52 protein-coding genes and 1 tRNA gene (1 of these 53 only partly in view) are annotated in these 55875 nt (G+C 71.2%); 28 read left to right on the top strand and 25 right to left on the bottom strand.

The annotated features are described in order from the left end of the window. Positions 1-54: 54 nt before the first annotated feature. A complete protein-coding gene (locus ACWIF2_RS06310; RefSeq protein ID WP_454358886.1) occupies positions 55-1563 on the bottom strand; it encodes an MFS transporter in 1509 nt (502 codons plus the stop codon). A gap of 62 nt (positions 1564-1625) precedes the next feature. Here ACWIF2_RS06310 and ACWIF2_RS06315 point away from each other — a divergent pair, with 62 nt between their 5' ends. Further along, positions 1626-2612 carry a helix-turn-helix transcriptional regulator gene (locus ACWIF2_RS06315; protein ID WP_454358887.1) on the top strand — a complete coding sequence of 329 codons (987 nt, stop codon included), beginning with the start codon at positions 1626-1628 and terminating at the stop codon, positions 2610-2612. A gap of 170 nt (positions 2613-2782) precedes the next feature. Here ACWIF2_RS06315 and ACWIF2_RS06320 read toward each other — a convergent pair whose 3' ends face one another. Both ACWIF2_RS06320 and ACWIF2_RS06325 read right to left on the bottom strand, forming a co-directional pair. Further along, complete coding sequence (locus ACWIF2_RS06320; RefSeq protein WP_454358888.1) at positions 2783-3448, bottom strand: TetR/AcrR family transcriptional regulator; 666 nt, start codon at positions 3446-3448, stop codon at positions 2783-2785. Between the two features lie 375 nt (positions 3449-3823). Then, on the bottom strand, positions 3824-4822 hold the full coding sequence (locus tag ACWIF2_RS06325) for a sigma-70 family RNA polymerase sigma factor (RefSeq protein ID WP_454358889.1): 999 nt from the start codon (positions 4820-4822) through the stop codon (positions 3824-3826). 193 nt (positions 4823-5015) lie between these two features. On the opposite strand from ACWIF2_RS06325, the gene ACWIF2_RS06330 reads away from it, so the two are divergent. Next, positions 5016-5564 carry an N-acetyltransferase family protein gene (locus ACWIF2_RS06330; protein WP_454358890.1) on the top strand — a complete coding sequence of 183 codons (549 nt, stop codon included), beginning with the start codon at positions 5016-5018 and terminating at the stop codon, positions 5562-5564. Positions 5565-5572: 8 nt separating this feature from the next. Here the strand turns inward: ACWIF2_RS06330 and ACWIF2_RS06335 are convergent, their stop codons facing one another. After that, positions 5573-6358 (bottom strand): dioxygenase family protein, encoded by a 786-nt coding sequence (locus ACWIF2_RS06335; RefSeq protein WP_454358891.1) that lies wholly within the window; start codon positions 6356-6358, stop codon positions 5573-5575. 88 nt (positions 6359-6446) lie between these two features. Between ACWIF2_RS06335 and ACWIF2_RS06340 the strand changes: the two genes are divergently transcribed. Beyond that, a complete protein-coding gene (locus ACWIF2_RS06340; RefSeq protein ID WP_454358892.1) occupies positions 6447-6980 on the top strand; it encodes a MarR family winged helix-turn-helix transcriptional regulator in 534 nt (177 codons plus the stop codon). An 89-nt stretch (positions 6981-7069) separates the two neighbouring features. Here ACWIF2_RS06340 and ACWIF2_RS06345 read toward each other — a convergent pair whose 3' ends face one another. Together ACWIF2_RS06345 and ACWIF2_RS06350 are read right to left on the bottom strand one after the other, a co-directional pair. Continuing rightward, on the bottom strand, positions 7070-8611 hold the full coding sequence (locus ACWIF2_RS06345; protein ID WP_454358893.1) for an MFS transporter: 1542 nt from the start codon (positions 8609-8611) through the stop codon (positions 7070-7072). Positions 8612-8755: 144 nt separating this feature from the next. After that, complete coding sequence (locus ACWIF2_RS06350) at positions 8756-9400, bottom strand: TetR/AcrR family transcriptional regulator (RefSeq protein ID WP_454358894.1); 645 nt, start codon at positions 9398-9400, stop codon at positions 8756-8758. Between the two features lie 572 nt (positions 9401-9972). On the opposite strand from ACWIF2_RS06350, the gene ACWIF2_RS06355 reads away from it, so the two are divergent. The 3 genes from ACWIF2_RS06355 (at position 9973) to ACWIF2_RS06365 (ending at position 13270) form a co-directional block, all read left to right on the top strand. Continuing rightward, a complete protein-coding gene (locus ACWIF2_RS06355; protein WP_454358895.1) occupies positions 9973-11217 on the top strand; it encodes a M6 family metalloprotease domain-containing protein in 1245 nt (414 codons plus the stop codon). 96 nt (positions 11218-11313) lie between these two features. Further along, positions 11314-13101, top strand: coding sequence for an IclR family transcriptional regulator domain-containing protein (locus tag ACWIF2_RS06360; protein WP_454358896.1), 1788 nt, complete (start codon positions 11314-11316; stop codon positions 13099-13101). 96 nt (positions 13102-13197) lie between these two features. Then, positions 13198-13270 (top strand) — tRNA-Arg (locus ACWIF2_RS06365). A 122-nt stretch (positions 13271-13392) separates the two neighbouring features. On the opposite strand, the gene ACWIF2_RS06370 is transcribed toward ACWIF2_RS06365, so the two are convergent. From ACWIF2_RS06370 to ACWIF2_RS06390, 5 genes are all read right to left on the bottom strand, one after another. Further along, entirely contained in the window at positions 13393-13515 is a 123-nt protein-coding gene (locus ACWIF2_RS06370; protein ID WP_454358897.1) for a hypothetical protein, read from the bottom strand. Positions 13516-13610: 95 nt separating this feature from the next. Next, a complete protein-coding gene (locus ACWIF2_RS06375; RefSeq protein ID WP_454358898.1) occupies positions 13611-14039 on the bottom strand; it encodes a PIN domain-containing protein in 429 nt (142 codons plus the stop codon). Continuing rightward, positions 14036-14308 (bottom strand): hypothetical protein, encoded by a 273-nt coding sequence (locus tag ACWIF2_RS06380; protein ID WP_454358899.1) that lies wholly within the window; start codon positions 14306-14308, stop codon positions 14036-14038. Before ACWIF2_RS06380 ends, ACWIF2_RS06375 begins: the two co-directional genes overlap by 4 nt. Positions 14309-15182: 874 nt before the next feature. Then, positions 15183-16475, bottom strand: coding sequence for an MFS transporter (locus tag ACWIF2_RS06385; protein ID WP_454358900.1), 1293 nt, complete (start codon positions 16473-16475; stop codon positions 15183-15185). Between the two features lie 298 nt (positions 16476-16773). Beyond that, a complete protein-coding gene (locus ACWIF2_RS06390; RefSeq protein ID WP_454358901.1) occupies positions 16774-17715 on the bottom strand; it encodes a LysR family transcriptional regulator in 942 nt (313 codons plus the stop codon). Between the two features lie 130 nt (positions 17716-17845). On the opposite strand from ACWIF2_RS06390, the gene ACWIF2_RS06395 reads away from it, so the two are divergent. The 10 genes from ACWIF2_RS06395 to ACWIF2_RS06440 all read left to right on the top strand — a co-directional run bounded on the left by ACWIF2_RS06395 (position 17846) and on the right by ACWIF2_RS06440 (position 27081). Beyond that, positions 17846-18844 (top strand): fumarylacetoacetate hydrolase family protein, encoded by a 999-nt coding sequence (locus tag ACWIF2_RS06395; protein WP_454358902.1) that lies wholly within the window; start codon positions 17846-17848, stop codon positions 18842-18844. Continuing rightward, positions 18841-19812, top strand: a complete 972-nt coding sequence (locus tag ACWIF2_RS06400; RefSeq protein WP_454358903.1) for a cyclase family protein — start codon at positions 18841-18843, stop codon at positions 19810-19812. The genes ACWIF2_RS06395 and ACWIF2_RS06400 overlap by 4 nt, the downstream gene beginning before the upstream one ends. Positions 19813-19835: 23 nt before the next feature. After that, positions 19836-20966, top strand: coding sequence for an FAD-dependent oxidoreductase (locus ACWIF2_RS06405; RefSeq protein WP_454358904.1), 1131 nt, complete (start codon positions 19836-19838; stop codon positions 20964-20966). Further along, positions 20963-22039: an amidohydrolase family protein gene (locus tag ACWIF2_RS06410; protein WP_454358905.1), complete on the top strand. Its 1077-nt coding sequence runs from the start codon at positions 20963-20965 to the stop codon at positions 22037-22039. Before ACWIF2_RS06405 ends, ACWIF2_RS06410 begins: the two co-directional genes overlap by 4 nt. A 25-nt stretch (positions 22040-22064) precedes the next feature. Beyond that, positions 22065-23003, top strand: a complete 939-nt coding sequence (locus ACWIF2_RS06415) for a VOC family protein (protein ID WP_454358906.1) — start codon at positions 22065-22067, stop codon at positions 23001-23003. 105 nt (positions 23004-23108) lie between these two features. Further along, positions 23109-24080: a fumarylacetoacetate hydrolase family protein gene (locus ACWIF2_RS06420; protein WP_454358907.1), complete on the top strand. Its 972-nt coding sequence runs from the start codon at positions 23109-23111 to the stop codon at positions 24078-24080. Continuing rightward, positions 24077-24859, top strand: coding sequence for an SDR family NAD(P)-dependent oxidoreductase (locus ACWIF2_RS06425; RefSeq protein WP_454358908.1), 783 nt, complete (start codon positions 24077-24079; stop codon positions 24857-24859). The genes ACWIF2_RS06420 and ACWIF2_RS06425 overlap by 4 nt, the downstream gene beginning before the upstream one ends. Positions 24860-24876: 17 nt before the next feature. Continuing rightward, on the top strand, positions 24877-25641 hold the full coding sequence (locus ACWIF2_RS06430; RefSeq protein ID WP_454358909.1) for an SDR family oxidoreductase: 765 nt from the start codon (positions 24877-24879) through the stop codon (positions 25639-25641). A gap of 13 nt (positions 25642-25654) precedes the next feature. Continuing rightward, on the top strand, positions 25655-26410 hold the full coding sequence (locus tag ACWIF2_RS06435; RefSeq protein WP_454358910.1) for a CoA transferase subunit A: 756 nt from the start codon (positions 25655-25657) through the stop codon (positions 26408-26410). Then, on the top strand, positions 26407-27081 hold the full coding sequence (locus tag ACWIF2_RS06440; protein ID WP_454358911.1) for a CoA transferase subunit B: 675 nt from the start codon (positions 26407-26409) through the stop codon (positions 27079-27081). The genes ACWIF2_RS06435 and ACWIF2_RS06440 overlap by 4 nt, the downstream gene beginning before the upstream one ends. A gap of 458 nt (positions 27082-27539) precedes the next feature. On the opposite strand, the gene ACWIF2_RS06445 is transcribed toward ACWIF2_RS06440, so the two are convergent. From ACWIF2_RS06445 to ACWIF2_RS06460, 4 genes are all read right to left on the bottom strand, one after another. Beyond that, positions 27540-27947, bottom strand: coding sequence for a hypothetical protein (locus ACWIF2_RS06445; protein WP_454358912.1), 408 nt, complete (start codon positions 27945-27947; stop codon positions 27540-27542). Between the two features lie 511 nt (positions 27948-28458). Then, a complete protein-coding gene (locus tag ACWIF2_RS06450) occupies positions 28459-28605 on the bottom strand; it encodes a hypothetical protein (RefSeq protein WP_454358913.1) in 147 nt (48 codons plus the stop codon). A gap of 363 nt (positions 28606-28968) precedes the next feature. After that, a complete protein-coding gene (locus ACWIF2_RS06455) occupies positions 28969-30684 on the bottom strand; it encodes an ABC transporter ATP-binding protein (protein WP_454358914.1) in 1716 nt (571 codons plus the stop codon). Then, the gene (locus tag ACWIF2_RS06460; protein ID WP_454358915.1) at positions 30681-32498 is read right to left on the bottom strand and encodes an ABC transporter ATP-binding protein; all 1818 of its coding nucleotides are present in this window, start codon (positions 32496-32498) and stop codon (positions 30681-30683) included. The genes ACWIF2_RS06455 and ACWIF2_RS06460 overlap by 4 nt, the downstream gene beginning before the upstream one ends. 101 nt (positions 32499-32599) lie before the next feature. Here ACWIF2_RS06460 and ACWIF2_RS06465 point away from each other — a divergent pair, with 101 nt between their 5' ends. After that, complete coding sequence (locus ACWIF2_RS06465; protein WP_454358916.1) at positions 32600-33655, top strand: helix-turn-helix domain-containing protein; 1056 nt, start codon at positions 32600-32602, stop codon at positions 33653-33655. Between the two features lie 52 nt (positions 33656-33707). Here ACWIF2_RS06465 and ACWIF2_RS06470 read toward each other — a convergent pair whose 3' ends face one another. From ACWIF2_RS06470 to ACWIF2_RS06480, 3 genes are all read right to left on the bottom strand, one after another. After that, complete coding sequence (locus ACWIF2_RS06470) at positions 33708-35168, bottom strand: amino acid permease (RefSeq protein WP_454358917.1); 1461 nt, start codon at positions 35166-35168, stop codon at positions 33708-33710. A gap of 357 nt (positions 35169-35525) precedes the next feature. Next, positions 35526-37154, bottom strand: coding sequence for a PucR family transcriptional regulator (locus ACWIF2_RS06475; RefSeq protein WP_454358918.1), 1629 nt, complete (start codon positions 37152-37154; stop codon positions 35526-35528). Between the two features lie 266 nt (positions 37155-37420). Further along, positions 37421-37816 (bottom strand): RidA family protein, encoded by a 396-nt coding sequence (locus ACWIF2_RS06480; RefSeq protein WP_454358996.1) that lies wholly within the window; start codon positions 37814-37816, stop codon positions 37421-37423. 100 nt (positions 37817-37916) lie between these two features. On the opposite strand from ACWIF2_RS06480, the gene ACWIF2_RS06485 reads away from it, so the two are divergent. Next, positions 37917-38906: a helix-turn-helix transcriptional regulator gene (locus ACWIF2_RS06485; RefSeq protein ID WP_454358919.1), complete on the top strand. Its 990-nt coding sequence runs from the start codon at positions 37917-37919 to the stop codon at positions 38904-38906. Positions 38907-38924: 18 nt separating this feature from the next. On the opposite strand, the gene ACWIF2_RS06490 is transcribed toward ACWIF2_RS06485, so the two are convergent. The 4 genes from ACWIF2_RS06490 to ACWIF2_RS06505 all read right to left on the bottom strand — a co-directional run bounded on the left by ACWIF2_RS06490 (position 38925) and on the right by ACWIF2_RS06505 (position 41304). After that, positions 38925-39299, bottom strand: a complete 375-nt coding sequence (locus ACWIF2_RS06490) for an amphi-Trp domain-containing protein (protein WP_454358920.1) — start codon at positions 39297-39299, stop codon at positions 38925-38927. A 32-nt stretch (positions 39300-39331) separates the two neighbouring features. Beyond that, positions 39332-39730, bottom strand: coding sequence for a YybH family protein (locus ACWIF2_RS06495; RefSeq protein WP_454358921.1), 399 nt, complete (start codon positions 39728-39730; stop codon positions 39332-39334). Beyond that, on the bottom strand, positions 39727-40329 hold the full coding sequence (locus ACWIF2_RS06500) for a hypothetical protein (RefSeq protein WP_454358922.1): 603 nt from the start codon (positions 40327-40329) through the stop codon (positions 39727-39729). Before ACWIF2_RS06500 ends, ACWIF2_RS06495 begins: the two co-directional genes overlap by 4 nt. Positions 40330-40551: 222 nt before the next feature. Continuing rightward, a complete protein-coding gene (locus ACWIF2_RS06505) occupies positions 40552-41304 on the bottom strand; it encodes a TetR/AcrR family transcriptional regulator (RefSeq protein WP_454358923.1) in 753 nt (250 codons plus the stop codon). A 108-nt stretch (positions 41305-41412) separates the two neighbouring features. On the opposite strand from ACWIF2_RS06505, the gene ACWIF2_RS06510 reads away from it, so the two are divergent. Further along, positions 41413-43143, top strand: a complete 1731-nt coding sequence (locus ACWIF2_RS06510) for a CocE/NonD family hydrolase (RefSeq protein WP_454358924.1) — start codon at positions 41413-41415, stop codon at positions 43141-43143. 73 nt (positions 43144-43216) lie between these two features. Here the strand turns inward: ACWIF2_RS06510 and ACWIF2_RS06515 are convergent, their stop codons facing one another. Together ACWIF2_RS06515 and ACWIF2_RS06520 are read right to left on the bottom strand one after the other, a co-directional pair. Further along, complete coding sequence (locus tag ACWIF2_RS06515) at positions 43217-44368, bottom strand: M20 metallopeptidase family protein (RefSeq protein WP_454358997.1); 1152 nt, start codon at positions 44366-44368, stop codon at positions 43217-43219. 375 nt (positions 44369-44743) lie between these two features. Next, on the bottom strand, positions 44744-45331 hold the full coding sequence (locus tag ACWIF2_RS06520; RefSeq protein ID WP_454358925.1) for a DUF7010 family protein: 588 nt from the start codon (positions 45329-45331) through the stop codon (positions 44744-44746). Between the two features lie 147 nt (positions 45332-45478). Between ACWIF2_RS06520 and ACWIF2_RS06525 the strand changes: the two genes are divergently transcribed. Then, complete coding sequence (locus ACWIF2_RS06525) at positions 45479-46177, top strand: Crp/Fnr family transcriptional regulator (protein WP_454358926.1); 699 nt, start codon at positions 45479-45481, stop codon at positions 46175-46177. A 62-nt stretch (positions 46178-46239) separates the two neighbouring features. Here the strand turns inward: ACWIF2_RS06525 and ACWIF2_RS06530 are convergent, their stop codons facing one another. Next, positions 46240-46764, bottom strand: coding sequence for a Pycsar system effector family protein (locus tag ACWIF2_RS06530; protein WP_454358927.1), 525 nt, complete (start codon positions 46762-46764; stop codon positions 46240-46242). 342 nt (positions 46765-47106) lie between these two features. Here ACWIF2_RS06530 and ACWIF2_RS06535 point away from each other — a divergent pair, with 342 nt between their 5' ends. From ACWIF2_RS06535 to ACWIF2_RS06570, 8 genes are all read left to right on the top strand, one after another. After that, positions 47107-47874 (top strand): hypothetical protein, encoded by a 768-nt coding sequence (locus ACWIF2_RS06535; protein WP_454358928.1) that lies wholly within the window; start codon positions 47107-47109, stop codon positions 47872-47874. Positions 47875-47892: 18 nt separating this feature from the next. Continuing rightward, positions 47893-50013 (top strand): hypothetical protein, encoded by a 2121-nt coding sequence (locus tag ACWIF2_RS06540; RefSeq protein WP_454358929.1) that lies wholly within the window; start codon positions 47893-47895, stop codon positions 50011-50013. A gap of 5 nt (positions 50014-50018) precedes the next feature. Beyond that, complete coding sequence (locus ACWIF2_RS06545; RefSeq protein ID WP_454358930.1) at positions 50019-51515, top strand: hypothetical protein; 1497 nt, start codon at positions 50019-50021, stop codon at positions 51513-51515. Then, complete coding sequence (locus ACWIF2_RS06550) at positions 51505-52851, top strand: DUF4407 domain-containing protein (RefSeq protein ID WP_454358931.1); 1347 nt, start codon at positions 51505-51507, stop codon at positions 52849-52851. Before ACWIF2_RS06545 ends, ACWIF2_RS06550 begins: the two co-directional genes overlap by 11 nt. A 279-nt stretch (positions 52852-53130) precedes the next feature. Further along, positions 53131-53805, top strand: a complete 675-nt coding sequence (locus ACWIF2_RS06555; RefSeq protein ID WP_454358932.1) for a glycoside hydrolase family 11 protein — start codon at positions 53131-53133, stop codon at positions 53803-53805. 2 nt (positions 53806-53807) lie between these two features. Further along, positions 53808-54476, top strand: a complete 669-nt coding sequence (locus tag ACWIF2_RS06560) for a polysaccharide deacetylase family protein (protein ID WP_454358933.1) — start codon at positions 53808-53810, stop codon at positions 54474-54476. A 135-nt stretch (positions 54477-54611) separates the two neighbouring features. Next, complete coding sequence (locus ACWIF2_RS06565; protein WP_454358934.1) at positions 54612-55088, top strand: hypothetical protein; 477 nt, start codon at positions 54612-54614, stop codon at positions 55086-55088. Positions 55089-55216: 128 nt separating this feature from the next. Beyond that, positions 55217-55875 carry the 5' portion of an SAM-dependent methyltransferase gene (locus ACWIF2_RS06570; protein WP_454358935.1) on the top strand. 142 nt of this gene lie beyond the right edge of the window, so 659 of the gene's 801 nt are visible here — the first part of the coding sequence; it begins with the start codon at positions 55217-55219; the stop codon falls past the right edge of the window.

Below are 55875 nucleotides of genomic sequence, written 5' to 3' on the forward strand. Positions count from 1 at the left end.
GCCCGGCACCCTGTGAGGTGCCGGGCCCGTGAAGCCGCTGGCAGAACCCCGCTGTCAGACCAGCGCCGGTTCCTTCCCCTCCGCCGGCAGCGACTCACCCTCCACGTGCTGCGCCGGCCGCTTCGGCAGGGCGAACATCAGCAGGAAGATGGCGGCCATCACCGCGGCCACCCAGCCGAGCGCGTTCTCGAAGGCGTCGGCGAAGGCCGGGCCCACCTGGTCGGGGCGCAGGTGGTCGCTGATCGAGCCGAAGAACACGACCGACACCAAGCCGAGCCCGAGCGCGTTGCCCATCTGCTGCACGGTGTTGATGAGGCCGGAGGCCGAGCCGGAGTGCTCGCGCGGCACCTCGGAGAGGATCGCGTCGGTCAGCGGCGCGACGATCAGGCCCATGCCGACGCCCATCACGACCAGCGGCAGCGCCATCTGCCAGGAGGTGATGGCGGGGCCGTAGTGCCCGGACTCCCAGATGTAGAGCAGCACCCCGGCCGCCATCACCAGCGCGCCCCCCTGCAGCACCTTGCGTCCGAAGCGCGGGACCAGCTTCTGCACCGACATCCCGGCGGCCACCGACACCGCGATGGAGAACGGAACCCCGGTCAGGCCGGCCTTGAGCGGGCTCCAGCCCAGCCCGAACTGCATGTACAGCGTCCACACCAGGAAGAAGACACCGAGCGCGACCCCGAAGACCGTCTGCACGGCGATCCCGGCCGCGAAGCTCTTGACCCGGAACAGCGACAGCTCGACCAGCGGGGAACCGTCCCGTGCGCTCTTGCGCCTCTCGTACGCCACCAGCGCCGCGAGGACGACCAGCGAGCCGGCCATCGAGACGTACCCCCACAGCGGCCAGCCCAGCTCACGCCCGCGGATGAGCGGGTAGATCAGCATCAGCAGGCCCAGCGTCACGAGCGCGACACCCACCAGGTCCAGCTTCAGGGCCCGTGGCGCCTTGGACTCGGTGATGAACCGGCTGCCGAGGATCAGGCCCGCGACACCCACGGGCAGGTTGATCAGGAAGATCGAGCGCCATTCCCACCCGAACAGGTTCCACTCCGTCAGCAGCGCGCCCAGCAGCGGGCCGGACACCGCCCCGAGACCGACGACCGCGCCGAACAGCCCGAACACCTTGCCCCGCTCGTGCGCCGGGAAGGTCGCGTGCACGATCGACAGCACCTGCGGCACCATCAGCGCCGCCATACCGCCCTGCAGGAACCGCGAGGCCACCAGCATCTCCGGGTTCACCGCGAGGCCGCACAGCGCGGAGGCGACGGTGAAGCCGCCGATGCCGACGAGGAAGATCCGCTTGCGGCCGTGGATGTCGCCGAGCCGTCCGCCGGTGATCAGCCCGGCGGCGAAGGCGAGGGCGTATCCGGCGGTGATCCACTGGATCTCGCTGAAGGACGCGCCCGACTCCCGCTGGATCGACGGGATGGCGATGTTGACGATCGTGACGTCGACGAGGTCCATGAAGGCGGCGGTCATCACGATGGCGAGGGCGAACCAGCGACGGCGGTCGTTGCCGCCGCCACCTGCGGTGCCAGGGGTGGTGTCGGTGGAGGTCATGCTTCGAAACTAGGGGGTCATTAGGTCAGATCATGTCCTAGTGGTACGGCATCCTCGTCGGTATGACGACGGACACACCGGCGCGGCTGCTCACGCTCCTCTCCCTCCTCCAGACGCCCCGCGAATGGCCCGGCGGCGAGTTGGCCGGCCGGCTCGGGGTCTCCCGCCGCACGGTCCGGCGGGACATCGACCGGCTGCGCGAACTGGGGTACCCCGTGCAGGCGACCAAGGGTGCCGACGGCGGCTACCGGCTGGTCGCCGGCAAGGCCATGCCGCCGCTGGTGCTCGACGACGAGGAGGCCGTGGCCATCGCCGTCGGGCTCCGCGCCGGGGCGGGGCACGCGGTGGAGGGCCTGGACGAGGCGTCGGTGCGGGCGCTGGCGAAACTGGAGCAGGTGCTGCCGGGCCGGCTGCGCCACCGCGTGACCACCCTGCAGGCCGCGACCATGCCGCTGACCAGCGGGGACGGCCCCAGCATCGCACCCGAGACGCTGACGGTCATGGCCTCGACGGTGGCCGGGCACGAGCGGCTGCGGTTCGCCTACCGGGCCGCCGACGGCACCGAGTCGCGGCGCCTGACGGAGCCCTACCGGCTGGTCTCGACGGGCCGCCGCTGGTACCTCGTGGCGTACGACATCGACCGCGACGACTGGCGCACGTTCCGCGTCGACCGGGTGCGCGAACCGTTCGCCACGGGCGCCCGCTTCGTACCGCGCGAACTGCCCTCGGGGAGCGCCGCGGAGTTCCTGCGGCAGTCGATGCAACGGCAGCAGCAGACCTACGACTTCGAGGTCACCTTCGCCGCACCGGCCGACTTCGTCGCCGCCCGGCTGCCGAACTGGCTGGGCGCGCCCGAGCCGTTGGACGACAGCACCTGCCGGCTACGGGGGTCCACAGGGGACCAGGTGCAGTGGGTGGCATTCCGGCTGGCGATGCTGGAGTGCGACTTCGTGGTGCATGCGCCGGATGAGCTCGTGGGGGCCGTACGGGAGTTGGGTTCACGGTTGAGCAAGGCGGCGGGCGGGGGCGGGGGCGCGGGCGGGGCGTGACCCTGCCGCTCAGGCGCCCCCCGGCGGGACGCACTCCCGGCGCCCGAGCACAGACCGGCCGAGCACGACTCCGGCACTCAGACACACGCCGACGGAGCGTACCCCCGGCACCCAGGCGCCCCCGGCGGGACGCGCTCCCAACGCTCAGGCGCGGTCCGACCCCGGTCGCGTCACGTCGCCTCCCACGGGAAGTCCCGCAGCGCCCTCAGGTTCCGCAACGCCAGCTCCGCCGGGCTCCCCGGCCCCTCCACCGGCCCGCCCCCTTCCGCCCAGGCCTCCAGCGCGGCGCGCACGGCGGCGCTGGCCACGGCCGAGGCGAAGCGCAGGTCAGGCGCGGCGGCAACGTTGTCGTCGCTCTGCTCGGCCCCGGTCGTCCGTTCCGCCAGTACCTCCCCCAGCATCCGTTCCGACGTCTGGCACACCTCCGCCCACACCCGGCGCAGGGACGGATTCGCCTCGGCGAGGCGCAGGAGTGTGCGGACCCACTCCCAGGAGGACGCCGAGACGCCGACGCCCGGGGTGAGGGTGTGGCGGACGCCCTGTTCCAGGGCCTGGAGCACGCTCGCGTCGGCGGGAGCGGCGCGTACCGCCGCCACCCAGCGCTGGGCGCCGGCCGCGTAGAGCGGGGCGACGGCCTCCTCCTTGGTGGCGAAGTACCGGTAGAAGGTGCGCGGGGCGATACCGGCGGCCTGGGCGATGTCCTCCGCGCGGGTGGCGCGCAGGCCGTGCCGGACGAAGAGGCCGGCCGCCGCCCGGGCGATCTCCATCCGCGTCTCGGCCTTCCGCCGTTCGGTCAGCGAGGCGGCTTGAGGCGGGGTCGGGGTGGTGCTGCTCACGCCCGGCAGGCTATGCCCATGTGACACAATCTGCCATCTGGCGGGCCACCCCGTGGTTCAGGTACGGGGTGCCCCGCCCTCCAAGCACCCCGCGGTGCGCGAGGCACCGGCAGAAAGAGAGAGCCGGACCCCGGCGCCCGGGGGGAGGGGCGCCGAAGCCCGGCCTTGGGAGAGTCCCGGCGCCGGGGGGAGTGCGACGGGACTTGGTTCTCGGGGGCCGAGGGGGGTGTGGCCCCGGGCCCGAACTGGTGGACCCGAAATGCTTGTTCCCCGAGTCCTTCGGGTTAAGCGGCGATACAACGCCATGTTTGCGCGGTCTTTCGCCACCCGGCGTACGCGGTGTCACGCATCACGCAGCCGGGTGCGAAACAGGCGTCACGCCGCCGCGTCGAAACCGGTGCTGCGCGCCAGCTTCTTCAGCTCCAGCAGCGCGTGCTTCTCGATCTGCCGGATGCGCTCGCGGGTCAGGCCGTGCTCCTTGCCGACCTCGGTCAGCGTGCGCTCCCGGCCGTCCTCGATGCCGTAGCGCATCTTGATGATGGAGGCCGTGCGCTGGTCGAGGCGGCCGATGAGGTCGTCGAGCTCCTCGCTGCGCAGCAGCGTGAGCACCGACTGCTCGGGCGACACCGCGGAGGTGTCCTCCAGGAGGTCGCCGAACTGGGTCTCGCCCTCGTCGTCCACCGACATGTTCAGCGAGACCGGGTCGCGGGCCCAGTCGAGCACGTCGGTGACCCGCTCCGGTGTCGAGGCGAGCTCGGCGGCGATCTCCGCGGGCTCCGGCTCCCTGCCGTGCTCGCGGTTGAACTCGCGCTGCACACGGCGGATCCGGCCGAGCTCCTCCACGAGGTGGACGGGCAGACGGATCGTACGGGACTGGTCGGCTATCGAGCGGGTGATGGCCTGGCGGATCCACCACGTCGCGTACGTGGAGAACTTGAAGCCCTTGCGGTAGTCGAACTTCTCGACCGCGCGCACCAGGCCGGCGTTGCCCTCCTGGATCAGGTCCAGCAGCGGCAGACCGCTGCGGGGGTAGCGGCGGGCGACGGCGACGACCAGGCGGAGGTTGGAGCGGATGAAGATGTCCTTGGCCCGCTCGGCGTCGGCTATCAGGGCCTCGAGTTCGTCACGGGTGGCGTCGGTCTTGGTGTCCTCGAACCCGTCGAGGACCTGCCGCGCGAACACACCCGCCTCGATGACCTGTGACAGCTCGACCTCCTTGGCGGCGTCGAGCAGTGGTGTGCGCGCTATTTCGTCGAGGTACATGCCGACCAGGTCGCGGTCGGCGATCTCGCCGCCATGGGCGCGAACACTGCTTGCCGCGTCGGCCGTCTCGCCGGTGGCGGACTTACGACGGGCGACGGCACGGGTTGCCATGCGTGCTCCCTTGCGATGGTGAGGTCAGCGGGCGGTCCTTCGGACGCTGGACTCCGTCTCCGGGACTCTCCGGACTCTCCTCGGGTGCCCTGCATCCGATGGAAACAACGACTGGAATCAGGACAGAATTCCCAACCCGCCCCACGATTTTCCTGATCATGCAGTACCCTGTCCGGCCACCTGGGGAGGCACGATGCCGTCGGAACGTACAGAGGTGCAGGTCAGACCGGGAGTCGAGGCCGACCTCGAAGCTCTCACAGCCCTCTACAACCACTATGTACGTGAGACGGCGATCACATTCGATACCGCGATCTTCACTCCGGAAGAGCGCCGCCCTTGGCTGCTCTCCCATCCAGTAGACGGCCCGCACCGCCTGATGGTTGCCACGGGCACCAACTCACAGGAAATTCTGGGCTACGCCACATCAAGCCCTTACCGGCAGAAGCCCGCTTATGCCACCTCGGTGGAAACGACCGTGTACGTCGCCCCGCACACCGGCCGCCGCGGCATTGGCACCCGCCTGTACCGGGCCCTCTTCGAGGCCCTGTCCGGCGAGGACCTGCACCGCGCCTACGCCGGCATCGCCCAGCCGAACGAGGCGTCCGTCCGGCTGCACGAGCGCTGCGGATTCCAGTACGTCGGCACGTACCGGGAGGTCGGCCGCAAGTTCGGCCGCTACTGGGACGTGGCCTGGTACGAGAAGCCGCTGTGGCCCCGGCACCTTGACGTCGATTTCAGCTGAGGTTGATTTCAGCCGAACTGCACCGATCGCTTGGCCAGCCCCATCCAGAACCCGTCGATCACCGACTTCTGCGCGTCCAGCTCACCGGCCGCGTCGGCGGCGCCCATGGTCACGAACAGCGGGGCGAAGTGCTCGGTGCGCGGGTGGGCGAGCTGCCCCGCGGGCGAGGTGCGGGTGAAGTCGAGCAGGGCGTCCACGTCCCGCGCCTCCAGCGCCCGCCGGCCCCAGTCGTCGAACTCCGCCGACCAGCCGGGGATGCCGCCCTGCCGGAGCGCGGCCAGGTTGTGGGTGAAGAAGCCGGAGCCGACGATCAGCACGCCCTCGTCCCGCAGCGGGGCGAGCTTGCGGCCGATCTCCATGAGCTTGACCGGGTCGAGCGTCGGCATGGAGACCTGAAGGACGGGAATGTCGGCCTCCGGGTACATCTCGACCAGCGGGACGTACGCGCCGTGGTCGAGACCGCGGTCGGGGACGTCCTGGACGGGCATACCGGGGGCGCGCAGCAGCTTCCGTACCGACTCGGCGAGCTCCGGTGCGCCGGGAGCCTCGTACCTCACCCGGTAGTAGTGCTCGGGGAAGCCCCAGAAGTCGTAGACGAGCGGGACGGTCTCGGTGGCGCCGAGGGCGAGCGGGGCCTCCTCCCAGTGGGCGGAGACCATCAGGATCGCCTTGGGGCGCGGCAGCCCGGCGGACCAGGCGGCCAGTTCACCGGGCCAGACCGGGTCGTCGGCCAGCGGCGGGGCGCCGTGGCTGAGGTATAGAGCGGGCATGCGCTCCTGGGTGGCGGCGGACATGCTGCGACTCCCTCCAGAATGGTTCCCTGACAAAACTGTACGGGCCATTTGTTTAATCTTCAAGGAGGGGCCACGTAGAGTGGAACACATGAAGGCACCCGCATCCGCACCGACACCGGCCTCCGGCCAGGAGCCCCAGGAACCGCGCTGGCTCACCGACGAGGAGCAGCGCGTCTGGCGCTCGTTCATGGAGGGCGTCACCCTCCTCGACGACCATCTCGACCGTCAGCTCCAGCGCGACGCGGGCATGCCGCACGTCTACTACGGCCTTCTGGTCAAGCTCGCCGACGCGCCCCGGCGGCAACTGCGGATGACCGAGCTCGCCATGCTGGCGAAGATCACCCGCTCCCGCCTCTCGCACGCCATCGCGCGACTGGAGAAGAACGGCTGGGTACGCCGCGAGGACTGCCCCGACGACAAGCGGGGCCAGTTCGCCGTGCTCACGGACCAGGGCTACGAGGTGCTGCGGCAGACCGCCCCGGGCCATGTGGAGGCCGTACGGCAGGCGGTCTTCGACCGGCTCTCCCCGGAACAGCAGAAGTCCCTCGGCGAGATCATGAGGATCGTCGCCGAGGGACTTCAGCCGGCCGAAGCGGGTGCGGACCTGCCCTGGCTCCGCTGAGCCGGGGCAGGTCCTGGAATCCATAGGTACGAGGCGTCCCCTTCCTCGTGCCTACGGGTGGCCCGAAGGGGTTCTTCCGAGAGCTGTCGTCAGTGGGCGACGACCGGGATCTGCACCTCGTCGTCCACGCCGGAGTCCGAGCCGGTCACCGTGGAGCTGCCCGGACGGCCCGCGTTGACGAAGGTCAGGGCGATCGCGGCGGCCACGACGAGGATGCCGACGGCGAACCAGATGGCGCTCGTGTAGCCCTCGACCATGCCCTCCAGCTGGACCAGCTGTTGCTGGGACCGGCTGGTCGCCCCCACGATGTGGTCGGCGATGTACGACGTCGTCGCCGAGGCGGCGATGGTGTTCAGCAGGGCCGTACCGATGGCGCCGCCCACCTGCTGCGAGGTGTTGACCATCGCGGAGGCGACACCGGAGTCCCGGGGCTCGACGCCCTGGGTGGACAGGGACATGGCCGGCATGAACGCCGTACCCATGCCGAGACCGAGCAGCAGCATCGCCGGCAGCAGCAGGGCCGCGTACGAGGAGCCGATCTCCAGCTGCGTCAGCAGCAGCATGCCGAGCGCGGCGACCAGGAAGCCGGGGCCCATCAGCAGGCGCGGCGCGACCCGGGTCATCAGACGGGTGCCGATCTGGGTCGAGCCCGTGATCATGCCCGCGATCATCGGCAGGAAGGCGAACCCGGTCTTGACCGGCGAGTACCCCTTCACGATCTGCAGGTAGTAGGTCAGGAAGAGGAACAGGCCGAACATCGCGATGATCGCGAGTCCGAGGGAGAGGTAGACACCGCCGCGGTTGCGCTCGGTGACCACGCGCAGCGGCAGCAGCGGTGCCTTGACCTTGGACTCGACGAGCACGAAGGCCAGCAGCAGGACGGCGGAGGCGACGAACATGCCGACGGTCACGGAGTCGCTCCAGCCGTCGGACTCGGCGCGGGTGAAGCCGTAGACCAGGGCGACCAGGCCGAGGGTGGACAGGATCACGCCGGGAATGTCGAGCGGCGAGCGGTTGCGGCCGCCCTCCGGCTCACGGATGACGAAGTACGCACCGGCCGCGGCGATGATGGCGAACGGGATGTTCACGAAGAACGTCCAGCGCCAGTCCAAGTACTCGGTGAGGAAACCGCCCAGGATCAGACCGACGGCACCGCCGCCACCGGCGATCGCGCCGTAGATACCGAACGCCTTGGCGCGCTCCTTGGCGTCGGTGAACATCACGGCGAGCAGGGAGAGCGCGGCGGGCGCGAGCAGGGCACCGAAGACGCCCTGGAGGGCGCGGGCGCCGAACATCATCGCCTCATTGGTGGCCGCGCCGCCGAGCGCGGAGGCCGCGGCGAAGCCGCCGAGCCCGACCACGAAGGCCTTCTTGCGGCCCCACAGGTCGGCTATCCGGCCGCCGAACAGGAGCAGACCGCCGAAGGCGAGGGCGTAGGCCGTGACGACCCACTGCCGGTTGCCGTCGGAGATGCCGAGGTCCTGCTGGGCGGAGGGCAGGGCGATGTTCACGATGGTGGCGTCCAGGACGACCATCAGCTGGGCGAGCGCGATGAAGACGAGCGCTTTCCAGCGGCCGGCGTCCGGCGAGGCGGCCGGATTGCCGAGTGCCTTTGAGGCTGTTTCAGACATGGGGGTACCCACTTCGGGACTTCGTGACGGAAAGAGATGTCGAGAGACAGCGGATCGTCCACGGGGACGGCCGCAGGGACTGTCGTCTTGGCCTCAGAGGTTGTGTCTTGGCTTCAGACGGTTGGGACGCGCTGAACTAATCGGTCAGGGCTGGCGCAGATCCTCCAGGGTCACGGCCGTGCCCGGCAGAACGGAGCGAGCGGGAGCCCGCAGCCCGTCCAGGAACAGCTGAAGATGGCGGTGGACGAAGGGGTCGGCACGGAAGCAGTCCGTCCCGGCCGGGGGCCGGCTGAGCTGTGCCACGGCGATCATGACGTCTCCGACGTCCACGTCGGAGCGGAGCTGCCCGGCGGCCCTGGCCCGGTCCATGACCTCGGCGACCTGGCTCTCGACCCGTTCGCGCGCGGCTTCCAGATCCGGGTGGTGCTTGTCGAACGTGCTGGAGACCATCGGGCACAGTGCGCTGATCCGCTCGTCCGCGGCGGCGTGCACGAAGCGCTCCAGCGCCTCGAACGCGTCGCCGGTCTCGGCGAGCGCGAGCTCGGCCGCGGCGGCCGTACGGTCCATGACGGAGCAGACGACCTCGCGGACCAGCGCGTCGCGGTCAGGGAAGTTGCGGTACACCGTGGCGTTGCCGACGCCGGCCCGGCGAGCGACCTCGTCGAGCGGCACCTCGGGGCCGTGCTCGACGAACATCTCCCGGGCGGCGGTGACGATCCGCTCCCGGTTGCGCAGGGCGTCGGCGCGAGGCCGGGGCGCCTTGCGCTGTTCGGGGGTGGCGGTCTGCACGGCGTACTCCTGGATGGATGAGGTGTGTGGTGTTCGCGATCCGGGGAGCGGGTCCCCGTTTCGCTCTGACACATGGCTAAACGGGGACTGGGTCCCCGGTATTTCCCGTAGCTGGGATTTTTTCTTTGTGACCTGGCTCACAAGGGTCCCGGACTCTGCCAGAGCACTACTGGCGGGAAACCCACGATCGGTCTCCTCCAGCGCGCGCCCCCATCCCCCGCAACGGAGGGTGAGCGAAAGGGTGCAGCCGGAGACCGGCGGCTGCCGTGGCGCGGGAGGTCCCCTGCATGCAGCCGCAGCCTCAGCGACCCCGGCCGGGCGCGGCGGGGTCGCACGGCCCGGGCCGTACGCGGCATCCGGGCTCGGGGGTTGGGTGGCCGGCTGGGTCGGGGGGTACGCGGCGGGGTGGGTCCGGCCGTAGGGGGGCGGATGGGTCGGGCCGTAGGGGGTCGGATGGGTCGGGCCGTAGAGAGTCGGACGACGGCTCAGGCCGAAGGGAGTCGATCGGCTCAGGCCGTACGCCGCCACCCCGCCGTCGGATACCCCGGCGCCGTCTGGCGGCCCTGGCCTGTGTGACCGCCCTGACCTTCTCGGTCAGCACCTCGGCCGGCACGGGCCACCTCGCCCCGGGTGCCACGACGGCCGGAGCCGGCCCGATCGCCCTGTCCCGCACCTCCTCGCACGCGCCCTGCCTGATCCGCGGCGGCCGCGAGGTCCAGATGTCCGAGGGCATCCCCACCTCCGACGGCTACTCCCGCTCCACCGGCACCGTCCGCGCCCTCACCCTGATGATCGACTTCTCCGACGCCCCCGGCGACGGCGACGCCATGGACCGCTTCCGGGAGTTCTTCCCGCAGACCCGCGAGTGGTTCCGCACCAGTTCCTACGGCCGTCTCGACTACCGCCCCGAGACCCCGATCCCGCAGTGGCTGCGGATGCCGAAGTCCTTCCGCGAGTACGGCATAGAGCGCGGCGCCCCCTTCGACCCCGGCTACCGCACGCTGGTCCAGGATCTCGTGGCCGCAGCCGACCCCAAGGTGGACTTCCGCGCGTACGACCTGGTGAACGTGCTGGTCACCCCGAACGCCGGCCCCTCCGCCCTCGACACGGTCCTGTCCGTCACCTTCGCCGGCAACCCCGAGGCCCCGACGGCCGACGGCACCCCCGTGGCCAACGCCTCGTTCGTCTACTCCCGCCAGGACGACGGTTCCGGCTCCTACGACCGCAACGGCTACCGCGTACTCCCCCACGAGAACGGCCATGTCTTCGGCCTGCCCGACCTGTACACCGCCGAGGGCGGGGGCGCGGTCGGCCACTGGGACATCATGAGCGAGGACTGGGGCGCCAACAACGACTTCCTCGGCTGGCACAAGTGGAAGCTGGGCTGGCTGGACGCGACGCAGGTCCACTGTGTGGCGACCCCAGGCACCACGGAGTACACCCTGACCCCGCTGGCCAGCGCCGGCGGCTCCAAGCTGGTCGTCCTCCCCCTGGACAGCGGAACCGGCTACGCCGTGGAGCTGCGCACCCGCGCGGGCAACGACGAGACCGTGTGCCGCCCGGGCGTCCTGATCTACAAGGTCGACGCGAAGGTGGACACGGGCATGGGCCCGGTCACCGTCCACGACTCCCGCCGCGACAGCGGCGGCTGCACCCACGCGCCGAACGTCCACGCGGAACTGTCGGACGCGCCGTTCACGCCCGGGGAGACGTTCCGGGATCCGCGCAAGGGAGTGGAGATCGAGGTGGCGGGGGTGGACCTGGAGGGGGGAGGTGGGGGTGAGGGCGGGTATCGGGTGCGCGTGACGAGGGGGTAGGGGTTCGACGCCAGCGGGAACCCGTCCCGGACTCCGGATTACCGTAAGGCCTGCCGCGACCGCCGTACCGGAGAGCCGATGCCAGCGAAGCCACCCATGAGCGACGACCCCGAGGGGTCCGCCCCCTCGGCAGACGAGAACGGGGCGCCGGTGAATGACGCCGGGACGCCGGCCGAGGAGGCTGCGGCAGAGGCCCGCGTGGCTGCGGCAGAGGTCGGCGTAGCTGCGGCAGAGGTCGGCGGCACGGCCACACAAGCCCGGGGCTCGACCACACCGGACGAAGCGGTCACGCCGCTGATACGCGGCATCGCCGTGCTGCGGGAGCTGACCGAGGCGGACGGCACGCTGAGCCTGAGCGGCCTGGAACGGGCCACCCGCCTCGCCCGCTCCACGATCGACCGCATCACGGCCACGCTCGCCCGCATGGGCTACGTCCGCGTGGACGGCCGGGACGTACATCTCTCCCCCCGCCTGATGGAACTGGGCAACGCCTACCTCGCCGCTCTGCGCCTCCCCGCCCTGCTCGCTTCCCGGGCGGACGCCCTGGCCGACGAACTGGACGAGTCGGTGTCCCTGGCGGTCGCCGACCGCGACGGCATCCGCTTCATCCACCAGGCGACCCGCCGCCGCGCGATGTCCCTGAGCTTCCGCATCGGCGACCTGCTCCCCGCCGAACGCACCGCCCCCGGCCCCCTGTTCGCGACGGAGTGGACGGCCACCGACTGGCAACGCTGGCGCGAACGCCGGGCGGCGGACCCGAGGGACCTCTCCTTCACGGCCGTACCACCGCGGAAGTACGGGGCGGACGCGAGAGACGACGAGACGTTCATGAGCCGCACGCGGGAGGCGGCCGCGAACGGCTGGGCCGTGGACGACCAGCTGATCGAACCGGGCCTGGTGGCGGTCTCGGTCCCGGTCCGCTCTCCTCACACAACCGCCGCCACGACCGCCGCCACGACCGCCGCCCACCAGCCTCCGGTATGCGTGGCCAGCGTGGTCAGCCACACAAGCCGCCACACGGCACACAGCCTGCGCACCACCCTGCTGCCGAGGTTGCGGGCGGCGGTGAAGCGGATGGAGCAGGAGTTGGAGCGCACTCCACCCCCGCCCCCCGGCACACCGCCGTCGGACCTGGCGCTCTGGACGGGCGCGTCGAAACAGCGACTCGGCCGCGACTTCATCGAATCCCTGGCGCGGGGCCTGACGGTGCTCACGGCCTTCGGCGAGGGCAGGCCGGAGCTGACACTCACGGAGGTGGCCCAGGCCACGGGCCTGGCCCGGGCGACGGCCCGCCGCGCACTGATCACCTACGAACACCTGGACCTGGTGACGTCCACAGGCAACCGCACCTTCGCCCTGACCCCCCGGGTCCTCTCCCTGGGCTTCCCGCCCCTCTCCCGCACAACCCTCCCCGACATTGCCCACCCCCACCTCTCCGACCTGACGTCCCGCATCCACGAGTCGACGTCATTGGCGGTGCTCTCGGACTCGGGCGAGGAGATCCAGTACACGGCGCGGGTGGCGACGGGCCGGGTGATGAGCGTGAACATCACCCTGGGCACCCGCCTGCCGGCGCACGCGACGGCTCTGGGCCGAGTCCTGCTGTCGGACAGAGCCACGACCACGGACACCCTGACCTCGGTCCGCTCCCAGGGCTACGCCTTGGTGGACGAGGAACTGGAAGAGGGCCTCCGCTCCATCGCGGTCCCGATCCGCGACCGTTCCGGACGAGTCGTGTCCGCCCTGAACACAGCGATGCACGCGAGCCGCCACACCCTCCGGGAGTGCGTGACGGACCTCCTCCCCGAACTGACGACCACAGCCACCCGCATCGAGTCGGACCTCCACACCGCCGCCCGCTTCACCCACGTCCCCCTGACCTGACCCCCACACCCACCCGACCCGTATCCGGTACGCTGACGCAAGTGGTCCCCCCAGACCACAGGCACGCCGCTGCTTGCGTCCGCTGCCACTGCCTTCGCCTTCGTAGCTCAGGGGATAGAGCACCGCTCTCCTAAAGCGGGTGTCGCAGGTTCGAATCCTGCCGGGGGCACAGTGCCTGACCAGGCACAGAGCGTCGAACACCCCCTCGGAAGTGATCTCCCGAGGGGGTGTTCTCATGTGTGCGGGGACAGATCGGGGACACGGCGGATCCAGCGGGGACGCGGCCCTCCGCTACGCCGTCTCCCTCGACCACACCACGCGGATCAGCGGGCGGACGAGCGCCTGCTCATCGGCGCCGGAGGACGGGGCGACAACAGACCCGGCGTCGCCGGAGGCCGCGCGCTTCTCCCTCACCTGGCCACAGCCAGCGCCGCCAGGAGGGAGGCGAGATCTCCGGTGCAGGTGACCACTTCCTCGTCGTCGGGGGACCGACGCGACGCTGCGGCCACCTACAGTTGCTGCTCCCACGGATTGACCACCGGAGCGCCGGTTCGGGCCATGTGCTTGATGTTGCGTGTGGCCACCGTCCAGCCGTTGGCCAGGGCGGTGGCGGCGATCAGAGCGTCCGGTGGGTCAATGCTGGTGCCGGCGGCCTTGAGCGTCTTGTGGATCGTGAGGTAGGCGGCCGCTTCCGGCTCGCCGATCGGCGCGATGCGGTCACGGTACTCGTGCCGTACCACAGCGAGAGCTTGGGCGTAGCGGGCCTGCCGTACGGGATCCGGGGTGGCGGCAACGCCGGCCTCGATCTCGGCCACGGTGATCACGCTCAGGAAGCGGTTGGGTCGGGCCGTGGACCTGAACCAGGACAGGACGCGGGGGTCGGGCTTCGCCCGGGTCGTGAGTTCGGCGACGACGTTGGTGTCGAACAGGTAGATCACTCGGCGTCCGTCTGCTCGTCGTAGGAGCGGGCGCCGAAGTCCAGCCCCTCGAAGGGCTGGGAGAGCAGGAACTCCTCGAAGCCGTCGTTGCTCAGTGCCACCCAGCGGTGCAGCATTTCGGGCAGGGCCTCGATCTCCGTGTCGGCAAGCTCTGCGTCAAAGTGCTTGCGTTGATCCTCAGGCAGGGACTCCCGGATGTCACGGATGGTCCGCAGCGGGTGCGACGACGGGGGCGCCGGGTGAGGCACGCCGCCCGGGGCTGTGGTCATCGTCATCCCTTCCGCTTGAACAGGCTGCGTACTGCTGCTGGCCCCAGGCTACGGGTTCCCGCCTGCTCGCTCACAGCTTTGGGACGAGAGCGGGGCATCCGTCAGCCTGCCCGCCGAGCGACAGCGGCAGTTCTTACGGAGTGCGCCCGGTCGTCCTCGTCGATGAGGCTCCGCATCGGGCACCCACACCCAACCCAGTGGCCAACCGGAACGGATTCAGCAGACATGAGGCCGGGAAACCCCGCGAACACGCGAGAACTACTCAGGGGTGTTTTCCCAGACCAAACTGCCTACGGGCTACGTTTCCGCCACATCCACCCGGTGGTACGGAAACGGCTACCGACGCGCATGGGCCACCCAGTGGGCGTCCGGGTGCCGCGCGGAGTGACGCACAGGAAGCCGTGCGAAGACACCAGCCGGGGCAGCGCATACTGCTCCCGGAAGTTCAAGCGAGCCTGCCGCAAGCTGGGCATCGTGCCGTCGATGGGCAGAGTCGGATTGCCAGGCTCCCCTGCGGGACCTCCGGCAGCCCCTTCGGCCGCATCTCACCCGCATCACCCCACGTCCGTACGACAGCACAAAAGCCGCACGGACGACCATTCCGCGCCCATCGTCACCCCGCATGGAATTGGGCAGCTGAGTCAGCCTCGAATCCGAAGAGGGTTCGCGGCGGCCAGGGAGCCGTGCACGTGTTGGAGGTAGTGCAGGAAAGCCTGGCGCGTCATGCCCGGTTTGGGACGGATGGTGGCGATCAGGGTCGGCCTCGGCATCCTTCGTTTCTCCGGTGAAACGCGTGGCGATCGGCATCGCGGGGATAGCCGCGATGCCGAGCTCGACGGGTGTGTGGTTCTCGTGGTGGATCGGCGCCGCGTGGTCAGCCCGCCGTCTGCTGGATCGGTTCCGGGGCGGCCGTCCGGCGGCGTCGGGCGGCGAGGCCGAGTGCGGCGGTGGCCACGGCCCCGGCGAGGGCGAGTACGCCCAGGGCGTTCGCCAGGGTGCCGACGGCGGAGGTGAGTGCGAGGACCACGAGCGGGCAGATGAACTGGCCGAGGAAGAAGAAGCCCGTCCACAGGCCGGTGCCGCGGCCGCGGTCGGCGTAGTGGAGCTTGGACATGGCGAGGGTGAGCAGGCTCGGCAGCATGATGCCGCTGCCGAGGCAGTTGATCACCGCACCGGCGGTCAGTACGACGGGGTTGGGGGCGAGCCAGATCACCGCGAAGCCGAGGGCGGACAGGCCAAAGGCGGTGGGCAGCCAGGCTTGCGGGCTGCGGCCGGCCTTGGCGAAGACCACGGCGCCGATCACGACCGCGGCACTGGAGCCGGCTGTGGCCAGTCCGATCACGCCGGGGTTGCTGACGCCCACGTCGCTCAGGAGGAATGCCATCTCCACCTGGACGGTGTAGAAGAGGATGGCGCCGAAGAGGGTCAGCGCGCAGGTGCCGGCCAGCGGACGCCAGGGGAAGGGCCGCTTGACCGCCTGCTCCGTCGGTTCCGAGGCGGTGGGGGAGGGCTCGTTCGCGCGGTCGGCCGGTCGGGGCTGGGGCAGGAAGGCGGCCATGACGGGGGCGAGCAGCAGGCTCACGGCGTAGGCCCAGAAGGGTGCGCGCCAGCCGGCCGATCCGGCCGCGCCGCCCAGCACGAAGAAGGCCGTCGCGGAGATCGAGGCGCACATCGTCTGCATCGCAAGATAGCGGTCGCGTTGCCGGCCGGAGTAGTAGTCGCCGATCAGCGTGGTGCAGCAGGTCATGATGGCCGCTTCGGCGACACCGACGAGGGCGCGGCTGGCGACGATGGCGCCGAGGGAGTCCAGCCACAGGGGGGCGGTGCCGAGGATCGCGTACAGCATGGTCGAGACGACGAGCAGGCGTTTGCGGCCGAGCCGGTCGACGATGACGCCGGCGAAGGGGGCCAGCAGCGCCAGGGAGAGGGCGGGGATGGTCAGGGCCACGGGGACGAGCGCGTCGACGCCCGGCACTTCGGCGAAGTGGGCCTGCATCTGCGGCAGGACGGGGGCGATGAGTACGGCGCCCAGGATGGGCAGACAGCTTCCAGCCATCAGCAGCGTGAGGCGAAGCCGGTGGCCGGGGCCGGACACGGCCTGCTCGCTCGGGGTGTCCTCGATGGCTGTGGGCGTCGGGGACGGGAGCGGGGGCACGGGTGCAGGCATGCGGGAACTCCACGTGGCGGGTCGGGAGGGGGACGGGATGGTGCGGCCGTCATGGTCGGGCCGTCGGGCCGCCCGGTATCCGTGGCAGGTTCGGAGCGGGGAGCCGATGCTGCCGGGCGTCGCGGCGGGCAGGCGCGCCGGGCGCCCGCCCGGTCCCGGCCGGCGGGTGATGGTGCGGCTCCGGCGCCGGGTTGAGACGACTATGGGCCAACGGGCAGGTCCTGCCTAGCCCTCATCCGATCGATATCGAAGATGTGGATCATCCGGGCCTTGGATGCCAGGCGCCGGCATGGGCCCGCTATCTCGGTGCGGCCGTGGCGATACGGCCGGGCTCGGAAGCGGCCAGCTCCGCTCCCACGCGGGCCGCGGTCTCGCGCAGCCAGATGTGGGCCGCGTCGTGGGTGTGCACCGGGTGCCACCACAGTGCCTCCTGGAGAGGGACCGCCCCGTAGGGCGGTTCCATGAGGCGTACGGCGGCCACGCCGCGCAGCAGTTCGGCCAGGCGCTGCTGGACCAGCGCGATCCGGCGGGTGCCGGCGACCAGGAAGGGCAGCGCCTGGAAGCTGTCGACGGAGATCTCCACGCGGGGGTCGACACCGAGCATGCTCAGCTGCCGGGCGGCCGGAGCGTCGTAGGCGCGCTGGTAGATGACCCAGGGCAGCCGTGCCAGGTCGTCCATGGTCAGCTGGTCGCCGACCTCGTCGTTCGTCTCGGCCACCAGGAAGGCCCAGCGGTCGGTGAACAGGTCGACGGCGGGGAAACCGCCGATGATGCCGCGCGGCATCAGCAGCCCGTCGGCCGTGCTGAGCAGCGGTGCGGTGTCCTCCGTGACGTCGATGGGCGTCCGCTGGAAGCGCAGCCGTACTCCCGGGGCCTCGGCGTGCACGGTCCGGGCGAGCTCGGCGCCGAACACGGCGAGGGCGTAGTCGGAGGTGAGCAGGGTGAACTCGTGCTCCTCGCTGCCCGGGGCGAAGTCGGCCCTGCTGCTGAAGACCCGTTCCAGCAGGTCGCAGGCGGTCGAGGTGCGGTCCAGCAGGGCGCGGCCGAGGGCGGTCAGTTCGTACTGCTTGCCGACGCGCGCGAGCAGGTCGTCGTCGAAGTGGCGGCGCAGGCGGGCCAGGGCCGCGCTCATCGCCGGCTGACTGAGCCCGACGCGCTGCCCGGCGCGGGTGACGTTGCGCTCCTCCAGCAGGGCCCGCAGGGACAGGACGAGATTGAGATCGAGGCCGGAGAGGGACACGACGCCTCCAGAGCGAGGCCGCTTACGGCAGCAACATTTGCGCGACAGATGATCAACATCCAAAGAATCTATTTCCCAGATTACGCGGTGAGGGTCACATTGGTCCCACCGCAATCTGGAGGACATTCCCGTGAAACCCGCAGCCGCTTCCGCGTCCTTCTCCGGACCCTTCGCCCTTGGCGTCCTCTCCGCCTCTGACCAGGCACCTTTCCCCGGTCTTGTGATCTCCGGGGGGCGCGTGCTGGATCTTCGCACAGCCCTCGGAGAGCCGACCCTGACGACCCGGGCGATCATCGAGCGCTGGGACGAGATGCTCCCTCGCCTGCACGGGCTCGCGGCCGACGAGACGGCCGACTGGCGACCGTTGGAGCGCCTGCGGGCGCACACGCCGGTCGAGCCCCGCCAGGTCTTCCAGTCCGGCGCCAACTACCGGCAGCACGTGATCGACCTGGAGGTCGCCCACCGCTCCCCCGACGACCCCCGCACGGTCGAGGAGGCGCGCGCGGAGATCGCCGCGGTCATGGACCGGCGGGCGGCCGAGGACCTGCCGTACGTGTTCATCGGCCTGCCGAGCGCGATCACCGGCCCCTTCGACGACGTCGTACTCCCGGACTGGGCCGAACAGCCGGACTGGGAGCTGGAGTTGGCGGCCGTCATCGCCAGGCCCGCCTACCGGGTGACGGTCGAGGAGGCCCTGGAGTACGTGGCCGGCTACACCATCGCCAACGACCTCACCGACCGCGCCACCGTCTTCCGCCGCGACATGAAGGCCATCGGCACCGACTGGCTGCGCTGCAAGAACGCCCCCGGCTTCACCCCGCTCGGCCCGTGGATCGTGCCCGCCGAGTCGATCGCCGACCCGGGTGACCTGCGCGTCACGCTGAAGCTCAACGGCGAGACCATGCAGGACGAGCCCACCAAGGACATGCTCTTCGGCATCGCCCGGCTGGTGTCGTACATCTCCCAGACCTCCCGGCTCCTGCCCGGCGACCTGGTGCTCACCGGCAGCCCGGCCGGCAACGGCATGCACTGGGGACGGCTGCTGCGCGACGGCGACGTCATGGAGGGCTCCATCACGGGTCTGGGCGCGCAGCGCACCCGCTGCGTCGCCGAGGGGACCGTGTCATGACGGCCTCGCTCGACCCCACGGACGCCGAGGGCGCGATCGCCGAGGCCGCCAAGCGGTGTTCCAACTGGAGGCGTTGGGGCGAGGACGATGTGCTCGGCACACTGAACTTCCTTGACGAGGCCAAGCGCCTCGAGGGTGCGGCGCTGGTCCGCCGGGGCGTGAGTTTCTCGCTGTCGCAGCGGTTCGACATGAACGGACCGCAGAAGGGCTGGCGCCGCCGCACCAACCCCGTCCACACCATGCTGGACACGGGCACGGACGCGGCCCTCGGCAACCAGGGCTTCCCGCACGGCATCGGCGGCGCCGACGACGTGATCACGATGCCCCTGCAGTGCTCCACCCAGTGGGACGGGCTCGGGCACATCTTCGACCACGGCAAGGCGTGGAACGGACGCGACGCCGCGAAGACCGTCACCTCGGACGGCGATCTGGTCACCGGCATCGAGCACATGGCCCCGTACGTCGCCGGGCGCGGAGTCCTCCTCGACGTCGGCCGGGTGATCGGCGACGAACGCGGGGAACTGCCGGACGGTTTCGCGATCACCGAGGAACACCTGACCGCGACGGCCGAGGCGCACGGCGTGGCCGTCGGACGCGGTGACCTCGTCGTCGTCCGGACCGGGCGGCTGACGCGCGCCCGCCGCGACGGCTGGGGCGACTACGCGGGCGGAGACTCTCCCGGTCTGTCCTTCGCCACCGCCGGCTGGCTGCACGCGAGCGAGATCGCCGCGATCGCCACCGACACGTGGGGCTTCGAGGTACGGCCGAACGAGTTCGACGGCGCCTTCCAGCCGCTGCACCAGGTCGCCATCCCCAACATGGGCCTGCTGATCGGCGAGATGTGGGACCCCGACGCTCTCGCGGACGACTGCGCCCGCGACGGCGTGTACGAGTTCTGGCTCACCGCCGCGCCCCTGCCCATCACCGGAGCCGTGGGCTCCCCCGTCAATCCGATTGCCGTCAAGTAAGCGGCGGAACAAGGGAGTTCCCCATGACCACACCCCGCACGGTCCTCGTCATAGGCGGCGGCCCCTCCGGCAACGCCATCACCATCCTGCTGCGCCGGGCCGGCCTCTTGGTCGACCTGATCGAGGCCAGACCCGACTGGAACGCCACCACCGGCTCCGGCATCACCCTCCAGGGCAACGCCCTGCGTGTCCTGCGCGAGCTGGGCGTGTGGGAGCAGGTGGAAGCATCGGGGTTCGCCTACGGCTCGCTGGGGGTGACCGCCCCCGACGGCACCCTGCTGTTCGTCAAGGAGGACATCAAGTCCGGCGGTGACGACCTGCCCGCCACCCTCGGCATGCGGCGGCCGCAACTTCAGCAGATTCTCATCGACGCCGTCCGCGCGACAGGTGCCACCGTACGCCTGGGCACCACCGCCGAGACCCCGGAGCAGGACGCCGACGGTGTCTCCGTCCGGTTCAGCGACGGCACCGAGGGCCGCTACGACCTGGTGATCGCCGCCGACGGCCTGAACTCCGCGACCCGCGCCGCGATCGGCATCAGCGACCGTCCCGAGCCCGTCGGCATGGCCATCTGGCGCGCCCCCGCCCCGCGCCCCGAGAGCGTCACCCGCTCGGACCTCACCTTCGGTGGCCCCGCCTACATCGCGGGCTACACCCCCACCGGCGAGAACACCCTCTACGCCTACGTCGTCGAGGCCAACCGGGACCGCAACTCCATCGACCCGGCCACCTACGCGGACGAGATGCGCCGGCTGGCCGAGCAGTACGGCGGTGCCTGGCCCGAGATCACCAAGCACATCACGGACCCGGCGAAGGTCAACTACACGTGGTTCGACCGGCATCTGGTCGAGGGCTCCTGGCACCGCGGCCGGGTCGTCCTTGTCGGGGACGCCGCTCACTGCTGCCCGCCCACCTTCGCCCAGGGCGCGGCGATGTCCTTGGAGGACGCCTCCGTCCTGGCGGAACTGCTCACGAGCGGGCGCGCATGGGACGACGCCCTCTTCCAGGCGTACTACGACCGACGCGTCCCGCGCGTCCGGGCCGTCGTCGAGGCGTCCGTCCAGCTTTGCCAGTGGCAGCTGGACCAGGTGCACGACGCGGATGTGCCCGGACTGATCGGCCGCACCATGACCGCCCTCAAGGAACTGCCGTGACGGCCCACCCACCCCCAGCCACCGCCGGGAGCCGCCCCCAGCGCGATCCCCGCCCCTCGTCGAGCAAGGACGCGCGCCCTTCGCCGACCGTCGACGTACACGCGCACGTCCTGATCCCGGAGGTCGAGGCCCTGGTGGCCGACCTGCCGGGCCTGGTACAAGCCAAGGCTCTCGACGCCCGCCGCAACGGGCCCGCGGCCCTGGCCGTCAGCGGCCCCATGGTCGCCGAGCGCATCCCGAGGCTGACGGACGTCGCCGTACGACTGGCCGCGATGGACGCGCAGGGCGTGGACGTCCAGCTGGTCAGCCCGTCGCCGTCGCACTACCACTACTGGGCGGACGAGGAGACGGCGGAGAAGGTCTACCGCCTGGCCAACGAGGCGACGGCCGCCCACTGCTCCCAGGCGCCCGGTCGGCTGCACGGTCTGGGCCTCGTCCCCCTGCAGCACCCGGAATCGGCGGTGCGCGCGCTCGAACTCGCCATGGGTATGGGCCTGTCGGGTGTCGAGATCTCCTCGCACGCGCCGGGCCGGGAGCTGTCCGATCCGGCGTACGAACCCTTCTGGACCCGGGCCGAGGAGACGGGCGCGCTCCTCTTCCTGCACCCCTTCGGCTGCACCCTCGACGAGCGCCTCGACCAGTGGTACCTGTCCAACACCGTCGGCCAGCCCACCGAGAACGCCGTCGCGCTCTCGCACCTGATCTTCTCCGGGGTGCTGGACCGGCACCCGGAGCTGAAGATCATCGCCGCGCACGGGGGCGGCTATCTGCCCACCCACATCGGCCGCTCCGATCACGCCTGGTCGGCCCGCTCCGACGCGGGCGCGGGCTGCGCCCACCTGCCCAGCAGCTACCTCAAGCGCCTGTACTTCGACTCGCTGGTCCACGACCCGCAGGTACTGCGGGCCCTGATCGGCGCGGTCGGCGCGGACCGGGTGCTGCTCGGCTCCGACTTCCCCTTCGACATGGGCACCGACGACCCCGTCGGCGCACTGCGCGCCGCACGCCTGCCCGACGACGACTTCCACGCCGTGCGCGGCGGCAACGCGACAACGCTGCTGCGCCTCACCTGACCCCCACACAGAAGGAAAGCCCACCATGAGCGCCCGCCTGCTCACCCATCTGCGGCACGTAGACCTCGCCGTGCCCGACTACGACAAGCAGCTCGACTTCTACGCCGGCGTCTGGGGCCTGACCCAGGTCGCCGAGGACTCCGGCATCTCCTTCCTCGCCGCCGAGGGCAGCCCCGAACAGTACGTGGTGCGGCTGCGCAAGGCCGAGGAGAAGCGCCTCGACCTCGTCTCCTACGGCGCCCGCTCCACCGCGGACGTGGACACCCTCGCCGAACAACTCCTCGCGGGGGGCGTGCGGTTGATCTCTCAGCCGGGCAAGATCGACACACCCGGTGGCGGCTACGGCTTCCGCTTCTTCGACGTCGACGGCCGCACCATCGAAGTGTCCGCCGATGTGGACATACGGCGGCACCGCAAGATCGAGGAGAAGGAGTCGATCCCGGTCAAGCTGTCGCACGTCGTGCTGAACTCGCCGGACCTGGACAGGACCCGTGAGTGGTACGAGACCCACCTCGGATTCCGCCACTCCGACACGCTCAGCTCGCCGCACGTCGGTGACGTCATGCACTTCATGCGGATCTCCAACCAGCACCACTCCATGGCCATCGCCAAGGGCCCGCACACCTCCCTGCACCACGTCTCCTTCGAGATGCGCGGCCTGGACGAGTACATGCGCGGCTCCGGCCGCGTGATCCGCGCCGGCTTCAAGAAGGTCTGGGGTCCGGGCCGGCACCTGGCGGGCGACAACACGTTCACGTACTTCCTGGACCCGCACGGCAACACCATCGAGTACACGACGGAGTTGGAGCTGCTGGACGAGGACACCTGGCACCCCCACGTCTACGACTTCTCCCAGCCCGAGGTCACCGACCAGTGGGGCACGGCGAACCCGATGAACGAGCTGGTCGCCAAGGAGTCGTTCAACGACGTCGACCGCGGCTGCTTCGTGGCCCCGCCGGTCTGACCCCCTCGAACCCCGGGGACGCGGTGGCCCTGTCACCGCCCTGACGCCCTTGCCGCCTCCCCGGTTTCCACCGCTGTCGAAGACCGCCGGAGCCTGGAGCCGTGCATGCGTTTCGCCACCTATGAACATCGACACCAGCGACGGGTCGCCGTCGTGCAGGACGACGGCACCCTCCACCCGGTTCCCGGGGCGCGCTCGCTCACGGAGCTGATCAGCTGCGGCGACGGACTCGACGCACTCCTGCGCGCCGGAGCCGCCACGCTGGACGTCCCGCCGGGCCCTCACGTGTCCGAGGTGCGGCTGCTGCCACCGCTTCAGCCGCCCACCGTGCGGGACTTCGTCACCTTCGAGGAGCACGTCGAAGGGGTACGGCGGTCCGTTGACGGCGTCGGCGGAGTGCCCGAAGCCTGGTACGACGCCCCGACGTTCTACTTCACCAACCCGTACGCCGTCATCGGCGCCCACGACGACGTCCCGGTGCCGCCGGGCAGCGCGGTCCTCGACTTCGAGCTGGAGGTCGCCGCCGTCATCGGCCGGGAAGGGCGGGACCTGACGCCGGAGCAGGCACGGGACCACATCATCGGCTACACGGTCTTCAACGACTGGTCGGCCCGCGACCTGCAGTCCCGCGAGATGCAGGTCCGCCTCGGCCCGTGCAAGGGCAAGGACACCGCCGCCACCCTCGGCCCGTACCTGGTCACCGCCGACGAACTGGAGCCGTACCGCGACACCGACGGCTTTCTGCGCCTGGCGCTGACCGCCTCGGTGAACGGCGAGGTCGTCGGCAAGGACCTGCTGTCCAACATGAGCTGGACCTTCGAGGAGATGGTCGCCTACGCCTCACGCGGCACCGTCGTCCGCCCCGGCGACGTGCTCGGCTCCGGCACCTGCGGCAACGGAGGCTGTCTCGCCGAGCTGTGGGGCGTCCGGGGCGAGCAGTCCCCGCCCCCGCTGAAGCCGGGCGACACCGTCACCCTCACCGTGGAGGGCATCGGCACCGTCTCCAACACCGTGGTCGCGGGCAGGGAGCCCGAGCCGCTGCCGACCGCCCGGCGCCGCACCCGGGAGCGGCCGTGAACGACCTGCACCCCAAGAGACTCCTCGGCAAGGTCGTCGTCGTCACCGGCGCCGCGCGCGGCCAGGGCGCCGCCGAGGCCGAGGCCCTGACCCGCGAGGGCGCCCGCGTCATCGCCACCGACGTGACCGAGGCCCCCGGCTGCCGCCGCCTCAACGTCACCGACGAGGAGCACTGGGCGGAGCTGGCCGCCGAACTGCAGGAGTCGTACGGCCAGGTGCACGGCCTCGTCAACAACGCGGGCATCACCTGGCGCGCCCGCCTCGGCGATGTGACCCCCGACGACTTCACCCGCGTCCACGCCGTCAACGTCACCGGCCCGCTCCTTGCCATCCAGCACCTGACGCCGCTGATGCCGCCCGGCTCGTCCATCGTCAACGTCGGTTCCACCGCCGCGCTCAGCGGCCACTACCCGGTCGCCTACACGACCAGTAAATGGGCACTGCGCGGCCTGTCGAAGACCGCTGCCACGGAGCTCGGCCCGCGCGGCATCCGCGTCAACACGATCCACCCCGGCTTCATCGAGACCGAGATGACCTCCTCCGCCGCACCCGCCTTCCGCGAGGCGAACATCCGCGAGACCCCTCTCGGCCGCACCGGCACGGTCGACGAGGTCGCCCCGCTCGTGGTCTTCCTCCTGTCCGACGAGTCCTCCTTCATCACCGGCGCCGAGATCCCGGTCGACGGCGGACTTACCGCGCACGGCGGCGTCAAGTCCATCTCTGACGCTCTGGGTTCGGCTGCTGTGGATTCGGCTGCTTCGAATCCGGAGGGGCATTGAAACGGCTGGAAGGGAAGGTGGCCCTGATATCGGGCACGGCCAGCGGTCAGGGGCGCGCGGCAGCGCTGCGGTTCGCGGCCGAGGGCGCGATCGTCGTCGGCGGCGACCTGCGGCACGAGTCCGAGCTGAAGGCCCAGCGTCTCGTCGCGCAGGCGGGCGGCACGGCCCTCACCCCCGGCCCGCTCGACGCGACCGACGAGGACTCCGTCCGCGCCTGGGTCGAGGAGGCCGCGGACGCCTTCGGAGGCGTCGACATCCTCTATGCCAGCGCCGACGCCGACGCCGACGCCGTCCGTTTCGGTGCCGTCGACACCCAGCCGTACGAGGACTTCGGCTGCACGATGCGCGCCGAGCTGGACTCGGTATGGCCGGCCGCGCACGTCGCCTGGCCCCACCGGGTGCGCAGTCGCACCTGCATCGTCACCACGGGGTCCCCAGCGAGCCTGACCGGCTCGCTCACCAACCAGCGGACGGCCTTCCCTCATGGCGTCCAAGGGCCCGGTGATCGCGATGACCCGGCAGTTCGCCGCCGAAGGCGCCCCGTAAGGCATCCGCGCCACCTGCGTCAGCCCGGGGTGATCGACACCGAGGCCACGCGCGGCGACCCCGCCGGCCGACGACCATCCCCTGTGGACCATCGCCCGCCACATCTCCCTCGGCCGCGTCGGGCTCCCCGAGGAGGTCGCCAACGGGGCCGTCTTCCTCGCCTCCGACGAGGCGGCCACATCACCGGCGCCGACCTCGTCGTCGACGGCGGCCGGTCGTCCGTACTCCCCAGCTGAAAGGGCCACTTCCGTGAACAAGGTGAGCGCGAACGCCGACGAGGCGGTCGCCGACATTGCCGACGGCGCGTCTCTGGCCGTCGGCGGCTTCGGCCTCAGCGGCATCCCCGAAGTGGTGATCCGGGCCCTGCACGAACAGGGCGCCACCGGCCTGCAGGTCGTGTCGAACAACTGCGGCGTGGACGGCCGCGGGCTGGGCGTGCTGCTCGCCGCCGGCCGGATCGCCCGCGTGACGGGCAGTTACGTGGGCGAGAACAAGGAGTTCGCCCGCCAGTACCTGTCGGGCGAGCTGGAGGTGGAGCTGGTGCCGCAGGGCACACTGGCCGAGCGGCTGCGCGCCGGCGGCGCGGGCATCCCCGCGTTCTACACCCCGGCCGGTGTGGGCACCCAGGTCGCGAACGGCGGTCTGCCGTGGAGGTACGCGGCGGACGGCTCGGTCGCCGTGGCCTCCCCACCCAAGGAGACCCGCGACTTCCACGGCCGACCGCACATCCTGGAGCACGCCATCACCACCGACTTCGCCCTCGTCCGGGCTTGGCGGGGGGACCGGCACGGCAACCTGGTCTTCCGCCGCGCCGCCGCCAACTTCAACCCGCTCGCGGCGATGGCCGGCCGGATCACGATCGCCGAGGTCGAAGAGCTCGTGGAACCGGGCGAGCTGAGCCCCGACGCCGTCCACCTCCCCGGCGTCTTCGTCCAGCGGATCGTAAAGCTCACCCCCGCTCAGGCCGCTGACAAACAGATCGAGAAGAGGACGGTACGAGCATGAGCACGACGATGGACACGCCTCGCGGCTGGACCCGCGACCAGATGGCCGCCCGCGCCGCCGCCGAACTCACCGACGGCTCCTACGTCAACCTCGGCATCGGCCTGCCCACACTCGTCCCCGGCCACCTCCCGCCCGGCGTGCAGGTGGTGCTGCACTCGGAGAACGGCATCCTCGGCACCGGCCGTTATCCGACCGCCGACGAGGTCGACCCGGATCTCATCAACGCGGGCAAGGAGACCGTCACCGTCCTGCCGGGGGCCTCCTTCTTCGACTCGGCCCTGTCCTTCAGCATGATCCGCGGCGGTCACATAGACACCGCGGTGCTGGGCGCCATGCAGGTGTCGGAACGCGGTGACCTGGCCAACTGGATGATCCCCGGAAAGATGGTCAAGGGCATGGGCGGGGCGATGGACCTGGTCCACGGCGCCCGCCGGGTCATCGTCCTGATGGAGCACACCGCCAAGGACGGCAGCCCGAAGATCCTGACCGAGTGCACCCTGCCGCTGACCGGCGAACGTTGTGTCCACCGCGTCATCACCGACCTCGGAGTCCTCGACGTCACAACCGACGGCCTCACCGTCGTCGAGACCGCACCCGGTATCACCCTCGACGAGATCACCGCGAAGACGGCCGCGCCCCTGCGGACCGACGCCGTCACCGCTGCCCGCTGAACGCGGTCGTCCGCGACCCCGCTCGCAGGTTCGGGCAGCGGCCCGTCACCACTGCCCGAACGCGGCCGGGCCGCCGATCGGCGATGGGCCGGTCACGGTCGCTGGTCATGTGCTGACAGATCAAGGCCCGCCCACGGCGCGGGCGCGGCGCGCTCGGCGGCTTCGGGCATGAAGCGGGGAGACACCCTCTGTGGCTGGGGCGGTCGGCTCCGCGGCTTTAGGCAGCCACTTTGGGGCGAGCCGCTGGCGGTCGCTCACGAGGAACACTCCAGCACGGCAGGACTCCCCGACCAGTCCCCACATGCCTGTGCAGGCACGAGATGATCACGGAGCATGGGGCGACGGCCCGCGCTTCGGCGTGGAAGTCCGGTACGCCATCGAGGATGAGTCTCTTGGACAAGGCGGAGAGCTCACCGACGGGCCATCAGTATCGCTGATGGCCCGTCACAATATTGTAATTAGTGATCGTTGAGGAATTGGAAGTGGTAAGAGCCCGAATTATCCGAGGGCTCATGCGAGACTATGACGTCGAATTTGTGGTTTTCCGCGAGGTTGTACTTGCCGCCGTCCGAGGCGTCCCGGTAGCTGCACTTACCGTCGTTCTTCGTGTCGGTGAGGCTGTACAGGAGGTCGCCGCTGTAGTAGTCGAAGACGTTCACCCACGCCTTCTTGCCGTCGCTCTTGGTGTCACAGACCCTGAGGTAGTCGCCGCGCTCCTCGATGTAGGCCGCCGCGTGCTTGCCCCTGTCGTACAGCGGTCCGTGGTCCCAGTCCACCGCCTGCGCCGAGCCCGGCACCATGGCCACCGCGACAGCGCCCATGGCCAGTGCGGACATTCCGCCCTGAACGATTCGCTTGATGCTCAATTCAATCCCCCTGGTTTTATGGTGAGTAGTGGTCAGAGTCGTATGAGGCTAACAGTGGATGTCGGTCACCGGCCGCCCGTGTCAGACGTGTGCCAGATCGTGCGGGGAACCACGGGGGACACCGGGGACAGGCTCGGCGAGGGGACGGACACCAGCAGCGCTCCCGTGCAGGTCAGCCGAGCAACCACCCGTAGATCACCTCAGCTTCCCAAGCTGATGGTCTACCGCCAGCTTCTCAGCGGTCGGCTTTCCTTCGCCGCATTCCGGACCGATCATGGGGTCATGGTGTCGAGCATCGTCGTTCAGTACACCGATCTCCTGCGGACCAGCGACTACGACCTGTGGACCCGGTTGCGGGACCTTCTCAGGGCCCAGGGACTTGATCCAGGGGTCAGCAGCGGTCACCAAGGGGGACTGTCGGGTGCGTCCGTGCCCGCCAGATCGGTCCACGAAGCAGCAGGTCACCGACCCATTGCCCCAGTCTCTCTCCTAAAGTGGTTGTTCAGCGCGCTCAACGCGTCCACACCCGCTGGAACTCTTCGGCTGGGATGGCCTCCAGTGGATCCTCTTCAGGATCGATCGCCTGGTCTGTCAGGAAGCCGTGCTCGGCCTCCAGGTGCTCCCAGCTGTACTGGTGGAGTTGGCCGGCCGAAGTCATCTCGGCTTGCTTGAACCACGGGACCATCGTGTCAGCGAGCGCACGCGATGGTCCCGTTCTGACATCCACAAGTGAGATCAACGGCGCCGGACGCCAGCACTCCCAGACGGTCTGGCACGGCCAGCGTGGCCAGGCGACTCCCTGGCAGTGCCACGCAGTGATCGAACTCCAAGCGGGCGTCACAGGTTGGAATCCTGCCCGGGGGCACCAGCGCCCCGGGCCGATCATGGTCTGGGGACCCGTCTGCTAGTCGAGCGGCCCGCGTTTCGCACGCGGTGTGGGGTGCGTGCCGTCAGCGAGCTGTGGGCAGTCTTCCCTGAGCCCGAGCCCGAGCCCAAGGTCGTGTCGTCGAGGGCGCCGGGCTCAGTCCCGCGCCGCCCCCGTCAGGGACAGGTCCCAGTACGCGGCGTACCGGCCGGCGAGGCGCAGCAGGTCCTCGTGGGGGCCCTGTTCGACCACTCGCCCGGCGTCCAGGAAGGCCACTCGGTCGGCCCGGCGTACGGTCGCCATGCGGTGGGCGACCAGCACCACGGTCCGGCCCGTCATCAGCTGCTCGATGCCGGCGTGCACGGCCGCCTCGTTCACCGGGTCCAAGGCCGAAGTGACCTCGTCGAGCAGGACGATCGGGGCGTTCTTCAGCAGCGCGCGGGCGATGGAGACGCGCTGCCGTTCGCCGCCCGACAGCAGTGCCCCGCCTTCGCCCACGTCCGTCGACCAGCCGCCGGGGAGCCGCTCGATCACTTCGTCGAGACGGGCCGCGGCGGCCGCGGCGCGTACCTCGGCGTCGGTGGCGTCCGGGCGGCCGAGGCGCACGTTCTCCTCGATCGTGCCGTCGAAGAGGTAGACGTCCTGGAAGACGATGGCGATCCGCGCCATCAGCGCCGCGGTGTCCATCTCCCGTACGTCCACGCCGCCGATCCGGACCGCGCCCGCGTCGACGTCGTAGAAGCGGGCGAGCAGCTGCAGCAGCGTCGTCTTGCCCGCGCCCGACGGCCCGACGACGGCGAGGCGCCCGCCCTCGGGTACGGACAGCGTCACCCCGTCTGCGACCACGCGGTCGCCGTGCCGGAAGGTGACCGTGTCGAACTCGACGTCGTGGCAGGACGGTTCGCGCGGCGCGCGGGGCTCCGGCAGCGGCTCGGTGGTGAGGACGTCGTCGAGGCGGGTGAGTTCGGCGCGGGCGGCGCGGATGCCGCCACCCATCTCGGCGAGGGACAGCAGCGGGTCGGCACAGCGGGCGGCGAGCACCAGGATTGCCAATACCTCGGCCGCGCCGATGTTTCCCCCGAGGGCGAGGTACGCGCCCAGTGCGAGCAGCGCGGTGAACACCGTCTGCACGGTGACCGCGAGACCCAGCACACCCGGCAGCGCAGAGAGGGTGGAGCGGCGCGAGGCGCGGCGCAGTTCGTTCAGGGAGTCGTCCAGCAGACCGAATCGCTCGCCGGTGCGGCCGGCGGCGCGCAGCACCGGCTGGGCCTGGAGGTACTCGATGACGCGGCCGGTGGCCTCGCGCTCGCGTTCCACTCGTTCCGTGTCGGTTGCCGTCGTCGCGCGGGCTGCGCGGAGTTGGACCGCGGCCACCAACGGCACGGCAGCCAAGCCGGCGAGCCCCAGCTGCCAGTTGAAGGCGAGCATCACGGCGACGATCGTCAACGGCGTCACACAGGCGGAGATGAACGGCGCCAGCAGGTGCGCGATCACGCTCATCGCCCGCAACACGCCCTGACTGGCGAGGACGGACACCTCGCCGGTGCGGCCGGGTTGATACCAGCCGATGGGCAACCGGGCGAGGTGTTCGCCGAGGCGCTCGTACATGCCGTGCAGCAGTGTCGTGCCCACGCGGAACCCGGAGCGGTCGCTGATGTACCGCAGCACCGCGTAGACCGCGACCGCCGTGCCGAAGGCGGCCAGCCAGGGCCGGGCGTCCTCGGGTGTGCTGCCGAAGAGCGCGCGCAGCACGGGCACCAGCAGGGCGTACGACAGTCCCTCGGCGAGGGCGGTCGCCGTCATCAGGGCGACGGTGCGGCGCACCGGCCCGGCGTACTCGTCGCCGAGCACACGCAGCAGTGTGCTGATCATCGGGCCTCTTCCCCTTCCCTGACACCGGCACCAGCACCGGCACCGGCACCGGCACCGGCACCGGCACCGGCGTGGATCTTCCAGAATTCGGCGAACGCGCCGTTTCGTGCGAGGAGTTCCGCGAGCGTGCCCCGCTCCACGATCTCGCCCTCGCGCAGCATCACGACGGTGTCGGCGTCGGCGATCGTCTCCATGCGGTGGGCGATGACCAGCGTCGTCCGCTTCTCCCGGTCCTGCGCCAGCGCCTCGCGCACCGCCTGCTCTGTCTGGGGGTCGGCGAAGGCGGTGGCCTCGTCGAGGACCAGGACGGGGGCGTCCGCGAGCAGGGCGCGGGCGATCGAGACGCGCTGCGCCTCGCCGCCGGAGAGGCGGGCGTCCTCGCCGATCACCGAGTCGTAGCCGCGGGGCAGTTCGAGGATGCGGTCGTGAATGCTCGCCCGGCGGGCGGCGCGGACAACGGCGTCGCGGTCGGCGTGCGGGACGGCGAGGGCGATGTTGTCCGCGACCGAGGCGCGCAGCAGCCGGACGTCCTGGAAGACGAAGGACACCCGCCGGTACAGCTCCTGGCTGCCCACCTCACGCAGGTCGACGCCGCCGAGGAGCACGGAGCCGTGCGTCGGGTCGTAGAACCGCGGCAGCAGTTGCACCAGCGTGGACTTGCCGCTGCCGGACGGCCCCACCACGGCGGTGATCGTCCCCGGCTCCAGCACCAGGTCGATCCCGCACAGCACCTCGCGCCCGGCCTCGGCACCCTCGTACCCGAAGCGGACGTCCCGCAGCTCCACCCGGTGTCCCTCGGGTGCCACCGGCCGTTCGGGCTCGGGCAGCGGCGGCTCGGCGAGTACGTCCCGGATGCGGCCGACGGCGCGCCTCGCGGCCTGCAGGTCGTCGAAGCCGTGCCCGAGCGCGGCCACGGGCGCGGTCAGCCCGAGGCCGAGGAGCAGGAACGGCAGCAGGTCCGCCGGGGCGAGTCCGCCCCCGGTGATCCGGTACGCGCCGCCGACCAGCACCGCCAGCAGCACGAACGGCGGCGACAGCGCCACCTGCATCCCGGCGGCGACCCCGGAAAGACCGCGCACCATCCGGTAGAAGCTCCGGGTGAAGTCGCCCACCGCCGCACGGAACCTGCCGTGCGCCCGCTCCGACCCGCCGAACGCCTTCACCACCGCGATGCCCTGCACGAACTCGACCGCCGACGCCGAGATCCGCCCCATGGCGGCGTCGAACTCCTTCTGCTCGCGCAGCCGCGTGGGGGTCATCATCAGCGGCACCAGCGCGACCGCCAGCAGCACGGGGATCAGCGTGATCAGCGTCAGCCGCCAGTCCACGGTGAAGAGGTAGCCGAGCGAGACCAGCGGCACCACGAAGGCGGAGACCAGCTCACCCGGCGTGTGGGCGATGAGCGGGTGCACGGCACTGACGTCCTCGCCCACCAGCTTCGCCAGCTCCCCGCTGCGCCGCCGCGCCAGCCGGCCGATCGGCATCCGCCCGAGCCGCGCGGCGAGTCGCCGGCGCAGCGACAGCTGCACCCGGGTGTCGAGGAGGTGCCCGACGCCGGACGAGGCGGCCGTGAACAGCAGCCGTACGAGCAGCCCTGCCGCGCCCGCGATCACGACGTCGCGCACGTGCTCGTCGTCGGCCGGCCCCGGCGCCAGCAACGTACGGCCGAGCTCGACGACCGCGAGCAGCGGCGCCAGGCCGGCGACGGCGCCGATGACCTGAAGGACGACGACGACGGCGAAGCCGCCCGCGTACGGGCGCAACAGACGGGCCACGCCCGGTGGTGGCGGCGCGGTGGTTCCGGTGGAAGTCATGCGCTCACCTTCGCGGCGGCTGCGGCCCGCTGGATTGGAGAAATGTTCCGTCCGGATGTTCCGTCCGGACGGAGCATCCGGGCGGGCCGTAGCATGGAAGCATGTCAACTGCCGTGCGTCGGCGCGTCGTTGCCCCGGTGTGGGAGGTCACGCGCCCGGCCCGGCCCGGCCGCGTACCCGGCGTCGTCCTGGCGGGGCTGCGCGACCGCGGCCCTGCTCCGGTCGACCACCGGCTCGACCCGCACCCCGTGCTGACGCTGGCACTGCCCTGCGGCGAGGCGGCGCTGGGCATCGACGAGTCGACGGGGCGGCAGCACCGCGGCAGCCTTGTCACCGGGCTCGGGTTCGGTGTCGGCGGTGCGGCGCGGGTGCGGGCCGCGAACGTCGAGTGGATGCAGGTGCGTCTGTCGCCCGCCATCGCACGTGCCGTGCTGGGCGTGGGGCCTGCCGAGCTGGAGAGTTCCGTGGTGGCCCTGGACGACCTGTGGGGAGAGCGGCGGGCAGCCCGGCTGCGCGAGCGGCTGGCCGGGACCGCCTCGTGGGAGGAACGCTTCGCGCTCGTCGAAGCGTTCCTCGCCCGGATGCCCGCCGCGGGGCCCGCCATCGAGCCGGAACTGGCCTGGGCCTGGGACCGTATCGTCGCCGGGCACGGCCAGGTGCGGGTCGAGGGGCTGGCCGACGAGCTGGGCTGGAGCCGCAAGCGCCTGTGGTCCCGTTTCCACGCGCAGCTCGGCCTGCCGCCCAAGCGCGCCGTGAAGCTCGTCCGCTTCGACTGGGCCGCCACCCGCCTGGCCGGGGGCCAGGAGGCGGCCGGGGTCGCGGCGGACTGCGGCTACGCCGACCAGTCGCATCTGCACCGGGACGTCGTGGCGTTCACCGGTGTGACCCCCGCGACCGTGGCCGGCCAGTCGCTCGTCGCGTCGGCCGACCTGGCGTGGGTGGACCACGTGCCGCGCCTCTCGGCACGGTGGGGCGATGCCCCGGCCTCCCGTTTCGACGGGCCGCACCGGCCACCGCCGCCGGCCACCGGCGGAGATGCCCGAGGTGGACGGGTTCCCGGGCGGAGTACGGATGTGCGGAGTACGAGTTCGGATGTACGGTCCTGTCACCCGGGCCGGCGGCCCGCTCGCGCCGCCGATGCGGGGGACTCCGGGTGACGACCGATCGTGGTCCGGGGCATTCGGAAGGCCCGACAAGGGTGCGCGGCTGCTACCGGAGCGCGCCCGCGTCCTTGGCGCTTTCCGGGCGCCTCCGCTCCCGGACCAGTGAGATCGCGATCACCAGAGCGGCCACGAGCACGGAGAGCAGTACCTGGCTCCGTCCGCCGCCCTCCTTGTCGTCGGTGAGCATGTAGACGAGCACGAACGAGATCATCGCGATCGTCACCCACGTCAGATACGGGAACAGCCACATCCGGACGACGAGCTTCTCCGGGTTCTCGCGCAGGATGATCCCCCGCATCCGCAGCTGCGAGAAGCAGATGACCAGCCACACGAAGAGCGCCACCGCACCGGAGGAGTTCAGCAGGAACTGGAACACCGTGTCCGGCCACAGGTAGTTGAAGGCGACCGCCACGAAGCCGAAGGCCACGGAGGCCAGGATCGCGGGCTGCGGGACTCCTCGCGCGTTCGTCCGTACGAAGGACCGCGGGGCGTCGCCGCGCTGCCCGAGGGAGAAGGCCATACGGGAGGCGGTGTAGAGGCCGGAGTTGAGACAGGACAGCACGGCGGTCAGCACGATGAAGTTCATGATCTCGCCGGCGTGCGGGATGCCGATCGTGTCCAGGGCCGCGACGTACGACCCCTTCTTCTCGATCGCGGGGTCGTTCCAGGGCAGCAGGGAGACCACGACGAGGATCGAGCCGATGTAGAAGACGCCGACCCGCCAGATCACGCTCCGGGTGGCCTTCGCGACCGCCCGCCGCGCGTCCGGGGACTCGGCGGCGGCGAGGGTGACGATCTCGCTCCCCATGAAGGAGAAGACGACCAGCAGGATGCCGGTGAGGATCGCTCCGCCGCCGTTCGGCAGGAAGCCGCCGTGTTCGGTGAGGTTGCCGAAGCCGGTCGCGGCGTGGTCGGTGCCGGGCAGCACACCGAAGATCGCCAGGCCGCCGAGGACGATGAAGCCGCCGATGGCGACGACCTTGATGCCCGCGAACCAGAACTCGAACTCGCCGAAGGAACCGACCGAGATCAGGTTGGTGGCGGTGAGGACCACCATCACGATCAGCGCCCAGGCCCACTGCGGCACGGCCGGCACCCACCCTTCCAGGATCACGGCACCCGCCGTCGCCTCCACGGCGAGCACGACGACCCAGAAGAACCAGTACAGCCAGCCGATCGAGAACCCGGCCCAGCGGCCCAGCGCCCGGTCCGCGTAAGCGGAGAAGGAGCCGGAGGTCGGGTAGGCCGCGGCCATCTCGCCGAGCATCCGCATCACGAACACGACCAGGGCCGCGACCAGCGCGTACGACAGCAGGATGCCGGGCCCTGCGGCGGCGATACCGGAGGCGGAGCCCACGAACAGGCCGGCGCCGATCACACCACCGATGGCGATCATGGACAGATGGCGGTTCTTGAGACCGGCCTTCAGGCCTGCCTGCTCCGGGGAATGACCGTCGGCGGGTGGGGCGGTGTCAGGGGCCGGAGCAGCTGGGGGACGTGTGGTCATGTCGACATCCATCCGTTGAGTGGTGGGGAAGCCGTGTGGGGAGTGGCTGCCGTGGTTGCTGGGGCATCGCCTCGACGGCGGAGACGAGCAGGCCGGTATGGCAGGGGGGAGGGCCATGGCCTTGAAGGTTCCGCAAGCGTTCAGGGTGCGGGGCGCGGTATCCGGATGCCGTACGGGTGATGGGGTCGTCACCGCACGTCCGCGCTGCGCTCCGCCTCCTCATGAGAGGCGGTCCGTTTCACTTGCGGGAGGAGATTTGCGCCAGCGTATGGGGAGTCATGGGCCGGTGGGCTTGTCCAGTACGACGAAGTCGTCGCCGATGGCTGTACGGCCCCACAATGCGAAGGGGAAGCGGGATCAGCTGCCGGGCGGCAGGCGCAGCTGGAGCATGGCAAGCAGACGCTGGTCGGGACGGCTCAGGTCGAGACCGGTCAGCTCCTCGGCCCGGCGAAGGCGGTAGCGCAGCGTGTTGGGGTGCACATGCAGCTGGGCGGCGGCCGCCCGTACGTCGCCGAAGGAATTCAGGTAGGTCAGCAGGGTCTCCGCCAGGCGGCCCTGGTGCCGGCTGTCGTGGGCGACAAGGGCGGTCAGCCGTGGATCCCGTATCTCGGGATGGCCGGAGAGCAGCGTCAGCACTTCACTGACCAGTACTTCCGACTGGATGTCCGGCAACGCGGCGACCGCGGTGTGTACGTCGGCTCCCAGCATGGCATCGAGGATGCGGTCGGCCTCCCGGCGCGACTCCGTGACGTCGCCGAGCGTGGACACCACGCAACCGACCGAGCCACGCAGCGGCAGGCCCAGGTGTCGGCGTACGGCGTCGGTGATCTCCTGACCCCAGCCGCGCAGCGTGTCTATGTCGACGCCGCGCGGCAACTGGGGCAGGAGCACGTAGATGCGGGGATCGACCTGCGTGACCAGCGCGCTGCGGTGCCGGGCGGCTATGTGCACGGAGACCAGGTTGGTGACTTCGGCATGGGTCAGCTCCGCTGCGGCGACGACCTCCGCGGTTCCGTACGAGAAGCCCAGGACGGCAGCCGGGCGGGTCGCGTCGAATCCCAGGTGGGTGGCCAGCGGCTGTGGTCCGGTGTTCCCCTCCAGCAGTCCGGCCAGCAGGGTTCGGGTGAACGTCAGGTTCTCCGAGAGCTCCCGGCGGCGGCGCACCAGATGGAGCGCGGCGACCCGGGCGGCACCCAGCAGTGCCTGGCCTGAGCGTTCGGACAGCGGTGTCGAACCCTCCTGCACCCAGATGGTCCCCAACTGCCGCTCCCCGGACCGGATGGCCACCGCGAGCCGACGGCGGATCCCCAGCTCGGGGTGACTGTCGATGCTGATCACCTCGTCGCTGGAGTGCAGGTGCTGGAACACACCCCACTCGCGCAGCTTCGCCAGGTAAGCCTCCGGTCCCTGCCAGCCGAGGATGGACCGCCGCCGCAGGTCGTCGATCTCGTCGGAGTCGGTGGAGCGGGAGTACGCCAGCACCCGGTTGGCGGTGTCCTCGATGCTGACGATGCCGCTGGTGAGGATGGCGGTGGTCTGGGCGAGTGAGAACAGGTCGCTCTCCTCGGCTTCGCCGATGTGCCCCGGCGGCGCGTCGTCGAGGGCGGCGCGTGCCAGCGCGTTCACCTGTTCCCAGCGTGCGTCGCCGCGCAACGAGAGCAGGGCGACCCCGGCCTCGGTGGCGGTCTCGCTGAGAGCCGCGGCCTGGCCGGGACCGTCCAGTTTGACCACGACGCCGGCGGCACCGTCGCGCCCGGCGGCCCGCAGCGCGGGATAAGCGGCTCGGCCACGGGCACCGATGGCGAGGGCCAGCTCGCCCGGCCGGGTGGTCGGCGCCTCCTCGGGATCGAGCAGGGCCACGCCACGGATCTCGACGTCCAGTCCGGCGGGAGCGGCCTGCACCTCCACCAGCGAATCGCCCAGAGCCATCAGCAACTCGCGCAGGCTGATGCTCGCGGGAAGCGGGGTCATCTCGGCCGGATCCATGATCGTCGCCTTTACTGGGAGCCATGCCGGAGCCCTGATGCTATCTGTCCGGCGACGAGCACCGCCGTGGAGCATGTGCGGACCGCGGGCCGGGCCCGGACGAACGGGTCGCCGACGAACTGGAGCTCGTCGCCGAGTGGGCCGACAGCCGCCAGGAAATGGCCTCCGCGTCCGCCGCCTGTGAGCGGGCCGCCCAGCTCACCGAGGACCCGAAGCGGCGGGCGCGGCTCCTGATCAGCGCGGCCCAGAAGGTCGGCGAGGGCGCCTCAGCCGACGGCGGTGCCCTCGAGTTCGATCAGCTGGCCGGGGATCGCCAGGCGGGTCACCCCGAGCATCGTGGTGGTCGGGGCCACCGCGGCGGTGCCCAGACGGGCCGCCAGCGTGCCGTAGTGCGGGAGGAGGAGATCGACGTCGGTCGTGTAGACGTTGAGCCGGACCAGGTTCGCGAGCGACATGCCGGCCTCGCCGAGCACCGCCTCCAGGTTGTCGATGCTCAGCGCCAACTGCGCTGCCATGTCACCGTCGTGCTGGGGCTTGCCGTCGGGGCTCATCGCGGTCTGTCCCGAGATGTACAGGGTCCGGGTGTGCCCGGAGACGACCTCGCCCTGGTTGAACCCCAGCTCCACGGACCACTTCACCGGGTTGACCGCCGTACGTTCCATTGCCACGTCAGCTCCACAGTCGATTCGATTTCGCGTCGTGGCAACGAGCCTCCCAACAAATCATGACACCCTTGGTCATGTATTCCATTAGCGTTCTGGCATGCGCGCCGACCGGTTGGTCTCACTGGTGCTGCTGCTGCGCCAGCGCGGTCGGCTGACCGCGGACACCCTGGCCCGCGAGCTGGAGGTGTCCACCCGCACGGTGCTGCGCGACATCGAGGCGCTGTCCGCGGCCGGCGTCCCGGTCTACGCCGAACGGGGCCGGTACGGCGGCTTCGCGCTGTCGCCCGGTTTCAGGACCGAGCTCACCGGGCTGAATCACGATGAGGCTCTTGCCCTGCTGACTGCCGGATCGGGGCGTGGCGAGCAGGTGTTCGGCCTCGGCTCGGCGCTTGCATCGGCCATGCGCAAGGTGGCCGACGCGCTGCCCGAAAGCCACCGGGGCACCGCGAGCGACGCGGCCCAGCGTTTTCTCATCGACCCGGAGACCGACCTGCTCTCTCGCCGGCTGGTCACTGACGAGGTACCCGACACCACCATGACCGAGGTCCGGCGCGCGGTGCTCGCCGGACACAAGCTGCGCATCCACTACGCGGCCACGGGCCATGCACCGCAGTGGCGCACGGTGGATCCGATCGGCCTGGTCACCGTACGCGACCGGGGCTACTTGCTGGCCACCAGATCCGGCACGGACCGCACCTACCGGCTGTCGCGGGTGCTGGCCGCCGAGGAACTCCCCGAAGCGGCGCAGCGGCCGAATCGGGTCGATCTGGACCGGATCTGGCGGGAGCGTTCCGCACGGTTCCTCGCCGGCGGCGACCACGTCACCGTGCTGGTCCGGGTGAGCCCGGCGCGGCGGGAGGAGCTGCTGGACACCGCGCTGGCCGTGCGCGCGGAGATGCCCGATACGGACGGCTGGCTGCGGCTGGAGGTGACCTTCCAGGATTCACGACACGCCGAATGGGCGCTGTGGCGGCTCAGCACGGACGCGGAAGCCCTCGCGCCGCAGTCGTTGCGCGCATCCCTGCGCGACCGCGCCACCGCCATTGCCGCCCGCTACGCAGACTCGGACTCGTCCCTGCGGCAGTAGGTCTCACCTTCCGTCGGCTCAGGGCTTCTTCGTGGCCGACCTCTTCGTGGCCGACGTCTTCGTAGCCGACTTCTTCGTGGCCGACCGCTTTGTGCTCTTGGGCTTGCTCGTACTCGGGCTCGGCGGGCTCTTCCGGGCGGCCTTGGCTGGGGGCTTGCTTCGCTTCGGGGTGGTCGGCCATTTGAGTTCGATTTCCAGCTCGATCTCCCCGTTGTCGATCTCGACCTCCATCTCGCTGTGGAGGTCGTCGGGGATGCGCAGGCTCAGCGTTCCGGAGCTGAGTTCCAGTTCGGCGTCGCCGCCTTCTCGCAGGGCGGTTGCGAGTGCCGTGAGCTGGTCGGCCGCCTCCAGGCGTGACAGGGAGCGCTTCTGCTCAAACTTGAGATCTGTCATGCGTGTCTCCGATCCGGCAGGAATGGCGGCAGTCAGTCGGTGACTCGGTCGGCGTGGCGGTGGGCCACCCTCCATTCGCCGTCCTCGCGGCGGTACAGCTGGGTGGCTCGCAGGGTGTAGGTGCGGGGCTCTCCGTCGACGGAGGCGGAGACGTGTTCGAGGCCGGCCGTGTAGGCCATGCCCCCGGAGACGTCGTACGCCTGCGGTTCGAACACGTAAGAGGTGCAGTGGGAGAAGCTCTTTCCGAGGGTGGTGAAGAGCTTGTCGAGTTCCTGCTGGCCGTAGGCGTCGCGCCAGGCCCCCATGACGCTCACGGGCTCGTTGCGCGACCAGAGTGCCCGGCGGGGGGCCGCATCACCGTTGTGCAGCGCCCGCTCCGCCTCGTACAGGGCGGTCCTGACCCACGCCAGGAAGTCGTCGCGGTCGGTCATGCCTTCATCATGCGCCTGTTGATCGAGGGCGCCACTCGGCGGCGCTTCCCGTACGCGACGGTCAGTACGGCCAGCAGCGGGCCCCAGAGGATCAGGGGCGCGTAGCAGGCGTAGAACCAGGCCGTCTCCCAGCCGCCGATCTCGCCGGGGGAGTTGGCGGGCAGGGCGTCGCCGCGGATCGTGGTGCCCAGGATCTGGGTGACGAGGGTCAGGGCGGTACCGAGGGTGAGGATCGTGGCGGCGGTGGCCGACGTGATGACCGTCGCCCTGACCGGCACCCGGCGGCCCCGGAGGAGAGGTACCCAGCTCGGGAACACCTCGCCCCAGCGGGCGATCAGCCCGATCGCCGTGAACGCGAGGGCTTCGGAGAGGACCGACAGGAAGACGATGTACACCTGCTCGCCGGGGCCGGTCCCGTCGTCCAGTAAGGCGGGCAGGCGCCAGATGCCGGAGGGCAGGACGGCCAACGGTACGGCGTAGGCGAGTAGTTGTAGGCGGCGAGGGACCCCGGCAGCGGGCTGGTGGGCCGCCTGCCAGGCGGTGCGGAGTCGCCCGGTGCGGGGCGCTGTCGGGTTCTCGGCGTGCGGGAGCGGCTGCATGCGCGGTCCTCGATCCTGGGTCCTGAGTCCGGAGTCCTGAGGCCTGAGTCCTGGGTCCTGGGTCCTCGGTTCGGTGGGCTGGTGGCCGGCCGGGTCCGTCATGAGCGTCGCAGTCCCGAGAGCGTCGAGGATCGGACCGAGGGGTCGACTCGCTCCGCCGTGCGGGGGATGGGGCATGCGCCCAGAGGGGGGCAGCCGAGTGCCGCATCCGCCCTGAAGGGCTCAGTCCGTGCCCACGCCGTCGATCAAGCGGTTGAGGAAGCGGTTGAACGTGGCCTCGGGGGTCAGGGGGCGGGCCGGGGCCGAGAGGGCTTCGGCGAGTTCCGGGTGGTGGCCGTCCGCGGCGACGGTCGCGAGGTAGCGGGCCTCGGCCGCGGCCCGGTCGGGGGAGCCGGCCGCTGCCGCCTGGGTGAGTTCATGGCTGACGTGTCCGGCGACGAAGGCCGTGAGCTGGGCGAAGATCTCCAGCTTGGCCGCGCCGTCCAGGCCCGTGGGGCGCAGGGCGGCGAGGGCGTGTTCCAGAAAGGCCAGGGTGTTGGGGCCGAGGCTGCGGCGGGTGGACAGGGCGCCGGGCAGCCAGGGGTGGCGCAGCATGTTGGCGCGCTGGAGGTGGGCGACGGTCTTCAGGTCGGTGCGCCAGTCGCCGGTGAGGGCGGCCGACGCGGGCAGTTCGCCGCTGACGTGGTCGATCATCAGTTCCAGCAGCGTGTCCTTGTCGGGGGCGTAGCTGTAGAGCGACATGACCCCGGCGCCGACCTGTGCGGCGACGCGCCGCATGGTGACCGCTTCCAGGCCTTCCGCGTCGGCCAGGGCCACCGCGGCCGTCGTGATCGCCTCCCGGCTGAAGGCAGGTCTACGACCTCTACGGGACCGGGACTGGGACTGGGACTGGGACTGGGACTGGGACTGCTGGTGGTTCAGCCACAGCTGCTGCGGGTCGTGGGCCGGGGTGCCGGAACCGTCCTCACGCGTCACGGTTTCGCACTCCTGTCCGTCGAGGGTTCGCCGAGGGCCACTGTCGTCGCCATCCAAGCATCCTCTATTCTCGTACAACGTACGGAAAATCGAGGAGGGGGACCGACCATGGCCTCACGCACCCACGACCCCGCGGCGAAGCCGGCCTGGACGCCGCCCGCCCGGAAGCCGCCGCTGTCCTCGCGGATGATGAGGGCGATCTGGCGCGGGCTGCCGGAGAAGCGGTACGACGTCGGCTGGGAGCCGGGGCTGGCGGTGCCGGCCGCCGATGGCAGTCCGCTGGTCACGGACCACTACTTCCCCCGTGCGGACACGGGCGCCGATTTCCCCACCCTGCTGGTGCGCTCGCCGTACGGCAGAGGTCTGCCCTGGTCACCGCAGTACGGCATGCTCTTCGCCGAGCAGGGCTTCCATGTGATCCTGCAGAGCTGCCGCGGCACCGGCGGCTCGGGCGGTGCGTTCGATCTGTGGCGCAACGAGGCCGCCGACGGCCGGGCCACCGTGGCCTGGCTGCGCGAACAGCCCTGGTTCAACGGGGCGCTGGGGACCATCGGGCCCAGCTACCTGGGGTACGTGCAGTGGGCCCTCGCCCTGGACCCGCCGCCGGAGCTGAAGGCGATGGTGGTGCAGGTCGGGCTGCACGACCCGTACGCCCTGTTCTACGCGGACGGTGCCCTGCGGCTGGAGCACGCCCTGCTCGTCGGCCTGGGCATGACGTACCAGCACCAGGGGATCATGCCCGTCGCCAAGGCGACGCTGCGGCTGCAGCGCCGTATGCGCGACATCGTCATGGCGCGGCCGCTGCGCGGGGCGCACGCCTCCGCTCTCGGGGAGGTGCCGTGGCTCGACGACGTGATGACGCACCCGGACGCCGACGCCCCGTACTGGGACGGCGCGTCCCTGGCGCGGGCGGCCGAGGGGCTGAGCGTCCCCACGAGTCTGGTCACCGGGTGGCACGACGCCCTGGCCGACCAGACCTTCGAGCAGTACGCCCGGCTGCGCGAGGCCGGATGCGACACCGCCCTGCTGGTCGGTCCCTGGACCCATACCTCGGCCATGCAGCAGGGCTGGCCCGAGGTCTTCGCCGAGAGCCTCGCGTGGCTGCGTGCGCACCTGTGCGGTGATCCCTCCGGGCTGCGTCCCACGCGGGTGCGCGTGCACGTCGGCGGCGAGGGCGTGTGGCGGGACCTCGACGACTGGCCGTCGGGTCCGGCTGCCTCCGTCACAACCTCCCCCGGCACCACCTCATGGGTTCCCGCGGCGGACGGGCGTCTCGACCGGCGAGCTCCTACGGCTCCCACCGACGGAGCGGGGTCCGCACCCCTCGCGTCCCTTCGCTACGACCCGGCCGACCCCACGCCGTCCATCGGCGGTCCGCTGCTGTCCGGGACGGCCGGTGCCCGTGACAACAGCGCTCTGGAGGGGCGGGAGGACGTACTCACGTTCACCAGCCCGCCGCTGGCCGAGGCCGTGGACGTCATCGGTCCGGTCTCCGCTCGGCTGAGTGTCTCCACGGACACCGGGTACGCCGATGTCTTCAGCCGCCTGTGCGACGTGGACGCGCGGGGCCGCTCCACCAACGTCTGCGACGGGCTGGCCCAGGCGGCGACGGTGGGGGAAGAGCCCGCGCAGGTCACCGTTCGGATGAGCTCCACCGCCTACCGATTCCCGGCCGGGCACCGGATCCGCTGGCAGGTCAGCGGGGGTGCGCATCCGCGGTACGCCCGCAACCCGGGGACCGGCAAGTCGGGGGTGGACGCCGTCGACTTCACGGCGATACGCATCACTCTGCACGACGGTTCCACGCTGGTGCTTCCCGAGGGGTCCGGGGCCGTGTGAACGGCGGGGCAGCACCCGGATCGGACGCTCGCATGTGAGTGGTCGGACTGGCGGCCGTGGGCACTCCTGGTTCTCAACGGGTCCGCTCCCCCAGCCACCCCGCCATCGCCCGTACCCCGATGCCGATGGCCCGCTCGTCCGGGGCGAAGTCGGGGAAGTGGGGGTAGCAAGCGGTGATGGGAGTGCCCGGGGCGCGGACGCCGAGGAAGGTGTAGGTGCCGGGGACGCGGTCCAGGTAGAGGGCGTAGTCCTCACCGCTGAAGGGCGGGAACGCGGCATGGAGTGTGGTGACCGGGTCGCCGCCCAGTCGCCGGCGCAGGTGCCGGGCCAGGGCGCGGGCGTCCGGCTCCGGGCACAGCAGGGCGGGGAACGGCTCGGCGGGGAAACGGACTTCGGCCCCCGGGTAGGGCGCGGCCAGCCGGCGGATGTGATCGCGTACCTCCGTGTACCGCTCCTGTGGCCAGCAGCGGTAGGACACGCTCACGTCGGCCCCCTGCGCCGAGGCCCGAAGGGCCACGAAGCGCGCCAGCGGACCGTCGGGGGTCTGGGCGTCGGTGACCATCCGCTCAATGTCCGCGGGTGTCTGCGGCGGCGGCACCGTGGCGAGCGCGCCGATCCCGGCGGCCAGTCGCCGTGCGGCGTCCGGCGCGTCCGGGCCCTGGAGGGTCAGCTCCGCCTTGTCCTGGCCCGGCATCCCGTAGCCCGGGGTCACGGCGAACCGGCCTACGGGGAAGGGCCCGCAGTGCAGCGCGTGGATCTCCTCGACGCGGGTGCGCTCCAGTACGCCGGCCTCGATCATGGCGCGGGCTCCGGAGAGGCTCTCCTCGGCGGGCTGGAAGAGGAACACCACCGTGCCGCTCAGCCGCCGCCGCAGCCGCGCCAGGACCTTCGCGACGCCGAGGGCCACGGTCGTGTGGATGTCGTGCCCGCAGAGGTGGGCAACGGCCCGGCCGCCCCCGACGATGTCCTTGGGCGGTACCGCGTCCATGTCCGCCCGATAGGCGACCGTCCGGCCGGGACGCGCGCCGCGCAGGACGCCGACCACGCCGTGCCCGCCCACTCCGGTGGTGACGGCCAGCCCGGCCGCTCGCAGCTCCCGGGCGACCACGCCGGCGGTACGACGCTCCTCCCCCGGCGGCTCGGGATGCCGGTGGATGTCCCGCCGGAGCCGGATCAACCCGTCCTCCAGACGCGCCACCTCGGCGTCCACCGGCCCTTGCCCCAACGGTCCGCCGCGCCCACCTGCGGCGGCCGTGCCCGCGGTACCCCATACCGTTCCCGTGCCGGCCGCCGCGGCCATGCCGGCCAGCAGCGTGCGTCGTGCGAGTGCGTTCTCCGTAGGACGCTTCACTGTTCCGTTCCCCCTGCGTGATCGTCTAGTGGCCGCCGCCCGGCGGGCGGGAGACCTGTCCGTACACGATCACCGGTAGCGCACGCCGTCGCCCATCCGGCGAGCCACCGCCTGCGGGTGGGGAACACCCCAGCACGCCCCCCGTCCCACACAGTTCCCGCGGTGGAGCCGATCGAGGCCGACGGCTGGGACCGGCCGATCACGACCGCTTGGCCTGAGCGGCCGAAGCCGCTTGAACCGCCGTCGGGCTCAGCCTCGTACGGCCAGGTGGTACGCCGAGGCCCACAGCACCACCGCGCTGCCCAGGCCGACCGCGATCCGCACCGTCTCGCTCGTGAGGCCGGCCGCGACAAGGACGAAACCGACGATCGCGACGGCGGTCAGCAGCGTCGCCGTCCACCGGTACTGCCACTGGTCGTACAGGCGGGCCAGCGGGAAGAAGTGCAGGCCCACGATGAGGGCGATGCCGGCCGGGATGACCTCCGGACGGCCCGAGGCGTTGGACGCGGCGATGACGGCGAAGACGGCCACCAGCTCGATGGTGTTGACGATGCCGACGCCGCGCGCCCAGTTCGACGGCAGGTTCACCGTCCGGGGCGAGGGCGCGGCGGCCTTGCGGTATGCCAGGTAGAGCGCCACCGCCGTGACCAGTGCGGCCGCCGCCTCGATGCCCAGCGGGGCGATGTCCGTCGCCGAACCCGTCCCGGAGGCCGCCGCGACGGCCCACACCAGGGCGAACACGGAGAGCACGACGGTGCCGCGGCGCCGCAGGGCACGGGTGAGCGCGAGACACTCGGCGTCCGTGGCGGACGCGGGCGGCGGGGGCGTTGACATCATTTGCGGAGAATACGACTGCTGGCTCCTCCGCTCGACTGCTTTCGCTCAAAGCGGCTGCGCGGGCTCCGACAGCGGGCAGGATTCGACTGACGTGTGATGTCGAGCGACTCGTGGTGTCGCGTGACCGACCGGCCGAGGGAGCCTGCCATGCCGTACAGCTCCGCGGAGTGGCCCGCGCGCAGTCTGCTGGGGGCCGTACCGCCGGAAGCGCGCGGTGAGTTGCTCGAGCTGGGCGTGCCGGCGCGGTTCGAGGCCGGGAAGGTGCTGCTGAGCGAGGGCGCCCGGGACCGGCATGTGCTGGTGCTGCTGTCCGGCTTCGCCAAGGTGACGGCACGGGTGGAGAACGGCGAGGAGTCGCTGCTCGCGGTCCGGGTCGGCGGGGACAGTGTCGGTGAGATGGCCGCGTTCGACGGCACCCCGCGCTCGGCGACCGTGACCGCGTGCGGACCGCTCACGGCCCGACTGGTGCAACCCGCCCCGCTGCACGCCCTGTTGCTACGCCGCCCCGAGGTGCATCTGGCCCTGACCGGGATCATCGCCCAACGGCTGCGCTGGGCCAACCGCAGGCGTCTCGACTTCAAGGGCTACCCGGCGAAGGTACGGCTGGCCCGGCTCCTGGTGGAACTCGCCACCTCCTACGGTCGTCCTGGCGAGGGCGGCATGGTGCTCGGCTGCCGGCTCACCCAGCCCGAGCTGGCCGCGCTCACCGGGGCCGCCGAGACCACCGTCCACAAGGGGCTGCGCGAGCTGCGCCGGGACGGGCTGCTGGAGACGGGGTACGGGTCCACCGTCATCCGCGACCTGGAACGGCTCAGGGAGATCGGGGACCTCACTCCCGAGGACTGACCGGACTCCGCGCCGAAGACCGACCGGCCCCACTCCCAAGACTGACCGCCGGGCCGCGCTCGTCAGTTCAGCACCGGCCGCAGCACGACCAGCAGCCCCGCGCACACCCCCATCACCGCCGTACACCCCACCGCCGCCGTCACGCACCGGTACTTGCGCACCGCCACCTGGGACAGGAACCGGATCGTCTGGGACAACTCCTCGCGCTCCCGCTGCGGGTCGCCCTCGGCCGAGTCGCCGGCGGGCAGGATGTCGGGGCCCGAGGCGAGGTGGACGAAGCTGTAGCGGTTGGCGCCGGCGGGACGCAGCACCCGGGGGCGCAGGGTGGCGGCCAGGAAGCCCGCGCCGCCGGACATCGCGCAGAGGAACAGGGCGAGCAGGGTGGCGGCCAGTATGCCCCCCGGGCCGCCCGCGGACGCGGCGCGCAGGGCCCCCGGGGACCAGTAGCCGGCCGTGCCGACGAGGGCGGCCTGGGCCGCCGCGAGGATCCCGGCCTTGGTGTCGGCGTGCTGGTGGGTGGTCTGCAGGGCGGTGAACATGAACTGCGCGGGACGGCTGTCGGGGCGGGCACCGGTGGACGACGGCATGCTGCTCCTTCTGGGGCCGGTGGGCTGATGCATGCCTCCAGTACGCCCCGGAACCGGCCGGGCAACCTGGGATTTCTGCGGGATTCCCGAGGAATTGCGGAGGTCGGGCAGCCACCGTCCGCGCCAACGTTCCGAACCCGTCCGTAACGTGCGGCCACCGCTGTATGTTTCCGCACCTTTCCGCATCCCGTATTTCGACGGGGTTCGCGGCGGACGGCGCGTGTAGGACTGGCCTACCGGCGTCCGCGCGAGGGGAGCGGACGCCGGTGTCTGCCGGAGTGCGCCCCCGTCCGGATCCGATCCCGGGGTGCGGCTCCACTTCAGTGAGCGGGGAGTTCAGGCATGGGAACGTTCGGTCGCAGACTGCTGCTGGCGGTCGACGCGAAGGGATACGGCGGCGTCGACGTGGTGACGCAGCGCGAGTGGCAGGAGGCGATCCGGCGGCTGCTGGAGGAGGCGGCCGGCGAGGCCGGGCTCGACTGGGAGCAGTGGGCGACGCAGGTCGGCGGGGACTCGGTCTTCGCGGTCCTGCCGAAGGGGGCGTCGGAGCCGGATCTCGTTGATCCGTTCATGCGCCATCTGGAGGCCGGTCTGCGCACCTTCAACCGCAACCGGCGCGACGAGGCCCGGCTGCGGCTGCGTGCCGCCGTGCACTTCGGGACCGCCTCACCCGCGGCCAACGGCTTCGAGGGCCGCGCCCCGGTCGAGATCGGCCGGATGCTGGACAGCCGTGTGCTGAAGGCGGCGCTCGCCGCGGCGCCGGGGGCTCAGTTGGCGCTCGCGGTCTCCGCGACGGTCTTCAACGACGTGATCGGCGAGGCGTACACGACGATCCAGCCGCAGGAGTTCCGCGAGGTGCGTATCGCGGAGAAGGAGTACGCGGGGCGGGCGTGGATCCGGGTGCCGGGGTACGACGTGACGGCTCTGGACCTCGGGGAGACCGATCAACCCGGCGCGGGGGGCAGCTCAGGGGGCGCAGTGGACGCGGGGGGCGCGACAGCGGTCGGCGCGCGCCCCCTGAGCGCCCCAACTGCTCCTGGCGACACGGTGGTTCAGGTCATCACCGGAACCGTCCATGCCCAGGGTGCCGTCTTCGGGATCTCCAAGTGACCTGAGTGACGGCCGAGGATGAACGAGGAACACGAGGAACACGGCGAGCAGCGCGCCCAGGACGCACCAGAGGCGCACCACGCGGACGAACCGCAGCCCCAGAACCAGAACCAGAACCAGAACCAGCAGCCCGACGTGCCCGAGGAAACGGCGGCTCCCACCACCCCTGCCCCTTCTTCGGAGCAGGTCCATCACAACAACGTCAACCAGTACTTCTACGGAGAACTCGACGCCTCCGGCGCCCAGTTCGGCATCGGCACCGCCGTCTCCGAGAACGCCCGCCGCCGCGCCGTGGGCCGGCTCGACGCGGGCGAGGCGGACGCGATCCTCGCGCCCTACGTCAAGCCCGCCTGCTTCGAGGAGGCCGTGCTCGCCCTCGAACAGGACGGGGTGGTGGTCCTGGTCGCGCCTCCGGGGACGGGCAAGCGGTCCGGGGCCGTGGCGCTCGTCGACGCCCTCGCGGAGGGGTCGGAGTACGTCGTGCTCTCCCCCGGCCGCAGCCTGGACGACCTGGCGAGCGGGAAGGTCGCCTTCGAGAAGGGCGTCGGCTACGTCCTGCTCGACCGGATGAGCGAGGACAGCTCCCAGACGGCGGACTTCGACTGGCGGCGGGTGCGCGACACCGTCCGCGAGCACGACGCCCACCTGGTCGTCACCACCGCGCGCCCGGTCGAGAGCGGGGTCGTCGAGTCCGTACGGCACGTGCCCTGGCGGCTCCCGGACCTCACCGCCGTACTGCGTGTGCGGCTGGTGCGGGCCGGGTGCGCGCCGGACGCCGTGGCGCGGGCCGTGTCGCTGATGCCCGGCGGGTGCCGGATCGCGGAGGTCGCGGTGGCCGCCGAGCGGATCGCGGGCGGCGCGGCACCGGACGAGGTCTGGCAGGACTACGGCAGCAGCGCGGCACAGCCCGTACGCGAGTGGTTCGACCAGGACCGTACGCCGCAGGAGTGGGCCGAGGTCACCACACTGGCCTTCGTCAACGGCGCCGGCTACCGCGACTTCGAGACCTGCCAGGAGCGGCTGGAGGGCTGGGTCGCCCCGGCGTTCCCGGAGCCCGTCACCGAGGAGGAGCAGGCCGAGGCGGCCCGGCGTGCCGTCGACCGCCGGCTGTCGCTGTCCCGCAACGCCCTGATCGCGGCGGAGCAGCGGAAGAACGGCGCGCTCACCCGTACCGCGCTGGTCTTCCCCCACCCCCAGTACCGGCAGTGGGCGCTGGAGGAGCTGTGGACCAAGCGCTCCACCCCGTACTGGAACGGCGTACGGGACTGGCTCACCGAACTCGTCGCCGCCCAGCCGGGGCTCGGGCTCCAGCTGTCCGTCGCACAGGGGCTCGCGCTGCTCACCCGGCCCGCCTTCGACGAGGTCGCCGACAATTATCTGCACCCCTGGGCGGGCGGCGCGGCCGGGCCCGCCGGGCAGTCGACGGCCGTGCTGGTGCTGCAGTGCATGTGCCTGGACGAGAGCCTCGCCGCCACCGCGCTGGGCGTGGCCCGCGGCTGGGCCCGCTCCTACGACCCGGTGCTGCGGTCGACCGCGGCGGCGGCGTTCAGCGGGGCGCTCGGCGTGCGCTTCCCCACCGACGCGGTCACCAACCTGCTCCGGATGGTCCGCAGCGGCGTCCGGTCCGTGGACGCGGCGATCGCCCTGGCCGGTCTGGTCGCGGTGCTCGCGGAGTGCGGGCAGGACACGGGCGCGGTGTTCCGGCCGCTCGCGTACCGGCTGCGGGCCCAGCGCGAGACGCTGACCGGGCACCCCAAGGAGAACATCCTCGGTGCCACGCTGACCGTCCTGCGGGCCCGTGACGCACGGACCGGGCGGCTGGTGTGCGCGTCGCTGATGGAGCGGGACGACCGGCAGACCGCCACCATCGGCGAGCTGTGGGCGGGCGTACTGGACAACCTGCCGCGCCGGGGGCGGGCCCTGGCGGCCCTCAACGCCACCCTGCGCGAGCTGCCGGCCGTGTCGGAACGGCCCGAGCGGGTGGCCGAACGGTTCGGCAGGGCCCTGGGCGAGGTCCTGCCCCCGGACGACGGTCCGCCGCTGGCCACGGCCCTGCGGCGGGTCGCAGCCCGCGCCGGCGAGGCGGCCGTCGCCCTCGTAGAGATCTTCCTTACCGCCGTACTGAGCACGGAGGACTGACAGCCATGGCTGAGAAATACCCGCTCGTCGAGCAGCGGGAGTACGGGCGGCCGGACCGGCGCGGCGGCATCTGGCGCAAGCGGGTGACGCGCGGCGACGACGAGCTGCCCAGGGTCGCCGCCCACCATGTGCGGGTGTTCCGGGTCGGCGAGGAGTACGTCGAGGACCACGGGCAGCTGCGCGCCGACGACCCGGTGGTGACCGGGGCCAGCTCGGTCACGGTCGTGGACCGGCGGATCGAGGTGCCCGTCGTCGTGGAGACGCGGATCCCTTCGGCCGAGGCGGGCGACTTCACCGTACGGGCCTGCTTCTACTGCACGGTCACCGACCCGAGCGCGGTCGTGCGGGACGGCGTCACCGATGTGGAGGCGCTGCTCCTCGCCCATCTGCGCGAGGTGCCGGGGCTCACCGAGGACGGCAGCGACCTGCCGGTCGTCGACACGGCCGCCGTACGTGCCCGGATCGACGCCCGGCTCACCGCGTACCACGAGATGCGGCCGTCCCTGGTGTCGGGGATCCGGGCCCGGCACGGGGCGATCGAGGTCCTGACGCCCGAGGAGATGTCGGCGCACGTCGAGGAGATGGAGCGGGCCCGCCGGGATCGCACGCGCCTGCGCCACCAGGAGGAGATGGAGCAGCAGGCGGCCCTGGACCGGGCCCTGCGCGAGGCCGAACTGGAGCTGAAGCACGAGGAGATCCGCAATCTCCAGGCACTGCGCAAGGAGCGCAACCGGCAGGAGGAGGAGACGCTGCGCACGGGCTACGAGCGTGGCGCCGGGGCCGAGCAGCAGGACTACGAGCTGGAGATCGAGCGCCGGCGCAACCGTTTCACCCGGGCCGAGATCGAGGACGACATCAAGCTGATCGGCTCCGACCCGGTCGCCGCCGACTATCTCGCCTGGCGCAACGGTGACATCAGCGCCGACGAGCTGTCCAAGCGGCTGCACGCGGCCGAGGAGCGCTGGGACTCGCGCAAGGACGACCGGCTCCGGCTCGACCGCGACCACGAGATGACGCGCCGCGGCCTGGACCGGGACGATCTGCGCTGGCAGGTCGAACGCGAGGACCGGCGCCAGGAGCTGGCCCGCGGCGAGGAGCGGGAGCAGACCGCGGCCCAGCGTCACGAGGCCGCCCGGCGCTGGGACCTGGAGCACGAGGACCGGATGCGGCAGCGCCACGAGAAGCGCGAGGACGCCAAGGAACTCCAGCGGGACCAGCACGAGCTGGCGAAGCAGCAGCTCAATGTCCGGGCCACGCTGGGCAAACAGGCCATCGACCGGGGCCTGTTCGACAGCACCATGTACGACGCGGGTGCCTTCATCAACAGCGTCGGCGATGTCCCGCCCACCCCGTCCTCGCCGCAGGGGGAATTGAAGGGCGGGGCGAAGGGCGAGCTGCGCCGGGCGCCCGGGCGGACCGCCGAAGCCCCACCCGCTCCGGCCGACGGCGATGACGCCGACGACTTCGACCCCGCGAACCAGGAGGGGAGCCTTGGCAACTGACACCCCGCTCCGCCCGGCCGACAGCGCGGCCTTCGACGAGCCCCGGAGCCAGTCGCGCCCGGCGCCGCCCGCCTCCGGGTGGACACCCCGGCTGCGCCGGCTGATCGGCATCGACGAACCGCTGCTGGACTGGGTGCCGGAAGAGCGTGCCCGCTACACCTGGTACGGCGCGCTCGTCCTCAACACGGCCCTGCTGGGCGCGATCTCCATGGTCCTGGCGCTCTCCAGCTTCCGCTCCGACCTGCCCCTGGCGGCGGTCCTCGGCGTCGCCGTCGTCTGGTTCTGGGTGGTCCTCGCCCTGGACAGCTGGCTGGTCTCCAGCACCCACGGCACGACGGTCCGCAAGTGGACGCTGCTGGTGCGCTTCTTTCTCTCGGTGCTGCTCGGCCTGTTCATCGCCGAGCCGATCCTCTTCCAGATCTTCGACAAGGAGATCCGCCAGTCGATAGCCGTCGGCAACGAGCAGAAGGTCGCCGACTACCGGGGCATGCTCGTCTCCTGCAACCCCACCGACGGCGCCGCCACCACCGGCCGCCCCGAGTGCGCCCGCTACCAGCTGAAGGTGGCGGGCTCCCCCGCCGAGCTGGCCCGCCAGATCAAGAGCAACGGCGACCGCGTCAAGACCCTGAGCACCCAGGTCGCCGGCATCAACAAGACCCTCAGCGGCAAGCAGTCCACCGAACAGCGCCTGTGCGGACCGAAGTACTGGATCTGGCGGGGCGGCGTCCGGGACGTCACCATCACCTGCGAGCGGGCCCGGAAGGCGACCTCCGACTACAAGGAGAACAGCAAGGTCGAGACGTACGAGAAGCAGCTGGAGGGTCTGGTAGCCCAGGGCCAGAAGCTCGCCGCCCGGAAGGACGGGGCCGCCGACGACTACCAGCCGCTGCTCCAGAAGGCCGTCGACGACAAGACCCGGCAGCGGGCCGCCGATCTGGACACCGACGGCATCCTCACCCGGGCGGCCGGCCTCAAGCAGGTCGCCGAGTCGGACGGCTTCGCCCTCTTCCTGACGATCGTGCTGCATCTGCTGCTGCTCTGCCTGGACGCCATGCCCGTCCTGGCCAAGGTCCTCAGCGGCGCCACGACCTACGACACTCTCCTCGGCGCCCGCCACCGGGCGAGCCGCAAGCTCTACGCCGAGGAGCTCCAGGTCCAGCACACCTGCGCCCGCATGGAACACGACGTCCAGCGGCACCGGGTGGAGTGGGACACGCAAGACCGCATGCGCCGCCTGGAACAGGAGCACCAGCGGGCCCAGGCCGAGCGGGCGGCCCAGGAACGGGCGGAGCTGGAGGCGAGGATGGGGCGGATCATGCGGGCGCGCGGGGCGTGAGGGGTGTGAGGCCTGCTTGATCCGGAAACGGTCCGAAAGATTCGAGTAGCGGAATCCACTAATCCGGCTGGGATGCCACCTCACCTCTCACCACACCTGACGCATCCCAGCCCCAACTGGCCACCAGCCAGCGGAAATGCACCCCGACCCCACCGAACAGGACGACGAATCTTTCGCAACACTCACCGAAACTATTGACAGTTGACAGGGTCAAGCCAACACTCCCGGGTGACAGAGCACCCCGTCCACCCCCACGAGGACGATGGAGGAAGCACACCCATGAGCAACGCACTCAGTCGCTTACGGCTGCTCATCAGCAGCACCTGCACGATGCTGCTGGTCGCACTGGCGCTCCTGGCCCTGCCGGGCACCGCCCACGCCGACACGGTCGTCAACAGGAACCAGACCGGCACCCACAACGGCTACTACTACTCGTTCTGGACCGACAGCCAGGGCACGGTCTCCATGAACCTGTCCGCCGGCGGCAGCTACAGCACCTCATGGCGGAACACCGGGAACTTCGTCGCCGGCAAGGGCTGGGCCACCGGCGCCCGCCGCACCGTGACCTACTCCGGCACCTTCAACCCGTCCGGCAACTCCTACCTGACCCTCTACGGCTGGACGGCGAACCCGCTCATCGAGTACTACATCGTCGACAACTGGGGCACGTACCGGCCCACGGGAACGTACAAGGGCACCGTCACCAGCGACGGCGGCACGTACGACATCTACAAGACCACGCGCTACAACGCCCCGTCCGTCGAGGGCACGAAGACCTTCGACCAGTACTGGAGCGTGCGGCAGTCGAAGCGGACGGGCGGCACGATCACCGCGGGCAACCACTTCGACGCCTGGGCCCGGGCCGGGATGCCCCTGGGCAACTTCAAGTACTACATGATCATGGCGACCGAGGGATATCAGAGCAGCGGCAGCTCCAACATCACGGTGCGCTGACGATGGCCGCCACAGCGCGCGCCGCGCTGCTCACCGCCCTCCTGACGGCAGCAGCCGCGTTCACCGTCACCACCGCCCCGGCGCAGGCCGCCGCCTGCAACGGCTACGTCGGACTCACCTTCGACGACGGCCCCTCCGGCAACACGACGAGACTGATCGACGCGCTCCGGCGGAACGGGCTGCGGGCCACCATGTTCAACCAGGGCCAGTACGCCGCCGCCAACCCGTCCCTGGTCCGGGCCCAGGTCGCCGCCGGCATGTGGGTCGGCAACCACAGCTACACCCACCCGCATCTGACCCGGCTCGGCCAGGCGCAGATCGACTCGGAGATCTCCCGCACCCAGCAGGCCGTCGCGGGCGCGGGAGGCGGCACCCCGAAGCTGTTCCGGCCGCCGTACGGCGAGACCAACGCGACGGTGAGGTCCGTCGCGGCCCGGCACGGCCTGACCGAGATCATCTGGCACGTCGACTCACAGGACTGGAACGGCGCGAGCACCGACGCGATCGTCCAGGCCGCCGGCCGCCTCACCAACGGCCAGATCATCCTCATGCACGACTGGTCCGCCAACACTCTCGCGGCCGTCCCCCGCATCGCCCAGAACCTGACGGCCCGGGGCCTGTGCGCGGGGATGATCTCCCCGCAGACGGGGCGTGCGGTGGCGCCCGGCTGAGGAACCTTCAGGAACGGCGCGATGGCGGGTCCGGGCCATCGCGCCACCCTGGCGGGAGGCGCACGTACTTGAGTACGCGTGCTCATGACGGACCCGCCCCGCCCCCGTGACCCTGAACGTATGAAGAATCGGGGAATGGTTTCCGCAGGGGTCGCGCTCGTGCTCGGTGTGCCTGTCGCCGCTTGGGGGCTGATGGGGCGGCAGGACCACGACGGGTTGCCGGCGAGTGAGCTCGACTACGCCTACCAGCCGTGGGACATCGGCGACGGTGTCGCGGCGGCCGTCGGCGGGCTCGCCCTGGTGCTGGCGGGGGCCGGTGCCGCGGTGCTCGTGCGGGCGGCACGGCGTGGGGCGCTGGACCGGCGCTGGTGGGGGGTGCTCGGGCCGCTCGTGGCCGTCGGGCTGCTGGCCGGTGTGGGCTGGCGGATCCTGACCGCGGGCGTGGTCGGCGCCAACATCGGAGCCGGGATGCTGATGATCTTCGGTGCGCCGGTCGCCGCCGGGCTGCTGCTGTGGGCCGTGGGACGGGGCGTGTGGCTGGCGACCCGGGGACACGGGGGCGGCGACGGCGGGTCCCGGCGCCTGGGCGGGATCTCACCGCACGGCGTGTGACGGCCGGGCCGCGTGGCCGAAACGCCACGGTGGTGAGCGGCGGGGGCGGACAACTTCACTGTCCGGCCAGGAGGTTCGCCTAGGTTGGTGGGCCGGTCCCCCTTCCCCACCCCCCAGGAGGCCCCGCCGTGCTCGACGACAGCCTGCGTGCCCGTATCGACACCTCCAAGCCGCACTCGGCCCGCTTCTGGAACTACTTCGTCGGCGGCAAGGACAACTACGAGGTCGACCGCGAGATCGGCGACCAGATCAAGTCGATCTTCCCGGGCCTGGTCGACGTGGCGGTCACGAGCCGCCGCTTCCTGGGCCGGGCCGTCCGTCATCTGGCCGAGGAGCAGGGCATCCGGCAGTTCCTGGACATAGGCACCGGATTGCCGACCGCCGACAACACGCACGAGGTCGCCCAGCGCGTCGCACCGGACGCCCGGATCGTGTACGTCGACAACGACCCCATCGTGCTGGCCCACGCCAACGCGCTGCTCACCAGCACGCCCGAGGGCAGGACCGCGTATCTGGACGCCGACCTGTACGACCCCGAGGCCGTCCTGGAGGCCGCGGCGGGCACGCTCGATCTGTCCCGGCCGGTCGGGCTGATGATCCTCAACACGCTGGGGCATGTCGCCGAGTACGAGCGGGCGCGGGAGCTGGTGCGGCGGCTGATGGCGGGGCTGCCTTCCGGCAGCCACCTGGTGATCAGTGACAGTACGGCCACGAGCGAGGGCATGATCGCGGCGTCGGAGGCGTACAACTCGAGTGGGGCGGTGCCGTATTACGTCCGTCCCGTTGC

The sequence above is a fragment of the Streptomyces sp. NPDC055506 genome, from assembly GCF_053643595.1.

Excerpts from the sequence above, each read along its gene's own strand:
- ACWIF2_RS06400 (WP_454358903.1), top strand. The coding sequence starts at position 18,841 with ATGACGGCCTCGCTCGACCCCACGGACGCCGAGGGCGCGATCGCCGAG.
- ACWIF2_RS06455 (WP_454358914.1), bottom strand. The coding sequence starts at position 30,684 with ATGATCAGCACACTGCTGCGTGTGCTCGGCGACGAGTACGCCGGGCCG.
- ACWIF2_RS06470 (WP_454358917.1), bottom strand. The coding sequence starts at position 35,168 with ATGACCACACGTCCCCCAGCTGCTCCGGCCCCTGACACCGCCCCACCC.
- ACWIF2_RS06555 (WP_454358932.1), top strand. The coding sequence starts at position 53,131 with ATGAGCAACGCACTCAGTCGCTTACGGCTGCTCATCAGCAGCACCTGC.
- ACWIF2_RS06315 (WP_454358887.1), top strand. The coding sequence starts at position 1,626 with ATGACGACGGACACACCGGCGCGGCTGCTCACGCTCCTCTCCCTCCTC.
- ACWIF2_RS06420 (WP_454358907.1), top strand. The coding sequence starts at position 23,109 with ATGCGTTTCGCCACCTATGAACATCGACACCAGCGACGGGTCGCCGTC.
- ACWIF2_RS06500 (WP_454358922.1), bottom strand. The coding sequence starts at position 40,329 with ATGCAGCCGCTCCCGCACGCCGAGAACCCGACAGCGCCCCGCACCGGG.
- ACWIF2_RS06460 (WP_454358915.1), bottom strand. The coding sequence starts at position 32,498 with ATGACTTCCACCGGAACCACCGCGCCGCCACCACCGGGCGTGGCCCGT.
- ACWIF2_RS06335 (WP_454358891.1), bottom strand. The coding sequence starts at position 6,358 with ATGTCCGCCGCCACCCAGGAGCGCATGCCCGCTCTATACCTCAGCCAC.
- ACWIF2_RS06385 (WP_454358900.1), bottom strand. The coding sequence starts at position 16,475 with ATGCCTGCACCCGTGCCCCCGCTCCCGTCCCCGACGCCCACAGCCATC.
- ACWIF2_RS06520 (WP_454358925.1), bottom strand. The coding sequence starts at position 45,331 with ATGATGTCAACGCCCCCGCCGCCCGCGTCCGCCACGGACGCCGAGTGT.
- ACWIF2_RS06310 (WP_454358886.1), bottom strand. The coding sequence starts at position 1,563 with ATGACCTCCACCGACACCACCCCTGGCACCGCAGGTGGCGGCGGCAAC.
- ACWIF2_RS06450 (WP_454358913.1), bottom strand. The coding sequence starts at position 28,605 with ATGACTTCGGCCGGCCAACTCCACCAGTACAGCTGGGAGCACCTGGAG.
- ACWIF2_RS06510 (WP_454358924.1), top strand. The coding sequence starts at position 41,413 with ATGGCCTCACGCACCCACGACCCCGCGGCGAAGCCGGCCTGGACGCCG.
- ACWIF2_RS06540 (WP_454358929.1), top strand. The coding sequence starts at position 47,893 with ATGAACGAGGAACACGAGGAACACGGCGAGCAGCGCGCCCAGGACGCA.
- ACWIF2_RS06340 (WP_454358892.1), top strand. The coding sequence starts at position 6,447 with ATGAAGGCACCCGCATCCGCACCGACACCGGCCTCCGGCCAGGAGCCC.
- ACWIF2_RS06475 (WP_454358918.1), bottom strand. The coding sequence starts at position 37,154 with ATGGATCCGGCCGAGATGACCCCGCTTCCCGCGAGCATCAGCCTGCGC.
- ACWIF2_RS06415 (WP_454358906.1), top strand. The coding sequence starts at position 22,065 with ATGAGCGCCCGCCTGCTCACCCATCTGCGGCACGTAGACCTCGCCGTG.
- ACWIF2_RS06560 (WP_454358933.1), top strand. The coding sequence starts at position 53,808 with ATGGCCGCCACAGCGCGCGCCGCGCTGCTCACCGCCCTCCTGACGGCA.
- ACWIF2_RS06480 (WP_454358996.1), bottom strand. The coding sequence starts at position 37,816 with ATGGAACGTACGGCGGTCAACCCGGTGAAGTGGTCCGTGGAGCTGGGG.
- ACWIF2_RS06440 (WP_454358911.1), top strand. The coding sequence starts at position 26,407 with ATGAGCACGACGATGGACACGCCTCGCGGCTGGACCCGCGACCAGATG.
- ACWIF2_RS06525 (WP_454358926.1), top strand. The coding sequence starts at position 45,479 with ATGCCGTACAGCTCCGCGGAGTGGCCCGCGCGCAGTCTGCTGGGGGCC.
- ACWIF2_RS06565 (WP_454358934.1), top strand. The coding sequence starts at position 54,612 with ATGGTTTCCGCAGGGGTCGCGCTCGTGCTCGGTGTGCCTGTCGCCGCT.
- ACWIF2_RS06405 (WP_454358904.1), top strand. The coding sequence starts at position 19,836 with ATGACCACACCCCGCACGGTCCTCGTCATAGGCGGCGGCCCCTCCGGC.
- ACWIF2_RS06545 (WP_454358930.1), top strand. The coding sequence starts at position 50,019 with ATGGCTGAGAAATACCCGCTCGTCGAGCAGCGGGAGTACGGGCGGCCG.
- ACWIF2_RS06325 (WP_454358889.1), bottom strand. The coding sequence starts at position 4,822 with ATGGCAACCCGTGCCGTCGCCCGTCGTAAGTCCGCCACCGGCGAGACG.
- ACWIF2_RS06485 (WP_454358919.1), top strand. The coding sequence starts at position 37,917 with ATGCGCGCCGACCGGTTGGTCTCACTGGTGCTGCTGCTGCGCCAGCGC.
- ACWIF2_RS06535 (WP_454358928.1), top strand. The coding sequence starts at position 47,107 with ATGGGAACGTTCGGTCGCAGACTGCTGCTGGCGGTCGACGCGAAGGGA.
- ACWIF2_RS06345 (WP_454358893.1), bottom strand. The coding sequence starts at position 8,611 with ATGTCTGAAACAGCCTCAAAGGCACTCGGCAATCCGGCCGCCTCGCCG.
- ACWIF2_RS06530 (WP_454358927.1), bottom strand. The coding sequence starts at position 46,764 with ATGCCGTCGTCCACCGGTGCCCGCCCCGACAGCCGTCCCGCGCAGTTC.
- ACWIF2_RS06360 (WP_454358896.1), top strand. The coding sequence starts at position 11,314 with ATGAGCGACGACCCCGAGGGGTCCGCCCCCTCGGCAGACGAGAACGGG.
- ACWIF2_RS06495 (WP_454358921.1), bottom strand. The coding sequence starts at position 39,730 with ATGACCGACCGCGACGACTTCCTGGCGTGGGTCAGGACCGCCCTGTAC.
- ACWIF2_RS06465 (WP_454358916.1), top strand. The coding sequence starts at position 32,600 with ATGTCAACTGCCGTGCGTCGGCGCGTCGTTGCCCCGGTGTGGGAGGTC.
- ACWIF2_RS06380 (WP_454358899.1), bottom strand. The coding sequence starts at position 14,308 with ATGACCACAGCCCCGGGCGGCGTGCCTCACCCGGCGCCCCCGTCGTCG.
- ACWIF2_RS06490 (WP_454358920.1), bottom strand. The coding sequence starts at position 39,299 with ATGACAGATCTCAAGTTTGAGCAGAAGCGCTCCCTGTCACGCCTGGAG.
- ACWIF2_RS06330 (WP_454358890.1), top strand. The coding sequence starts at position 5,016 with ATGCCGTCGGAACGTACAGAGGTGCAGGTCAGACCGGGAGTCGAGGCC.